Source organism: Mesorhizobium sp. WSM4312 (assembly GCF_002294875.1).
Lineage (GTDB): Bacteria > Pseudomonadota > Alphaproteobacteria > Rhizobiales > Rhizobiaceae > Mesorhizobium.
This window is the reverse complement of the sequence record NZ_NSFU01000011.1, coordinates 110999-166558: the sequence shown is the minus strand read 5'-3', so window position 1 is coordinate 166558 and position 55560 is coordinate 110999. Positions and strand designations below refer to the sequence as shown.

The window sequence follows — 55560 nt, the reverse complement described above, 5'->3', positions numbered from 1 at the left end:
GGCTCGGTGCTTGAGGGTACGGCTGTTGGCGATCAGCTTGCGCATGGCGGCATCGATAGCTTGGATCTGACGCTCGACGACATTGATCACGGCCTCGAAGGAGGCGGCGAGCTCGCGGCCGCCAGGTGCCTTGGCGCGGTTCTTCTCGGCGATTTTGATGGCGATGAGTTCCTGGCGGCGCCGCACCAGGGCGCGCAAGCAAGTCTCGTCGGGATCCGGAGCTTGCCAAAGGGTCAGCTTTCCCCAGCGTTCGCGACCGTAGGCTCTCAACATCGCGGCATCGATGGCATCGCTCTTGCCGTGCGTGCCGTAGGAGCGGATGAAGCTCTTGACCTTGAGCGTGTCGGCGCGATGACAGGCGATGCCGGCGCACAGGCACTCTTCGAGCAGCAAGCCTTCGTGACCGCCGGTCGGCTCGCACACGACAAGGTCTATGTGTTGTAGCTCTTGAGGAAGGCGCGGATCACCTTGCGCTGATTGGCGATGGTGCGGGTGGTGGTGCCGTCGCAGACGGTGACGGTGTCCTTGGCGATGTCGAAGCCGAGGCACATTTGCGGTTGTTGGTGCAAGAAGGCCATGCTGGTGGTATCCTTAAAGGGCTTCGGATTGTTTGCGGGCGTGGCGCGAGCCAGCGGCCAATCAACTCTCCAAGCGATGGCGGACAAAGACGGCAGGGACCATGATGACGTCGGGTGCTTGCCCGATCCCAGGGACGGTCGCCTGCCGCCGGGACTGCCGGCTGTGATGGGCCGCAGTCCCGGCCGCCAGACTACCTGATCCTTCTCAAACAATCCTAGGGCGAAGCAGGAGCGAAGCTCCGTCGCGGAGACCCTGGGATCCATGCCGTGACGTTGGACGAAGGGTGCAGCGGAGCAGAATTCTGCACCGTGGCGGAGTTCGATGGTCGCGGCATGGATCCTCGGGTCTGCGCCGCGTCGCTACGCTCCTTGCTCCGCCCGTGGATGACGAAGCGGTGGCGTTCCCGGCTAACCGCCAGCGGGGTCGTCGCCGATGCGCCGGTCAAATCCCTGAGCCGGGGGCGTATTTCACTTGGCTCAACCGAACTCCGTGCAACGCCGGATTTTCTATTTCACATCAAGCACGTAGGAGCAGCCGGCCAGCGTCTTGCCGGGATGGGAAGCGACGGTCGAGACGTTGAGCGTGATGCGCGTGGAAAGGCTGACGCCGCCGGTGTCGTCGATGCTTTCGGCCACGACCTTCTCGCCCAGGAATTTATCCGGCGACGAGACCATTGCCGGGACGTCGAGCTGCCGGGCGAGGTCAGGCGCGGCAATGCCGTCAAGCACCGCCATCGGCCCTGACGCGGTAAAGACGATTGTTCCCGTCTCGCGGCCGAAGACATGGGCCGGGACGGGCAGTTGATACTGCCGCAGGAAGGCATTGCCTGACGGCACCTCTTTCCAGCCGAGCGTGCTGGCCGCGCCGGGATCACCGGCCAGCCAAAGGGCATAGCCAGTATAAGCGGACACGTCGGCCCTGCATTCGATCAGCGCGGCGAGGTCGAGCGAGGCGGGGTCATAATCGTCGGCTTTGGCAACTGCCAAACTCGCCAGGACAGCCAAGGCGGGCAGGAAACCGATTCCAGGAATGGCCAAGCGCCCGGGCATATCACCCTCCCGGCGTTTCGGCCGGGTTTCTTCAACGTGGATTGGCAAAGCGTCAGGCCGCTGTCTGGACATCAGCCCTTGCGGTTGCGCGCGGCCAGCGTGCGCAGCCTCAGCGCATTGAGGCGGATGAAGCCGGCGGCATCCTTCTGGTCATAGGCGCCGCGGTCATCCTCGAAGGTGACCAGCGCGTCCGAATAGAGCGTCTTCTTCGACTTGCGGCCGGTGACCATGACGTTGCCCTTGTAGAGCTTCAGCCGCACCGTGCCTTCGACGTCTTCCTGGCTCTTATCGATCATCGCCTGCAGCATCAGGCGTTCGGGCGAGAACCAGAATCCGTTGTAGATGAGCTCGGCATAGCGCGGCATGAACTCGTCCTTGAGGTGCGCGGCGCCGCGGTCGAGCGTGATCGATTCGATGGCGCGGTGGGCCACGATCAGGATGGCGCCGCCGGGCGTCTCGTAGACGCCGCGCGATTTCATGCCGACGAAGCGGTTCTCGACCAGGTCGAGCCGGCCGATGCCATTGTCGCGGCCAAGATCGTTGAGGGCGGCCAGCATGGTCGCCGGCGACAGCTTCTTGCCGTTGAGCGCGATCGGATCGCCCTTCAGGAATTCGATCTCGATCTCGGTGACCTTGTCCGGCGCGTCCATCGGCGAGACGGTGCGCTGGTGGACGAATTCCGGCGGCTCGCTCCAGGGATCTTCCAGCACCTTGCCTTCGGAAGAGGAGTGCAGCAGGTTGGCGTCGACCGAGAACGGCGCCTCGCCCCTTTTGTCCTTGGCCACCGGGATCTGGTGCTGCTCGGCGAAGTTGATCAGGTCGGTGCGCGACTTGAACGACCAGTCGCGCCACGGCGCGATGACCTTGATGTCAGGGTTCAGCGCATAGGCCGACAGCTCGAAACGCACCTGGTCGTTGCCCTTGCCGGTGGCGCCATGCGCGATCGCATCGGCGCCGGTTTCCCTGGCGATCTCGACCAGGTGCTTGGAGATCAGCGGCCGCGCGATCGAGGTGCCGAGCAGATAGGTGCCTTCATAGACGGTGTTGGCGCGGAACATCGGGAAGACGAAATCGGCGACGAATTCCTCGCGCACATCGACGATGCGGATGTCCTTGATGCCCATCATCTCGGCCTTCTTGCGTGCCGGCTCCAGCTCACCGCCCTGGCCGAGATCGGCGGTGAAGGTGACGACTTCGGCACCGAGTTCGGTCTGCAGCCATTTCAGGATGATGGATGTGTCGAGGCCGCCGGAATAGGCGAGCACGACTTTCTTGACGTCTTTGGTCTTGGACATTTCTGCTCCGTCGGTGGCGGACGCCTGGGCAAGGGCGTCACGCATTGTCGGAGCGCCTTTTAGCAGGAACGGCAAAGCGAGCAAGCAGGCGCGGCGCCAGACTGCTGATCCAGCGCGCGGCGAGTGCATGGAACCGCGTCAGGCTTTTCGCCAGCGCGGTCCCGCGATCAGCCCCTGGGGAAACAACCGGCTACAATCATGGGCTGCATTTATGCCCCGGATTTAAGCAAGTTTTCACGTCCTGCCGCTAAAGCAGCGACACGGAACTGCCCTGGCCACGCAACGGGTGGCCAAGCGGCTTTTGCCTGCTCATTGCGGGTGTCTCGGACTTGGACCATTCCTGATGCGCGTCATATCATGCATCGTCACGGAGCATAATCTGTGGCTCGTCCTGCTGGCGGCGCTGATGTGCGTCACCGGCTGCTGGGTGACGATCGGCCTGCTGGACCGCGCCAGGAGAACCGTCGGCGTGCAGATGCGGGGATGGCTTTTCCTGACCGCGGTCGCGGCCGGTTCCTCGATCTGGTGCACGCATTTCATCGCCATGCTGGCCTATCAGCCCGGCGCGCCGATCACCTTCGATCCGGCGCTCACCATGATCTCCCTGGTCATCGCCATGGTCGGTACCGGGGTGGGCTTCGGCCTTGCGCTCGACAAAGGCCGCGGCCTGGCGCCGGAATGGGGCGGATGCCTTGTCGGGCTGGCGATCTCGGCCATGCACTATACCGGCATGATGGCCTATCACGTGGCCGGCATCGTCGAATGGGACGCCGGCTACGTCGTCGCTTCGGTGCTGATCGCGATGGCATTCTCCTCTGTGGCGGTCGGCCATGCGATGCGCCGGCCGTACCGCTGGTCGCACTATGTCGGCATCGGCCTTCTGGTGCTGGCGATCGTCGGCCTGCATTTCACGGCAATGGCGGCGGTGGCGGTGACGCCGCTTTCCTTCATCACCACGGGCACCAATCCCGACATCCTGGAAGCCATGGCCGTCGCGGTCGCCGTGGTCGGCCTGATCGTCGCCGCCACCGGGTTCGCCAGCTATCTGATCGACGAACGCGGCCGGCTCGAGAGCTTCGAGCGGCTGCAGCATCTTGCCCTCAACGACTCGCTCACCGGCCTTGCCAACCGGGTCTCCTTCAACGACCGCCTCGACCATGAGATCGAGCGGGCGCGCGAGGAACGGGACACGATGACCGCCGTCATCGTCATCGACCTCGACCGGTTCAAGGAAATCAACGACCTCAGGGGACACGCCGCCGGCGACCAGGCGCTCAAGATCATTGCCCGCAGGCTGGCGAAGCTGGCCGGCGACGGCGAGTTCGTCGCCCGGCTCGGCGGCGACGAATTTGCCGCCATCAAGCGCTTCAAGGACCAGAACGACCTGCTCGGCCTGGTGTCGCGGCTGGAGAAATCTTTGTTCGAGCCGTTGCGGATCGACGATTTCGAGAGCGTCACCGGCGCCAGCATCGGGGTTGCCGTCTATCCGTGCGACGGGGCCGACCGGGAGAGGCTGGTCAGCAATGCGGATCTGGCCATGTACCGGGCCAAAAACGACGTGACGCGGGCCGTCTGCTTCTACGAATCGGCGATGGACGAGACGGCGCGGGCGCGCCGGGCGCTGGCCACCGACCTTCGTCAGGCGATCGACCATGGCGAACTCTCGCTGCACTACCAGGTGCAGACCTCGGTGCAGACCGGCGCCACGTGCGGCTACGAGGCGTTGCTGCGCTGGACGCACCCCGTGCACGGCATGGTTCCGCCCGCCGAATTCATTCCGATCGCCGAGGAAAACGGTTCCATCCTGGCGATCGGCGAATGGGTGCTGCGCACGGCATGCCGCCAGGCCGCCTCCTGGGACAATGGCCACAAGATCGCGGTCAATCTGTCGCCGGTGCAGTTCGCCCATGCCGATCTCGCCACGCTCGTCCACCAAATCCTGGTCGAGACCGGCCTGTCGCCGAAGCGTCTCGAGCTCGAGCTGACCGAATCGACGATCGTCGCCGACAAGGTGCGCACGCTGCACGTGCTGCGCCAGATCAAGGCGCTGGGGGTGACGATCGCGATCGACGATTTCGGCACCGGCTATTCCTCGCTCGACACGCTGCGCTCGTTCCCGTTCGACAAGATCAAGCTCGACCGCTCCTTCATGGCCGATGTCGAGCGCAGCCCGCAGGCCAAGGCGATCATCCGCGCGGTGCTGACCCTGGGGCGCAGCCTCGACATTCCCGTGCTTGCCGAAGGCGTCGAGACCGATGTCCAGCTCAGCATCCTGCAGGTCGAGGGCTGCAACGAGGCGCAAGGCTATTTCCTCGGCCGCCCCAAGCCGATCGATCAGATCGTGCTCATCGGCAGGCTTGACGGCCAGGACGGCCCGCCCACCTTCGAGGTGCCTGTCAGGGTGAGGACAGCCACCGGCTGACGCTCGCCGCCACGAGCGGGAACTGTCATTGCGGAAAGCGATTGCCTTGCTGGATCAACGCTTTATCTGGCGCCGGCACGGCGCATGCTGTATAGGCCTATGCGTTTCCTGGGGCCTGCCATGTCCTTCATTCCCGACACCGCCACGCTGATCCAGTTCGCCATCGCCACCGTGATCCTGGCGATCACGCCCGGGCCCGACATGACCCTGTTCGTCTCGCGCACGCTGAGCCAGGGGCGCGCCACCGGCTTTGCCTCGATGGCCGGCGCGCTGTGCGGCACGCTGATCCACACCACGCTGGTGGTGGTCGGCGTCTCGGCGCTGATCGTCGCCTCGCCGATGGCCTTTTTCGTGCTGAAGATCTTTGGCGCCGGCTATCTCGTCTTCCTGGCCTGGCAGGCCATCGCCAAGGGGTCGGCCTTTTCGCCGGTAAAGAAGATAGGCCCGCAGATCTCGCTGCTGCGCAGCTGGGCGGCCGGGCTCGGCGTCAATTTGCTCAATCCCAAGATCATCCTGTTCTTCATGACCTTCCTGCCGCAGTTCGTCTCCGCGCATGACCCGAACGCGCCGGGAAAGCTGTTCTTCCTGGGCTCGATGTTCATCGTGCTGTCGATCCCGGTGACGGTGCCGATGGTGCTGGCGGCGGAGAAATTTTCCGCGGCGATGAAGGCCAGCCCGCGCGTCACGCGGGTGGTCGACTATCTCTTCGCCGGCGTGTTCTCGGCCTTCGCGCTCAAGATCCTGACGGCCCAGGCGAAGTAGGCGCGTTCGCCTCTTTCCACCAGTTTCCGGCCCAGCGCCCGGCGCTCAGCCAGTAGAAGATACCGCCGACCATGCCGCCGCCGATCACCGCCATGATGGCGCTGGCGTCGGTGATCGCGAAGGTGGACTCTTGGGCGTGGTCGACCAGGCCGAGGAAAACGCCCGCCACCACCGCGCCCGCCAGCGCGTAGTACAGCCAGTCGCGCCGGCCGAGGATTTCGGCAAGCAGGATGACGATCACCGCCGGCAGGAAAGCGAAATAGGCGACGAACAGAGCGACGAAGGGGATCGAGAAATACAGCGACGCCGTCGCCGTCGGGTATGTGTGGTCAGGCGTATAGCCGAGCGAGGCCAGGAACAGCACGTTGAGGAAGGCGCTCGCCGCCAGCGAGGCGACGGCATAGCCGAACAGGATCATGGCAAAGCGCACGAGATAGGCGACGAGACGGGTCATCCGGGATCCCGCGGCGTCAGACGGCCGGACTCGCGCCCGGCCAACAGCCAGTAGACCGAACCGGCGGCGGTGCCGGCCGTGGCCAGGAAGCCGAGAAAGCCTGGATTGAACACAAAGCCTCCGGCCGAGCCCGGGACAAGGACGCCAAAGGCGATGGAGGTGATCGCGCCCGTGACCGCGAAATAGAACCATCCCCGCAGCGAAAACCATTCGGCGACCAGGATCGCAGGCCCGACGATCAGCAGCGCGCAGACCGCCACGGTCAGCACGGCGAGCGGAAACGACCGCAGCCAGTCGAAGGTGAAGACCAGCGACCAGTTGCCGTACTCGATACCTTCCAGCAGCGTGATCAGCAGCACCGGCACCAGGATCGAGGTCAGCACACCGGCGATGTAACCGACGGCTATCATGGCGATACGTTTGAGCCCGACGACGAGACGGCTCACGCCTCCCCGTGCCCCGCGATCATCATGGCTTCCAGCGCCAGCCGGTCCACTTTTCGCATGCGCTCGGATTCCGATTTCAGCTGGCCGCAGGCGGCGAGGATGTCGCGGCCGCGCGGTGTGCGGATCGGCGAGGCATAGCCGGCATTGTTGATGTAGTCTGCGAATTTCTCGATCGTCTCCCAGTCCGAGCACTGGTAGTTGGTGCCCGGCCACGGGTTGAACGGGATCAGATTGATCTTGGCCGGAATGCCCTTGAGCAGCTTGATCAGGCCCTTGGCATCCTCGATGGAATCGTTGACGTCCTTCAGCATCACATATTCGAAAGTGATGCGCTTGGCGTTCGACAGGCCGGGATAGGCGCGGCAGGCGGCGATCAGTTCCTTCAGCGGATACTTCTTGTTGATCGGCACCAAGAGGTCGCGCAGATCGTCATTGGTGGCATGCAGCGAGATCGCCAGCATGACGCCGATCTCCTCGCCGGTGCGGAAGATTTCCGGCACGACGCCGGAGGTCGACAGCGTGATGCGCCGCTTCGACAGGGAAAGCCCGTCGCCGTCGGAAGCGATCAGCAGCGCCTTCTTCACAGCCTCGAAATTGTAGAGCGGCTCGCCCATGCCCATCATGACGATGTTGGACACTTTGCGGCCCTCGGCCGGCACGATGGCGCCGTCCGGCGTGTCGCGGTCGGGGAAATCGCCGAGCCGGTCGCGCGCGGTGAGCAGCTGGGCGAGAATCTCTTCCGCCGTCAAATTGCGCACCAGCTTCTGCGTGCCGGTGTGGCAGAAGGAGCAGGTCAGCGTGCAGCCGACCTGCGAGGAGATGCAAAGCGTGCCGCGGCCTTCCTCGGGAATATAGACGGTCTCGATCTCGACCGGCCGGCCGGCGCCGCGCGCCGGAAAGCGGAACAGCCATTTGCGGGTACCGTCGGAAGAAATCTGCTCCTCGACGATCTCGGGACGCGCGACGGTGAAATGCTTGTCGAGCTCGGCGCGCAGGTCCTTGGAGATGTTGAACATGCCGGCGAAGTCGGAGACGCCGCGCACATACATCCAGTGCCAGAGCTGCTGGGCGCGCATCCTTGCCTGGCGCTCCGGCACGATACCGGACGCGACGAGCGCCTCCGCGAGCTCTGCCCGCGTCAGGCCGATCAGCGACGGCTTCTCGGGCGCGGCGCGGGCGCGCAACGCGTCACGGGCACCTTCAGTGGTGAGGTCGAAGGAAAGGGTCATGGTCGCACTGATATAAGCGTTTTGCGGCCGATTTCATTCATCGTGCCGGGAACTGAAGCGCGGCGCATAGCACAGGTTGAGCGCGGAGTCATGCAGTGCGCTTCATTGTATGATCGCCTGACCTTGAAGGTCGGCGCTGGCCTTCATTGCCCTGCCGGGCTTTCCTCCTCCTGTGCAGGGTTATGCCTGTCTTGCGGCGGCGGCGCGATTGACGAGCGGCTTCCCCCACTCCGTCGCTGCTTCTCAGCGCCACCCCTCCTCCCTCCGGAGGGAGAGGAAAGGCGCTGGCTGGAATCATTTCGCGCCCTTCCTCTGCCCCGTCGATCGGGGAGAGGTGGCGAGCGAAGCGCGACGGAGTGGGGGTCGACCTTGCACCGAAGCAATGCTTCCGCCTGTTTGGACGGCAGCCCCTATTGACCGATCACATGATCGTGTTCGCGTAACGATTCCCATCGCGCCTGCGAAGTCTGAATGGGGCAACTATGCCTCTACAAAATGGGAGTATGCAGAATGAACTCTATCAAGTTCGCCGTCATTGCCGGCCTCGTCGGCCTTTCCGCCTCGCAGGCATTTGCCGAAGACGCGATGGGCACGATGACGATGATGAAGGGTGGAGAAGTGATGGCGATCATGCCGGACGGGCATATGGGCACCATGATGCCGGATGCAAAGATGGGCGCCGAGATGATGAAGATGGCAAAGCCGATCAAGCACTGCATGATGATGATGACCGACGCCAAGGGCAAAGCCTACATGATCGATACGTCGACCAAGAAGGCTCAGGCCGAATGTGAAAAAATGGCCATGTGAGCCAGCCCGGATCCCGCCGGTGTACGCCGGCGGGATCCGACGCGTGGATCAGCCCCACAGGCTTGATCGGCTCCGTGGGTGTGCTACGCCGGGCCACCACAATGAGGCGCGGATGGCCGGTATATCGCGAAAATACCCGATGTTGCGGCGCTCACAGGCGATGTGGGCCTCGCGGCGCGTCTGGCAGCCGCGGCTGGTATTCTGGGCCGGCGCGGTCTCGATCGGCCTGATCAGCGTGCTGTTCGCGATACTGGCCGACCGGGCGCAAACGCTGTTTCACCTCGTCACCGGCAACGGTGGCGGCTGGCGCTTCTACCTGCCGTTGATCATAACACCGCTCGGCTTCGTGCTCTGCGCCTGGCTTGCCCAGGCCTTTTTCCCCGGTTCGCAGGGCAGCGGCATTCCGCAGGCGATCGCCGCTCGCCATTTGCGCGACGACGAGGATCGCGGTCATCTCCTTTCGCTTCGCCTGGCGGCAGGCAAGATCGCGCTTACCGTCATCGGCCTGTTCTGCGGCGCTTCGATCGGCCGCGAGGGTCCGACCGTGCAGGTCGGCGCCTCGCTGATGCTGCAGGCGGCGCGCTGGGGCGGCATGGCGCAGGCGCGCGGCCTGATCCTGGCCGGCTCGGCCGCCGGCATTGCCGCCGCCTTCAACACGCCGCTCGCCGGCATCGTCTTCGCTATCGAGGAGATGGGCCGCACCTATGAGGCGCGCACCAACGGGCTGGTGCTGACGGCAGTGATCCTGGCCGGCCTCGCCTCGCTCGGCCTGCTCGGCAATTACACCTATTTCGGCGTCTCGAAGGAAACCATCGCCTTTGCCGCCGACTGGCCGCTGGTGCTTGGCTGCGGCGTCATCGGCGGCGGCTTCGGCGCGCTGTTCTCGCTGCTGGCGCTGAAGATCACGCGGCGGATCCGGCGCTGGCACACGCAGCAGCCCTTGGCTCGCGCACTGCTGGTGGCGGCTGTCTGCGGGCTTGGCGTGGCGGCGATCGGCATCGCCTCCGGCGGGCTGACCTTCGGCACCGGCTACGCACAGGCGCGCGGCGCTGTCGAAGGCACGCCGCTGCCAGGGTTCTTCTTTGCCGAAAAATTCCTGGCCGGCGTGTTGTCGATGGTCTCGGGCATTCCCGGCGGCATCTTCGCGCCGTCGCTGGCGGTCGGCGCCGGCATCGGCAGTTCGCTCGGGCTGCTGTTTGGTTCCAGCGCTGGTGCCGCCGCGCTGCTCGGCATGGCCGGCTATTTCGCCGGCGTCGTGCAGGCGCCGATGACGGCCTTCGTCATCATCCTGGAAATGACCGGCAATCACGACAATGTCATCGCGCTGATGCTGGCCTCGATGCTGGGCTATGGCACGGCGCGCCTGATCTCGCACGAGCCGCTCTATCATGCACTGTCGCGCGTCTTCATCGCCGAGGCGATCCGGCGGCGGCGGGCGGAGACAGTGCCGGAGCCAGGTCAGGGCTGAAAAAGCAAAGGCCCAGGCTTTGCAGCCCGGCCCATTCGCTTCAAAATGAAGGTTTGCCTATTTGCACTTGGCGATCGACGTCAGCGCCGCCGAAATGCCCTTCAGCGAGAAGACATAGGAGGTGGGGTTGCCGCGGCCGGACTTCGCCGTCACCTTCATGTCGGTGCCGGTCTTCATGGCGGCGATCAGCACCGGCTCCTCGGCGGCGTTCTCGACCCAGGCCGACTTGCCGCGCGTGAACATCGAGAAGGACTTCTTGTCGATGGTGACGGTGGCCTTGGAGCCTTCCTGGAAATTGTAGCCGGCGATGAATTGCGGCTCGTAGGACACCTGCTGGCCGGGACGCTGGCTGACGAAGAAGAACATGTCGCCATGGTCGAGCGTCGGCGGCTGCTTGTCGGTCGGCACGGTGAGCACGTAGCAGACCTTGCCGCCCGATGCCTGGTAGCTATAGGTGCCCCAGGCATTGTGCTGGCCGATCTTGGTCGCCTGCTGCGCCAGAACAGGCGCTGCCGAGGCCACCAGGACCAGACTCGAAACCAGTGCTATCAATCCGCGCATCGTCTTTCCCGTATTCCAAATGGTGCGGGGGCGGGCCGCATGGCGTCCAGCCGTCGCTTCATTTTGATTTAATCTGGGTTACCAAACGGTGAATTTCCCTCAAGAAAAGGACGCTCACCCCCGGAAACCGCCGCCATTCCCGCACCGCCGCATTGTCAGCGGCCGGCGCGACGTCCCTTCGGCGACTTGGAGGCCACGAAAGCGGCAAGAGTTTGACTTTTCAGCAGGGCCTCCAAACGCCTCTGTCCACAGGCCAAGCGCCACGTGACGACGCTCAGCCCTTGTCGGCAATGGCGTCCTTGGCGGCCTGGCGATGTGCCGGCGTGATGTGGGCGCTGACGGCGGTGATCGCTGCGGTCAGCACCGCGATGTCGTCGGTGAAACCGAGGCCGACAACGAAGTCGGGGATGAGGTCCACCGGCAGGACGAAATAACCGAGCGCGGCCACCAATATGCCCTTGGCGCGCAGCGGCGTGTTCTTGTCCATGGCGCAGTAATAGGCGGCAACGACCTCTTCCATGAACGGGATCTGCCGCGCGGCCTTCTTGGCCGTGCGCCAGAATTTCTCGCGCACTTCGCCCTCGCCGCCCAGCCTGTCGCCAAAGCCGAAGAAATCAAAACCGGGTTGTCGCGCCATCAATCACTCCTTGCGGGTCTCATGCGCGTCCTGGCGCATGCCTCGCGAGCGAAAATGTGGTGAAAGCCGGACCCGGCTGCAAGATGCCGGTGCCGATTTGGGGTCACCGCTCACGGCCAGGCGTGCACCCAGCCGGCGAAATAGCGGTTCATCTTCTTTGCCAGCGCGATGTCGAGCGCCGTGACGCCGCCAGCGTCATGGGTATTCAGCGTCACGTCGACGGTCTTGTAGACATTCGACCAGTCGGGGTGATGGTCCATCTTCTCGGCCGCCAGCGCGACGCGGGTCATGAAGGCGAAGGCTTCGGAGAAATTCCTGAAGACGAAGCTGCGCTTGATCGAGCCACCGTCCGCGGCCAGCCACCAGTCGCCGAGTTCGGCAAGGGCGGCGGTGATGGCGTCCTTGCTGAGTTTTTCTCTCGTCATGATGATTTCCCGTGCTATTTCGAATTTGACCCTCACCATAGTGCAAGTCGCCCCGAAGTGCTGTGCGGTTTTGGGGTTCCAAATGCACAAACGGCGCATATCGAATGAGCATGAAGCCGATAAATTCCATTCTGTTCGTCTGCCTCGGCAACATCTGCCGCTCGCCACTGGCGGAAGGTGTTTTTCGCGCCGTCTGGGCCGAGCGCGGCCGGGGCCGCGACATGCTGCTCGATTCGGCCGCCACAAGCGGCTGGGAGGTCGGCTCGGCCCCCGATCCACGCTCGATCGCCGTCGCGATGCGTCACGGCATCGACATTTCCGGACAGAGAGCACGCAAGGTCCGGCGTGAGGATTTCTCCCGTTTCGACCTGATCCTCGGCATGGACCGCTCGAACGTCGCCGACCTCGAGGCGCTGGCGCCCGCACGGGACCGGGTGCACCTGTTTTTAGAGTTCGCGCATGGACAGGCGCGCGACGTGCCCGATCCCTATTATGACGGCGAAGATGCGTTCGCTTCGGTCTACCGCATGATCCGCGAAGCGTCGGAGGCGCTGGCGACGCGTTTGGCGGCGCGGGCATCGTTGCCGGACAGCGGCCAGGCCTCCTCGACGATGTAGGGGCCGCCGCCGACCGAATCGCGCGACGACATCAGGACGAAGCGGCCGATGCGGAACGGCAATGTCGAGAAATTGCCGCGTGCCGACAGATATTGCGCGACATCCAGCGGGCTCGAATTGCGCAGCCGCGCCAGTGTGACGTGCGGCATGAACTTGCGCGGATCGGCGGGGATGCCGAGCCGCTGGCAGATGCGCTCGATCTCGCCCTGAAGCGCTGCCAGATCTGGCGAGGCGGACGCGCCGGCCCATACGGCGTGCGGCTTTTTCTGGCCGAAAGCGCCGACACCGGACAGTGTCAGCGAGAAGGAAGGGCGGTGCACGCGGTCCAGCGCGTTGGCGATCTCGTCGGCGACATGGCCTTCGACATCGCCGATGAAGCGCAGCGTCAGATGGTAGTTTTCGACATCGATCCAGCGGGCCCCCGGCAGGCCGCCCCGGAGCAGGGACAGCGAAAGGGCAGCATCACGCGGAATTTCGAGGGCGGTGAAAAGACGCGGCATGAAGAGCCTCCCTTCCTCGAATCGAACTGTCACCTATAGCGAATCATCGATAGGCTGATGGAGCAAGAGGTTTATTGGTCACAGGCTTTGCTAAAAACTTCCCTAACGGAAAGCGGTTCCGCCCGGCCTCACGCGCCTCCGGGCACCGCCGCGATGGCCTTCTCGACCGTCGGCAGGATGCGCTCGACCATCTGGTCGACCCCCTTGGCGCTCGGATGCAGGCCATCCTCGAGCTGCATGCCGGGCTGCCCGGCGACGCCGTCGAGGAAGAACGGGTAGAGCGTGACATCGTATTTTTTCGCCAGCTCCGGAAAGATGCGGTCGAAGGCGGTCTGATAGTCGGCGCCGAGATTGGGCGCGGCGCGCATGCCGGCCAGGAGCACGGCGATGTTGCGCCGCTTGAGCCTGGCCAGCATCTCGTCGAGGTTGTTCCTGGGAATATCGGGCGAGACGCCGCGCAGCATGTCGTTGGCGCCGAGTTCGAGGATGACCAGCCGGGTTCCGTCCGGCACCGACCAGTCGAGCCGCGCCAGGCCGCCGCTGGTGGTGTCGCCGGAAACACCGGCATTGGCGACGGCCACGTCACGGCCCTTAGCGCGCAGCGCGGCCTGGAGCTTGTCGGTAAAACCCTCGCCAGGCCCGAGACCGTAACCCGCCATCAGGCTGTCACCGAAGCCGACGATCTTGAAGGGCTCGGCCCGCGCCGACGAAATGGCGCCGCAAAGGGCGAGGAAAAGGATCAAGCCTGCGGCTATCTGGCGTTTGAAAGACATGCGGCAGGCCCCATATGACCAAAAGATTCTTCCCGGCTTCCGGCAAACAGAGCCTTCACGTTCCATATAGGACACTTTCATTTTGACAGAAGCCGTCATCGCGCTGAAAGACGTATCGCTGACGCTCGGCGAGGGCGCTTCGTCTGTCCATGTGCTCAAGGACGTCAGCCTCGAAGTGGGGCGCGGCGAGGCGACCGGCATCGTCGGCCCTTCGGGGTCCGGCAAGTCGACACTGTTGATGGTGCTGGCAGGCCTGGAACGGGTCGATTCGGGCACGGTACGAATCGCCGGCGAGCTGCTCAACGGCAAAAGCGAGGACCAAATTGCTTCGTTTCGTGGCCGAAACATTGGCATCGTCTTCCAGTCCTTCCACCTCATCCCCAATATGACGGCGCTCGAGAATGTCGCGGTGCCGCTGGAGCTGGCCGGCCATGCCGATCCGTTTTCGGTGGCGGCACGCGAACTGGCGGCGGTGGGCCTGAGCGACCGCGTCACCCATTATCCCGGCGAACTCTCCGGCGGCGAGCAGCAGCGCGTGGCGATCGCCCGGGCGCTGGCGCCGTCGCCGCGCATCCTTATCGCCGACGAGCCGACCGGCAATCTCGACCAGGCGACCGGGCGGCAGGTCGCCGACCTGCTGTTCGCCAAGGCGGCCGAGCGCGGCATGACGCTGGTGCTGGTCACCCACGATCCGGCGCTGGCGGCGCGTTGTTCGCGCCAGGTTTCGATGCGTTCGGGCCGGATTGAAACACCGGCGCCCCTGAAGGTCACCGCCTGATGCCGCTGGCGCAGACGCTGAAACTCGCGGTCCGCTTCTCGCTGCGCGAAATGCGCGGCGGCCTGTCCGGCTTCCTGATCTTCCTTGCCTGCATCGCGCTCGGCGTCGCGGCGATCGGCGGCGTCAATTCGGTTGCCCGCTCGATCAGCGCCGGCGTCGCCGATCAGGGCCAGACGCTGCTTGGCGGCGATCTCCGCTTCCAGATCAATCAGCGCGACGCCAGCCAGGCCGAGCGCGGCTTCCTCGACGGGCTCGGCACCGTTTCGCGCACCGCCAGCATGCGCTCGATGGCGCGGCTGGCCGACGGCTCGGATCAGGCACTGGTCGAGGCCAAGGCGGTCGACGACGCCTATCCGCTCTATGGCGCGCTGGAGACCGAACCGAAGCTGTCGAAGCAGGAACTGTTCGGCGAAGAATTCGGCGTCTTCGGCGCGGCCGCCCCCGATCTGCTGTTCGAACGGCTGCATCTCAAGCCCGGCGACCGGCTGAAGCTCGGCACGGCGACCTTCGAATTGCGCGCCAGACTGATCACCGAGCCGGATGCCGTGTCCGACGGTTTCGGCTTCGCGCCGAGGCTGATGATCTCGGCCGAAGGTCTGGCCGCCACCGGGCTGGTGCAACCAGGCAGCCTGGTCGAAAACGCCTACAAGATCCGGCTGCCGGCCGACGCCGGCGAGGCGGGGCTCAAGGCCATTCAGGATCAGGCGGCGCAAGACTTTCCCGAGGCCGGCTGGTCGATCCGCACGCGCGACAATGCGGCGCCGGCGCTGTCGTCCAACATCGAACGCTTCTCGCAATTCCTGACGCTGGTCGGGCTGACGGCGCTGGTGGTCGGCGGCGTCGGCGTCGCCAATGCGGTGCGCGCCTATCTCGACGGCAAGCGCGGCGTCATCGCCACCTTCAAGAGCCTCGGTGCTTCCGGCGGCTTCGTCTTTGCTGTCTATCTCGTGCAGATCCTGATCATTGCCGCCCTCGGCATCGCCGCCGGCCTGGTGCTCGGCGCGCTGATGCCGTTCGTGGCAAGTGCCGCCCTCCAATCCGTCATTCCGGTGCCGGCGCAGGGCGGCTTCTATCCTGGTGCGCTCGCCATGGCGGCGCTGTTCGGCCTGCTGGTAACGCTGGCCTTCGCGCTGCTGCCGCTCGGGCGCGCCCGCGACGTGCCGGCGACGGCACTGTTCCGCGAGATGGGGCTTGAAGGCCGCGGCCAGCCGCGGCCCGTCTATGTCGCTTCGGCGCTCGGCATCGCGCTGTTGCTGGCGGCGCTCGCCATCCTGTTCTCGGGCGACCAGCGCATCGCCTCGATCTTCGTCGGTGCCACCATCTTCGCCTTCCTGGTGCTGCGCCTGGTCGGCGCGCTGGTGCAATGGGCGGCGAGAAAAAGCCCGCGCGTGCGCTTCGTGGCGCTCAGGCTCGCCGTCGGCAACATCCACCGGCCGGGCGCCCTGACGCCGTCGGTGGTGCTGTCGCTGGGGCTCGGGCTGACGCTGCTGGTGACGCTGGCGCTGATTGACGGCAATCTGCGGCAGCAGATCTCCGGCAGCCTTTCGGAGCGGGCGCCGAACTTCTTCTTCGTCGACATCCAGGGCAGCGATGTCGATGCGTTCTCCGCGCTGATCGGCAAGGAGGCGCCAAAGGGGACGCTGGCCAAAGTGCCGATGCTGCGCGGCCGGGTGATGGCGCTCAACGGCGTCGATGTCGACAAGGTCAAGGTGCCGGCCGCAGGCGCCTGGGTGCTGAAAGGCGATCGCGGCCTGACCTATGATGCCAAACAACCGGAAAATGCGACGCTGACCGAGGGCAAATGGTGGCCGGACAATTATGCCGGCGAGCCGCTGGTTTCCTTCTCGGCGCATGAGGGCCAGGAGATCGGACTGAAGCTTGGCGACACCGTCACCGTCAATGTGCTCGGCCGCAACGTGACGGCAAAGATCGCCAATTTCCGTCAGGTCCAATGGGAAACGATGGGCATCAACTTCGTCATGGTGTTCTCGCCCAATACATTCGCTGGCGCCCCGCATGGCTGGATGGCGACGCTGACCGAAAAGAGTGCCACCACGGCCGACGACGCGCGCGTCCTCAATGCCGTCACCCGCGCCTTTCCCGCGGTGACGACGGTGCGGGTCAAGGACGCGCTCGATGTCGTCAACCGGCTGGTCGGGCAGCTCGGCACGGCGATTCGCGCGGCGGCCGGCGTGGCGCTGGTCGCTTCGGTGCTGGTGCTGGCCGGCGCGCTCGCCGCCGGCAACCGGGCGCGCATCCACGACGCGGTGGTGCTGAAGACGCTCGGCGCCACAAGGCGAACGCTGATCACGGCGTTCTCCCTCGAATACATGCTGATCGGACTGGCCACCGCCATCTTCGCGCTGGCGGCGGGCGGCATCGCGGCCTGGTACATTGTCGCCCGTATCATGACCCTGCCGTCGCATTTCATGCCGCAGGTGGCGGTGGCGACCATCGTCTTTGCGCTGGTGATCACCGTCGGCATCGGCCTCGCCGGCACCTGGCGGGTGCTCGGCCACAAGGCGGCGCCGGTGTTGCGCGAGCTGTAGTTCCGGGGCCGACGCCGCTATCGCGGATTAAATCTTGGTAAGGATGGCGGCTGGAAAGCCCGGGAATCCGCGTTTCGGCCCCTCACGAACCGTTACATCCGGTTACGGTCTTGTTCTTGACGCGAATAACCATCATATTTCGCCACAGGCATGCTGGAGCCCCGCCAGCGGCGCCTGGGTCCGGTGGATTTACGTCCCAACAGGATCTGACACCGGACGGGGCAGAAGCAATAGAGGACTACAATGGCTGAACCCATTCGCAACTTCCAGACGCGCGCCGTGCCCGGCGCAGCCGTCGACATCGACCAGGGCCTGCGCGCCTATATGATCAAGGTCTACAATCTGATGGGGCTTGGCCTCCTCATCACCGGCCTTGCCGCTGTCGGCACGATCATGCTGGCCACCACCACCGATCCGGCCTCGGCCGTCGCGACGCTGCCGAGCGGCGAGATGCTGACGTCGTTCGGCTACGCGATCTTCGGATCGCCGCTGCGCTGGGTGGTGATGCTGGCGCCGCTGGCCGCCGTGCTGTTCCTGTCGTTCCGCGTCCAATCGATGAGCGTTTCGGCGGCGCAGACGACCTTCTGGGTCTATGCCGGCCTCGTCGGCCTGTCACTGTCGTCGATCTTCCTGGTCTACACCACGGCCAGCATTTCGCAGACCTTCTTTGCCACCGCCGCCGCCTTCGGCGCGCTGTCGCTGTTCGGCTACACGACCAAGCGCGACCTGACGGCGATGGGCTCGTTCCTGATCATGGGCGTGTTCGGCATCATCATCGCGATGGTGATCAACATCTTCCTGCAGTCGTCGGCACTGTCCTTCGCCGTCTCGGCGATCGGCGTGCTGGTCTTCGCCGGCCTCACCGCCTACGACACGCAGAAGATCAAGGAGATGTATTTCGAGGGCGACGCTTCCGATGTCGCCGGCCGCAAGGCCATCATGGGCGCGCTGACGCTCTACCTCGACTTCATCAACCTGTTCATGTTCCTGCTGCAGTTCATGGGCGACCGCCGCTAAGGCTCCGCATCATGGTCTGACTGGACCATCGGGTTTGGAAAGGGCGGCCCAACGGCCGCCCTTTTCTTTTGCGCCGGCGTTTGCTGTTATCGAAGGCAGACAGAAGGCTTGCATAAAGAATGAGCAATATCGTGTTTCGGGCGGCCAGCGCCGCCGACCTCGACACCATCACCGAAATCTACGCCGACGCCGTGACACACGGAACGGCGAGCTACGAGCTGAAGCCGCCCAGCCGCGCCGAGATTGGCACGCGATTCGCCACGCTCACGGCCGGCGGCTTTCCTTATCTGGTGGCGGAGAAGGACGGCGCAGTGCTCGGCTACGCCTATGCCGGCACCTTCCGGCCGCGCCCGGCCTATCGCTTCATCGTCGAGGATTCGGTCTATGTCGCGCCTGATGCCAAGGGCCAGGGCATCGGTCTCCAGCTGATGCAAGCCTTGATCGCGGCGGCCGAGGCGGCGGGTTTTCGCCAGATCATCGCGGTGATCGGCGACGGCCATGCCGACAGCGCCTCGGTCAGGCTGCACGAAAAGCTCGGCTTTCGCCATTCAGGCCGGCTCGAAGGCTCCGGCTACAAGCACGGGCGCTGGCTGGACACGGTGTTCATGCAGTTGTCGCTGAATGGCGGTGCGTCGCTGCCGCCCGACCCGGTCTCGCTGCCGGAGCGGAAGTTTCGGGGGGATAAAGAAGAATTGAAGAACTGAGGAACTGGAGAACTGGAGAATTGAAGAACAATGGCGCTTACGTCAGGTATTGAGTGCCTTTTTCCTCAATTCCTCAATTCCTCAATTCCTCAATTCCTATTCCCGGCTCAGGCCTCGACCACTCTCAGCTTGCTGTCGAAGACGCCAAGCACGCGGCCGAGCTCCTGGCCGCGTTTGAGGATGCGGCCGCCGGCGGCGATGACGGCGAAGGCGCCTTGCTTGCGGGCCAGTTTCGGATCCTTGACGATCTGGAACAGCGGCACTTCGCTGGCGCGGCGGAAGACGGAAAACACCGCCCTGTCGGTCAAATGATCGATGGCGTAGTCGCGCCATTCATTGGCGGCGACCATGCGTCCGTAGAGCCTGAGGATCTGGTCCAGTTCACGCCGGTCGAAGCGCACCGGCTGGTCGAGGCGTGCGCTGCGCGCCTCGTGCAGCGGGATTAATATTGCGGATGCGTCACCATCCCCCGTCCCGCCGCTGTCGTCAGTCATGCCTCGATCCTTCAAAATGAATCTTTGCCAATCAAAATTGGCCCCTTCGCGCTGCAATTGCAAGAGCCGGCGAAGCGGTCGCGGCAGCGCGCCTTTTCGGTCACGTCCAGTCACGTTTGCAAACCGCATGTTGGAATTGGTGATGCTTCGCCACATTTCTGCCTCTTTTTATCCGCGCTCATGCCCCAATGTCCGACGAATTTACCGGCGTTGCCTGAGACGGTTCGGTCCGGCACCGGCTCGTAAACCCCAAGCCCCCCGCCCACGGGTCTGCGTCGGATCGAACCAACCTCGGTTTTTCCTTGGAAAAATCGGGTGCGACGATCCCAAAACTTCAATGACCGGCGTCAGAAGCAAGCTGACGTCGGTTTTTTCATGCCTGAAGGTCCGGATCGATCGTGATGTTATCGGCGCCGTCGATCCATGCCGCGACATTGCCCGAAGAACGCGCCGGTTCAGAATAAGCGGTCGCACGAGTTGGCGTCGGTCAGGCCCGGGTCGAGAGCGCCCGATCCTGGACCGCTTTTACATATAGCAAATGTCACGGCATGGATCCTCGGGTCTCCGCGACGGAGCTTCGCCCCTGCTCCGCCCGTGGATGACGAAGGCAAGGCCGTTTTCGGCGATTGCGTTACGGCTTGTGGATGAAGGCAGCGCCGAGAATCGGCCCTGGCATGCCGTCCTTGCCGACCGACTGCAAAAGCACGGCGCAGCCGCCCTTCTTGGTGATCTCGCTCATCGGCAATTCATAGCGCTGCGCCTTGCCGTGCCACATGCCGGCGGTCTGGATGCTGGTGACGGCGTTCCAATAGGTCATCTTGCGGCCGGAGTTCTCGCCCTGGGCGATCTTGACCGTCTGCGGCGGCTCGAAATAAACGATGACGACATGGGCGTCGCTCGGACCGGCGCCGGCATCGCCGGCATCGATGATCACGCGGTCGCTGGTGCGGCTGACCTTGACGGGCACACGCATGCCTTCGCCGGATTTCGCCATGCGGGCCAGCGCGCCGTCGACCTCGCCGCGATTGGCACCGTTGACATGCGCGCGGCCATTGAGGACCGCTTGCGGCGTATAGACGGAGCGACTGCCGAAGGCGCGCATGTAATCATATTGCCGCTCGGTGTTTTCCTTGCGGCTGAGCGTGTCCTTCCAGCCGAGATAGTCCCAATAGTCGACGTGATAGGAGAGCGCGACAATGTCTTCCCTGGTCGCAAGTTCGGCGAAGAAGGCATCGGCCGGCGGGCAGGAGTTGCAGCCCTGGCTGGTGAACAGTTCGACCACGCCGAGCGGCCTGTCGGGCGAGGGTTTTTCGGCCTGGATCCCTTCGGCGTCGCCGGCATGGCCGGCACCGGCAAACGCCGAGAAGGCCAGCGCGAAGGCTGCCAGCCAAAGTGATCTTCGCCAGGCCATGATCATTCCAATTCCCGCCGGTGGCGCCGGCTTTGTTCTGATTGTCTGAAATATGTGGCAGAAGCGGAAGTCAACGGGAAGTCACGTTGCGGTGAAATTTTTGCCGTTGCAGCCGCAGCTAAGGCCGCAATAGGAGGGACCCTGCATTTCACGACGCGGTTCGATCGAGGGCTGGCATCATCATCATGTGGCAAACTCTCCTGATCCCTGCCGATCTCTATTGCGAGCGGACCGGGCCTGGACTTTGGGCCGAGCCCGCCAATGCTTTGACCAACCTTGCTTTCATTGCCGCGGGATTATGGGGTGTGCGGGAAGTACGCCGATGCGAGGCCGGCACTTTCGCCGCGGTACTGGCCTGGTGGGTGGTGGCGATCGGCATCGGCTCGACGATCTTCCATACCTTTGCCACCAGGGGCACGATCTGGGCCGATATCCTGCCGATTGCCGGCTTCACCCTCGCCTATACGCTGTTCAATCTGCGCCGCTTCCTCGGCATGGAATGGGGCAAGGCGATGGTGGTCTTGGTCGTCTTCCATGCGGTGGCCGGCGCGACAGGTTTCGCCGTGCCGGGCTGGCTGCGCCTGGCATCGAACGGCACGACGAGCTACCTGCCGCCGTTCCTGGCGCTGGCCTTCTTCGGCATCTGGGTGACGGCACGCGGCAACCGGGCCGGCTGGTACAATCTGGCGGGGTCGGCGATCTTCGTGGTGTCCGCCTTCTGCCGGATGATCGACCCGATGGTCTGCGCCAGCTTTCCGCTCGGCACGCATTTCCTGTGGCACATCCTCAACGGGCTGATGCTGGGGGTGCTGCTGGCGGCGGTGGCGCGGTTTGGGGGCGCCGAAAGGCAGTAGGCAGTAGGCAGTAGGGGCCTTATTCCCTACTGCCTAAGCCCCATTTCCTTGATGCCTTATGCAGCCAGATCGCGCAGCACGTACTGCAAGATGCCGCCGTTCTTGAAGTAGTCGAGCTCGTCCAGCGTATCGATGCGGCAGACGATCGGCACGTTCTTCACCGTGCCGTCGCCATAGGTGATCTTGGCGGTCATCGTCTGGCGCGGCTTGATGGTGCTCAGCCCGTCGATCTCGACCAGTTCGTCGCCCTTGAGGTTGAGCGAGGCCCAGGACGTGCCTTCCTCGAAGACGAAGGGGATGACCCCCATGCCGACCAGGTTCGAGCGATGGATGCGCTCGAAGGACTGGGCGATGACCGCGCGGACACCAAGGAGATTTGTTCCCTTGGCCGCCCAGTCGCGCGACGAGCCGTTGCCGTATTCGACGCCGGCGAAGATGACCAGCGGCACGCCTTCCTTCTTGTACTCCATCGCCGCATCGTAGATCGATTCCTCTTCCTTCGACGGGTAGTGGATCGTGTAGCCGCCCTCGCGGCCGTTCTCGCCCAGCATGTGGTTGCGGATGCGGATGTTGGCGAAGGTGCCGCGCATCATCACCTCATGATTGCCGCGCCGCGTGCCGTACTGGTTGAAATCGGCGACGCCGACGCCATGGTCGGTGAGATACTTGCCGGCCGGGGAGGCGGCCTTGATCGAACCCGCCGGCGAGATATGGTCGGTGGTGATCTTGTCGCCGAACAGGCCGAGCACGCGGGCGCCCTTGATGTCGCCGATCTTGCCGAAACCTGATGTCATGCCGGCGAAATAGGGCGGGTTCTGCACATAGGTCGAATTGTCATCCCAGGCATAGGTCTGGCCTTCCGGTGCCTGCACCTTCTGCCAATGCTCGTCGCCCTTGAAGACGTCGGCATATTTGCGGGCGAACAGCTCGCGGGTGACGTTCTTTTCGATGAACTCCTGGATCTCGGCCGAGCTCGGCCAGATGTCCTTGAGGTAGACCGGATTGCCGTTCTTGTCCTCGCCGAGCGGTTCGGTGGTGAGGTCCTTGGTGACGGTGCCGGCCAGCGCATGCGCCACGACCAGAGGCGGCGACGCCAGATAGTTGGCCTGCACGTCGGGCGAGACGCGGCCTTCGAAGTTGCGGTTGCCGGACAAGACCGCGGCAGCAATCAGACCTTTGTCGTTGATGGTCTTGGAGATCGGCCCAGGCAGCGGGCCGGAATTGCCGATGCAGGTGGTGCAGCCGAAGCCGACCAGGTTGAAGCCGATCTGGTCGAGCTCCTTCTGCAGGCCTGACTTCTCCAGATATTCGGCGACGACCTGGCTGCCGGGGGCGAGCGAGGTCTTCACCCACGGCTTCTGCTTGAGACCGAGGCGGTTGGCGTTGCGGGCCAGAAGGCCGGCGCCGATCAGCACGCTCGGGTTCGAGGTGTTGGTGCACGACGTGATGGCAGCAATGACGACGTCGCCATGGCCGAGATCATGGTCGGTGCCTTCGACGGCGTAGCGCTTGGAAATCTCCGCCGCCTTCTTGTATTCGGTCTCCATCGCCTTGGCGAAGCCGGCCGGGATGCCTTCCAGCGGGACACGGCCTTCGGGGCGCTTGGGGCCGGCCATGGACGGCACGACGTCGCCGAGGTCGAGCTCGAGCAGGTCGGTGAAGACCGGGTCGGCGGAGCCCGCTTCGCGCCACATGCCTTGCGCTCTGGAATAGGCCTCGACCAGCGCGATGCGGCTTTCCTCGCGGCCGGACATGGTCAAATAGCGGATGGTTTCGCTATCGACCGGGAAGAAGCCGCAGGTGGCGCCATATTCGGGCGCCATGTTGCCGATGGTGGCACGGTCGGCGAGCGTCATGTTAGAGAGGCCCGGGCCGAAGAACTCGACGAACTTGCCAACGACGCCCTTCTTGCGCAGCATCTGGGTGACGGTCAGCACCAGGTCGGTGGCGGTGACCCCTTCTTTCAGCTTGCCGGTGAGGCGGAATCCGATCACTTCGGGCAAGAGCATGGAGACCGGCTGGCCGAGCATGGCCGCCTCGGCCTCGATGCCGCCGACGCCCCAGCCGAGAACGCCAAGGCCGTTGATCATGGTGGTGTGCGAATCGGTGCCGACGCAGGTGTCGGGATAGGCTGTCGTTTCACCGTCCTCGGTGTTGGTCCACACGACCTGGCCGAGATATTCGAGGTTGACCTGGTGGCAGATGCCGGTGCCGGGCGGCACGACGCGGAAGTTGCGGAACGCCTGCTGGCCCCATTTCAGGAACTTGTAGCGTTCCTCGTTGCGCTCATATTCAAGCTCGACATTGCGGGCGAAGGCCAGCGGCGTGCCGAACTCGTCGACGATGACGGAATGATCGATGACGAGGTCGACCGGGACCAGCGGGTTGATCTTCTGGGGGTCGCCGCCGAGTGAGGCCATGGCGTCGCGCATGGCGGCCAGATCGACCACGGCCGGAACGCCGGTGAAATCCTGCATCAAGACGCGGGCCGGGCGGTAGGCGATCTCGACGCCGGCGGTGCCCTTGTCGGTCAGCCAGCCGGCCACCGCCTGGATCGAGTCCTTGGTGACGGAGCGGCCGTCCTCGTTGCGCAAGAGGTTCTCCAGCAGCACCTTCATCGAATAGGGCAGCTGGGCGATGCCGGTGAGGCCGTTCTTCTCGGCCTCGACGAGGTCGAAATAGACATATTCCGCATCGCCCGCTTTCAGCGTGCGGCGGCAATTGAAACTATCGAGGGATTTTGACACGTGCGATCCGTCCTTGTCTGTTCAGCCTGAAAGGGAACGGACGCCGATGGCATGCAATCACGCGCAAAGGTGCGGGTACGGCCATTTCCGCTGTCCGTTCCCAAGCAACCCGAGCCGTTCAAGGCGGCGCGTGCGCTGGTTCGGCGCTAATTCTGTTCCCGCGCCGACCGCTGGCACGGATGCACCGCATATAGAGAATTTTCTGGAATAGTTCTAGACAGTCAAAAAGCAAATTTGTGCGATGCGGCAGCGACCGCGGAACATTGTTTTCGGGGCAGGCGAGGGATGCGGCTTATCGCCGAAAATCTGGGCGGCGAACGCGGCGGCGAGGCGGTTTTTTCCGGCATCGGCTTTGCGCTCGATCAGGGTCAGGCGCTGGTCGTCACCGGGCCGAACGGATCGGGCAAATCGACCTTGCTCCGGATCATCGCCGGGCTGCTGCCGAAGGCCGAAGGCCGGCTGCTGCTCGAGAACGGCGGCGATGACTTTCCGTCGATCGCTTCGGCCTGCCATTATCTCGGACACCAGAACGCGATGAAGACGGCGCTCAGCGTCGTCGAAAACCTGCGCTTCTGGCGCGATTTCAATGGAAGTGGCGATTCGGGCGTCGAAGAGGCGCTGGAGACGGTCGGGCTCGGCGGTATCGGCCATCTGCCGTTCGGCTATCTCTCGACCGGGCAGCGGCGACGCGCGGCGATCGCCAAGCTTTTGGTCAGCCACCGGCCGCTGTGGCTGCTCGACGAGCCGACGGCGGGACTGGACAAGGCGTCGGAGGCGCGGTTCGCGGGGCTGATGATGAAGCATTGCATGGCTGGTGGGATGATCGTCGCGGCGACGCATTTGCCGCTGGGATTGGATGGGGCTAAGGAATTGAGGATGGGGGAAGCCGGTTGATGGCGGTGCGAGGCGCCCCCCTCTGTCCTGCCGGACATCTCCCCCACGAGGGGGGAGATTGGATGGCGCCCAGGCTTTCGCCAATCCCCTCCGTCGCAAAGACAAGCGAGGCGCCGAAGCTGCCAATCTTCCCCCAAGTGGGGGAGAGGGCCGGCAGGCAAGAGGGGGGCGTGACAAAACGCCAACCTCAACAAAGGACCACATCGTAATGTGGTCCCTCTTCGCCCGTGACATCCGCCTCAACATCCGCGCCGGCGGCGGGGCGTTGACCGGCGTCATCTTCTTCCTTGCCGTCATCGCCACCATCCCGTTCGGCGTCGGGCCGGACCTGAAGCTGCTTTCCCGCATCGGCCCGGCGATCCTGTGGATCGGCGCGCTGCTCGCCTGCCTGCTCGGGCTCGACCGGCTGTTCCAGGCCGACCGCGAGGACGGCTCGCTCGATCTGCTGGTGCTCGGCAACGACCGGAACATGCTGGCGCTGACGGTGCTGGTGAAATGCCTGGCGCATTGGGCGGGCAGCGTTCTGCCGCTGGTCGTCGCCGCCCCCTTGCTCGGCCTGTTCATGAACATGGAGCCGCTCGGCATCGGCGCGACGGCGCTGACGCTGCTGGTCGGCACGCCGGCCATCACCTTCATTGGCGCCGCTGGTGCCGCCGTGGCGGTGGCGCTGCCGCGCGGCGGGCTTCTGATCTCGGTGCTGGTGCTGCCGCTGACCATTCCGGTGCTGATCTTCGGCGTTTCGGCGAGCTATGGCGCGACGGCCGATCCCGATCCTTTCCTGCAGCCCTTCCTCATTCTTGCCGCGCTGACGCTGTTTCTTGGTGTGCTGGGGCCGGCCTCGGCAGCGCTGGCGCTGCGCCACGGAACCGATTGAGCGAGGGTCGGCATGGTTTGCGCGACATCAAGGGCGGCGGCGCGGCGGCCACGTATGTTTGAAACCATGGCGCGTTGCGCAGCCATGGGCATGTCGCTAAGGGAAAGCATGATCGAACGAGGCAGACGGCTGGAAAGAGGCACGCCGATGGAGCGGCAGGCATGAGTGCGCACGCCCTCTATGTCACGGCCGCCTATGGCATCACGGCGGTTGCTCTGGCCGGGCTGATCGGCTGGATCCTGCTCGATCAAAAGGGGCGCAAGCGCGATCTTGCCGAGCTGGAAGCAGCCGGCGTGCGGCGGCGTTCCGACAAGGCGGAGGCGGAGAAGTCGTGAGCGGCGAGACCGAAACACCGACGCGCGGCCGCCGCCTGTTCGTCCTGTTGCCGCTGCTGGTCTTCCTCGGCCTTGCGGGCCTGTTTCTGTGGCAGCTGTTGTCGGGACGCGATGTCTCGGAAGTGCCCTCGGCGCTGATCGGGCTGCCGGCGCCGCAGACCAATCTGCCGGCGCTGGAGGGGTCAAACCTGCCGGGCCTCGATTCCAGGGCGTTCGCCGGCAAGGTCACGCTGGTCAACGTGTTCGCGTCATGGTGCGCACCGTGCCGCGAAGAGCACCCGGTGCTTTTGGCGCTGTCGCAGGACAAGCGGTTCACCATGGCGGCGCTGAACTACAAGGACCGGCCGGAAAATGCCCGCCGGTTCCTCGGCGATCTCGGCAATCCGTTCCAGGCCATCGGCGTCGACGAAGCCGGCCGCACCGCGATCGACTGGGGCGTCTACGGCGTGCCGGAAACCTTCGTCATCGGCAAGGACGGCAGAATCGCCTACAAGCATGTCGGCCCGCTGACGGCGGAAGCGGCGCGGGATTTGTTGCTGCCGCAGATCGACAAGGCATTGGCCGCACCGGGTTAGGCGATAGCGCCAGTCCCCTCATCCGGCGGCTACGCGGCCACCTTCTCCCCGTGGGGAGAAGAGGCTGGTGCTTGTGCCGGGTCCCTCTCCCCTTGGGGAGAGGTCGGATTGCCCGAATTGCCCTTGCAATTCGGTTTGGCAATCCGGGTGAGGGGGCAGTGCCCGCCGTCCAGAAAACGGACTGGAAAGGTCAGCCGTAGATCTGCTTGTGGATCTGGTAGAGCATTTCCGAGCGGTCGGCGCGCATGTCGGCCAGATCGCGGCTGGAGAAGCTGTCGATTTCGGCGACGAGGCGGTTGTAGTGCTTGCGCTTGGCGATGTTGTTGCGAGCGCGGGTCATGAGATCGTTGAAGATCATAGCAAGGGTCCTTCTTTGCCGCATTCTGGCGGCGGTTTCTTCCTCCCTTGGTCAATACGGAACATGACATAGGAATGGTGCGTTGCAAAAAGAAGATGTTGCAATGCACCATTGCACGCAGCGCATAGCCGGTTAATCGTGTCCTAAGGCATCCTGGTTGGATGATCGGGGCTGGAACCGCCTGGGCGGCGGGTTGCTCTCCGTTTTGTCATACAAATTGCGAAGGCCGCGTCTTGCCAGATCGATCGCGGGCTGGCTTGATCCGGCATCACGTGATGCCGGGAGGAAATGCATGGCGGCCGCAGACTATTACGAAATTCTCGATCCGCGCTTCGCGCGGCTGTTCAACGGCAATGCGCAGGTGGAGAAGCTGTTCACCGGATGCCGCTGGGCGGAAGGGCCGGCCTGGTTCGCCGCCGGGCGCTACGTCGTCTGGTCCGACATCCCGAACAACCGCATGCTGCGCTATGACGAGACCGACGGCAGCGTCAGCGTCTTCCGCCAGCCTTCGGGCAATTCCAACGGCAACACCGTCGACCGGCAGGGCCGGCTGGTCACCTGCGAGCATTCGGGCCGCCGCGTCAGCCGCACGGAGTATGACGGCTCGGTCACCACCATTGCCGCCAAATGGAAGGGCAAGCGGTTGAACTCGCCCAACGACGTGGTGGTGAAGTCCGACGGCTCGATCTGGTTCACCGACCCAAGCTACGGCATCGACACCGACTATGAAGGCGACAAGGCCGAGAGCGAGATCGGCGCCTGCTACGTCTATCGGGTCGACCCCGACAGCGGCGAGATCGAGGCCGTCATCACCGACATGGTGCGGCCCAACGGGCTCGCCTTCTCGCTGGATGAAAGCCTGCTCTATGTCGTCGACACCGGCCGCACGCACGGCGCTGAGAACCCGGCGCATATGCGGGTGTTCAACGTCGGCAAGCACGGCAAGAAGGTTTCCGGCGGCAAGGTCTTCGCCGACTGCACCGCCGGCCTGTTCGACGGCTTCCGGCTCGACGCCGACGGACGCATCTGGACCAGCGCCGCGGACGGCATCCATTGCTACGATCCCGACGGCACGCTGATCGGCAAGGTCAAGGTGCCGGAGGTGACCGCCAATTGCGTGTTCGGCGGCGCCAAGCTGAACTGCCTCTACATCGCCGGCACCACCTCGCTCTATTCGGTGCGGCTGATGGTGAACGGAGCCAAGACTTTTTGAGCGAGACCGTTTGGAAATTCTACCCTGGCGGCCATCTGAAGGCGTTTTCTGCGCTTCCGGTGCTCACGGACCCAAATGTCCGCTGCGCTCCGGTTCTCGAAACCACCATCATATGTCTCGCCAGAGCGAATTTCGAAACGGCCTCTCAGCGGCGTTAGTTATTTGAAGGGGAGGGCGTCATGCCATTCGTCAACATCCGTATCGTCAAGGAAGTGATCGCCGCCGATCCGGCAGGCAAGAAGGCTGACATCGCCAAGAAAGTCACGGCGGCCATCATGGAAGCCACCGGGCTTGGCAATGACGATGTCTGGGTGGTTTTCGAAGAGGTCAACGCCCGCGACTGGTATGTCGGCAAGACCGATGTGGAGACATTGCGGAAGCGGTAGGTCTTGCCTTCTCCCCTTGTGGGAGAAGGTGGCCTCGCGAAGCGAGGTCGGATGAGGGGTGTTGGAAGGATCGCGACTTTGTAAAAGTAAGCGCTTAGAATCCTTCGATCTTTTCAAGTCTCACTCCGCTGGAACACCCCTCATCCGTCTCGGCGCTGCGCGCCGATCCACCTTCTCGCACAGGGGAGAAGGGAAAGACTGTGCCGCTCAACGCGAGCGGATGAAATCCGCGAAAGCAGATAGCGCATTGCACATTGCCAGCACGTTCACCGGCTCCGCCAGGATGCCGTCCACCTCCGGTGGCTTTTTCCCGAGCAGGGCAATTTCCAGCCCATCCTCATAAAGCGCGAAGGACATCGTCCGCATAATCTCGGCCAAAGCGGCACGGGCGAACAGCGAGCGCGGCGAGGCGTGCACTGGCATGGCGGGCTTGGCGACGGCGGCGTCGCGCGAGACCAGCCAGTCGAGCGCGTTCTTCAGCCCGCCCGGCACGCCATGGGCATATTCGGGACAGGAGACGATGACGCCATCGGCGCCGGTGACGGCGTCGATCAGCTTGGCCGCTTCGCGCGGCGTGCGCTCGCCCTCGTCATCGGGATTGAAGATCGGCAGACGGCCGAGCCCGTCATAGATTGTGACCTGGCAGCCTGCGGGCGCATTGCGCGCCAGTGCCGCGACCAGGGCCGAATTGGTGGAGGCGGCACGCAGGCTGCCGGAGATGGCGAGGAGGTTCAGCACAGGGTGGGACCGGTTCGGCGCGAATCGCGTCGGGAAAACTACCACATCGTCTGCTTGTATTCCTCGTCGAGCCAGCGGTCGGTCGCCTCGGCCGAATCGGCAACCACCAGCTGGTCGCGCAGGATCTGGCCGAGCGTCGGCAGCGTGGCGCGGTCGTACCAGGTGTCGGGCTTCCACAGATCGGAGCGCATGAAGGCCTTGGCGCAATGCATGTAGGCGGCCTTGACTGTGACCACGATGACGCTTTGCGGCTCCTTGCCATCGACGGCGAGGCGCTCGCGCAAACCGGCATCGACGGTGATGCGGGCATCGCCATTGACGCGCAGCGTCTCGTTCATGCCGGGGATCAGGAAGAGCAGGCCGACCGAGGGATTGCGCAGGATGTTCTCCAGCGTGTCCAGCCGGTTGTTGCCGGGTCGGTCGGGGATGGCGATGGTCCTGTCGTCGAGAATGGCGGCGAAGCCGGGCTTGTCGCCCTTCGGCGTCACGTCGGCATTGCCTTGGCCGTCGGACGATCCGATCAGCACGAAGGGGCTTTTGCCGATGAAGGAGCGGCAGTGGCCGTCGAGTGCCTTCAGCTCCTTGCGGATCGAGCCGTCGGTCGGGCGCGGCGTCTTGTAGATCGTCCGCAGCTCTTCACGCGTGGTGACGAATTCCATGGCTCTCCCCCTGTTTGCAGGGCGCTACTTGCCGGCCTTTTCTTCCCCGCCTTCTTTATCGTCCAGCGAATGGCGCAGGATCAGCGGCATCTGGCTGAAGGTGAACAGAAGCGTGATCGGCATGATGCCCCAGACCTTGAAGGTAACCCAGGCATCGGTGGAAAAATTGCGCCACACCACTTCATTGACGATGGCCAGGAACAGGAAGAACAGGCCCCAGCGGAAGGTGAGCTTGCGCCAGCCTTCGGCATCGAGCCTGAAGGCCGAATCGAAGACATAGCCAAGCAGCGACCTGCCGAAGTAGAGGCCGCCAAGCAGCACGCCGCCGAACAGCGTGTTGACGATGGTCGGCTTCATCTTGATGAAGATGTCGTCCTGCAGATAGAGCGTCAGCGCGCCGAAGATGAAGACCACGACGCCCGAGACCATGGGCATGATCGGCAAGGTGCGCGTCAGCAGCCATGAGGCGATCAGCGCGATGGCCGTGGCGGCCATGAACAGGCCGGTGGCGACGAAGATCGGGCCGCCGAATTCGGCCAAAACAGGGAATTTCTGCACCAGCCACTCGCCGCGCGCATTGGCGAAGAAGAAGACCAGCAGCGGTCCTAGCTCCAGCGCCAGCTTGAGCACGGGATTGACGCCTTCCTTCTTCTCTTTCTGCGGGTCGGACGGATCGCGTTCGAGAATGGGTGGGTTCATGATCTTCCTTCTTACGCACGATCCCGTTGAAACGGAATCATGCCGTTACGCCACTCCAGCGATCGCCCTGGCGAATTCGCTTGCGGAGAAAGGTTCGAGGTCGTCGACCTGTTCGCCGACGCCGATGAAATAGACCGGCAGTTTGTGCTTTGCCGCGATCGCCACCAGAATACCGCCGCGCGCCGTGCCGTCCAGCTTGGTCATCACCAGACCGTTGACGCCGGCGATGTTGCGAAAGATCTCGACCTGGTTGAGCGCGTTCTGGCCGGTGGTGGCGTCGACCGTCTGCAGCACGGTGTGCGGCGCTTCCGGATCGAGCTTGCCCAGCACGCGCACGATCTTTTCCAGCTCCGCCATCAGCTCGGTCTTGTTCTGCAGCCGGCCGGCGGTGTCGATGATCAGCACGTCGGAGCCGGCCTCCTTGGCCTTCTCGAAAGCGTCATAGGCAAGGCCGGCGGCATCTGCCCCGAGCTTGGAGGCGATGACGGGCGATTTCGTCCGCTCACCCCAGATCTTCAATTGCTCGATCGCGGCGGCGCGGAACGTGTCGCCGGCGGCGAGCATCACCGACAGGCCGCCATCGGTCAGTTTCGCCGCCAATTTGCCGATGGTGGTGGTCTTGCCGGTGCCGTTGACGCCGACCACCAGGATGACATGCGGCTTGTGCGAGAGATCGAGCTCCAGCGGCCGGGCGACAGGGGTCAGCACCTTCTCCACCTCGGCCGCCATGACGGTGCGGACATCGGTATCGGAGACGTCCTTGCCGTAGCGGCTGGCGGCCAGCGCGTCGGTGATACGAAGCGCCGTTTCCATGCCGAGGTCGGCGCGGATCAGCACGTCCTCGAGGTCCTGCAGCGTGTCCTCGTCCAGCTTGCGCTTGGTGAAGACGCCGGCGATGTTGCCGGTGAGTTCGCGCGAGGAACGGGCAAGTCCGTCCCGCATGCGCTGGAACCAGGAGCGCCGCGGTGCCGGCTCCGGCGCCTTGACCGGCTCGGCCTTCTGCTCGACCTTTTTGGTGACGGTCACCTTGCCGGGAGCGGGTTTCGATTCCGGCTTCGGCTGTGGGACGGGCTGCGGCTCGGGCGCGATCTCGGCAATGACGGGCGGCGTCTCGGCCGGCGTGCGCCTTACCTCCCCCTCGATGGGGGAGGTCCCGGGCGCGGCTCGGGGGTGACTGGCGCTGGCGTTGGCGCCATCACCCCGCCCCGCCACTTCGTGGCGACCCTCCCCATCGATGGGAGGGTGGGGCGCTGGCGTAGCTTCGGCAGCCGGTGGCGGCACTTCAACGGGAGCGGGTGTCTCGGCCGGGATCTCGGCAGGCGGGACCGGCACTTCGATCGGTGCCGGTTCGGGCTGCCTTTCCGGGCGCGGCGGCACAATCTCCGGCTCGGCAGGTGCCGGAGCAGGGACTTCCTGCGGCTGCGGTTCGGGGACGGGCTCCGGAACGGCGGGGGGAAGCGGAATCTCCTCGGGAGCCGGCGGCTCTGGGGGCTCTGGCGCGGGTGCCGGTTCCTCTTGCGGCGCGGGCTGCGGCAGTGGTTCCGGCTCGGCGGGAACCGTCGGCTCCGGCGTGGGCGGGATGGTAGGAGCGGTCTCGGGTGCCGGTTCTTCAGGTGCGGGCTGAGGTGCCGGCTCTACCTGCCACTCGATGGGGGTCCCAAGCGGAGCTTGGGGGTGACTGGCGTCGGCATCACCCCTCCCCGCCACTTCGTGGCGACCCTCCCCATCGAGGGGAGAGTGGGGCGCCGGCTCCAGCTCATCGCGCTTCAGAAATTCCGGAACAACCTGATCGGCCGCCGGCTTCAGCGCATCGAGCTGGTCCCATTTGATCGGGGGCAGCGGGGCGGTCTCGTCAACGCGCTCCTCGACAACCTCTTTCTTGCCGAACGAAAATATCTTCTTGAAAAAACCAGCCATGCTTTGCGTTTCTCAGGCGGCGCGTGCGGCAAGCGGCACTGCGTTGAGCCGGGCGCCATCGTGGCCAGTAATTGTCGCTTCGACGATCTCGCCCGGCGCGCCGGTGCCGAGTGCGGCGAGGGTAAATCCTTCGGTGCGGCCGAGGCCATCGCGCTCGATCAGGATCGACTGGCGCGTTCCCGGCAGCGAGGACAGATGGCGCCGATAGGCGGCCTCGCCGGCGGCGCGCAGCTGGGCGGCGCGCTGCTTGACCACCTCGCGGCGGAGCTGCGGCATGCGCGCGGCGGGCGTGCCCTCGCGCGGTGAAAACGGGAAGACATGGAGATGGGTCAGGCCACATTCCTCGACGATTTTTATCGAGTTCTCGAACATGGCGTCGGTCTCGGTCGGGAAGCCGGCGATGATGTCGGCGCCGAAGACGATCGCAGGGCGCAATTTGCGGACATCCTCGCAGAAACGGATCGACTGGTCGCGCAGATGCCTTCGCTTCATGCGCTTCAGGATCATGTCGTCGCCCGATTGCAGCGACAGATGCAGATGCGGCATCAGCCTGGGTTCGGTGGCGATGGCATCGAGCAAATCGTCGTCGGCCTCGATCGAATCGATCGAGGATAGCCGCAGACGCTTCACGTCGGGCACCTGCTTCAGAATGGTCTTCACCAGTTTGCCGAGCTTGGGCGCGCCCGGCAGATCGGCGCCGAAGCTGGTCATGTCGACGCCGGTCAGCACGATCTCGGCATAACCATTGCCGGCGAGTCGCTTGACCTGCTCGATCACGGCGCCCATCGGCACCGAGCGGGAATTGCCGCGACCGTAGGGAATGATGCAGAAAGTGCAGCGGTGGTCGCAGCCATTCTGCACCTGCACGAAAGCGCGCGCCCGGCCCTCTATGGCGTCGACCATGTGGCCGGCGGTCTCGCGCACCGAGAAGATGTCGTTGACGCGGGCCTTCTCGGTGTCGTTGACGCCGAAATCCGGCAGCGCACGGTAGGAATGCGCCTTCAACTTCTCCTCATTGCCAAGCACGAGATCGACCTCGTCCATGGCGGCGAATTTTTCAGGCTCGGTCTGGGCAGCGCAGCCGGTGACGATGATGCGCGCCGCGGGGTTGTCGCGGCGCGCCTTGCGGATCGCCTGTTTGGCCTGGCGCACCGCCTCGCCGGTGACGGCGCAGGTGTTGAAGATCACCGCGCCGCCCTGCAGCGCGCCGAGACCGGCGCTTTCGGCCTCGCGCCGCATCACCTCGGATTCATAGGTGTTCAGCCGGCAGCCGAAGGTAACCACGTCAATGCGGCTGGGGGCCTCGGAAAGGGAGCCGTCGAAGTCCGGGCTCCTGGACAGAGCAACCGACATCAGGCCGCGCTTTCGGTGTCGCGGGCCCAGGTGCCGGTCGAGGGGTCGAAGCTGCCGGAAAATTCCCACTCGGCGGCACCGGTCAGGATGACGTGGTCGTCTTTGCGCCATTCGACATGCAGCGTGCCGCCGCCGGGCGTCAAAAGGCTGACGCTGCGGCCGGTGCGCCTGGTGCGGGCCGCGGCCACCACCGATGCGCAGGCGGCGGAGCCGCAGGCCTTGGTCAGGCCGGCGCCGCGTTCCCAGGTGCGGATGATCATGCTCTCGGGCGAGGTCACCTGTGCAATGGTGATGTTGGCGCGCTCGGGAAAGATCGGGTGGTTTTCGAGCAGCGGGCCGAAACGTTCGAGCTCATAGGACCAGACATCGCGGTCGACCCAGAAGATGGCGTGCGGATTGCCCATCGACACGGCGGAGGGCGAATGCAGCACCGGCGCGTCGATCGGGCCGATCTGCAATTCGATCATGCGGGTGTCGCGGAACTCCTCGGCCAGCGGAATCTCCTGCCAGCCGAAACGCGGCATGCCCATGTCGACCGAGATCGTGCCGTCGGCATGTTCCCTGGCGTTGAGAATGCCGGCGCGGGTCTCGAAGGTGAAGGTCTTCTGGCCGGTCTCGGCGGCGAGCGCCTGGACGACGCAGCGCATGCCGTTGCCGCAGGCCTGCGCACTGGTGCCGTCGGAATTCAGGATGTCGACATAGTAGGCGGTGCCCGGCGTCTTCGCATCATGGATCGCCATGATCTGGTCGAAGCGGGTCGCGGCATCGGCGTTCAGCGCAAGGGCGGCGGCCGCCGTCACCCGATCCGCACGGCCGCGCATATCGGCGACGATGATCTCGTTGCCGATGCCGTTCATCTTGGCGAAAGGGGCAGTGCTTGCCATTGCTCTGCGAAATTCCGTGTCCGTTTGGCGCTATATGGCGGAAACGGGCGGGAATTACCAGTGCGCAGGCGTGTTCGGTCACGGCGAAGACGCCGGGATTAAGTCACGGCAAAGATGCCCAGCACCATCAGAAGGAAGATGATGAGAACGATGCCGATGAGGATGCGCGCGCCTGTGGCGGCGGCTCCAGCCAGCGCCGGCATGCCGAGCAGGCTCGCCGCGGCGGCGATGATGAGCAGGATGATGATCCATTTGATCATGGGAATGCCTCGCAAACCGACAGATTTGTAACCGCATGAAGAACGCGGCTGTCGTGTCTGGGTTCCCGCGGTTTGCGAGGCGATGTCAGCGGAAAAACCTACCCAGCGATCTCGATATCGGTGCTGAACGGCGCCGTCTTGGTCGAATTCTGGTCATGCATGAGGAAGTTGCACTTGTATTTGCCGGGCGGCAGTCCATCGAGGGACAGGTCGAGCTTGAAGAAGAGTTCGCGGTTGTGCGAGCGGGAAGCGACCTGAACGCTGCCGATTTTCTCGAAGGTGCCCAGAGCTTCGCCCGAGTCGGAAAGCACGGTGAGGTCGACGGAAAGCGCGATCTGGCTGTTGCCGAGGCCGTCCGAGCCATAGCCGTAGCCGACCGGTTCCATATAGAGCACGACCTTCTCGCCTGGCTTGTAGATCTGATTGGCACGCTCGCTGTAGATGCCGAAGCCGCCGGCTGAATCGACCTGTTTGACGTTCTGCACGGCGAGCGGCATCGCTTGCCACAAGGCCTCCTCGGCGCCGCGGAATTTCTCCAGCGCGCCGGCTCCGTCGCCTGCCTGCAGCGCCTTTTCGGCCTCAGCGGCGCGATCCGTGATTTCGCCCGCGAAAGCCGCCGGCACCGAGATTGCCAGCACCATCAGCGCTGCAAGCATGGATTTCATCTGCATTCCCCTTTTTCTGCTGGGCGGACCATCGGCGAAAATGATGGTGCCGTAAATGGCCAATGCAGACTTCAACCGTGCTCGATCTCCGGCACGTTCCAGACCTCGCCGGGTTGCAAGGCGCGAAAGCGCTCCGGCGGCAGGCCCTCGGCCTCAAGGGCCTCAGCCAGTTTGCGGACGGGCTCGTCCATCGGTTCGTCGGTGAGCTGGAATGTGCCCCAGTGGCAGCCGGCGGCGAAGGCGGCCTTGCATAGCTTCATGCCTTGCACCGCTTCCTGCGGGTTCTGGTGCTGCGGCGCCATGAACCAGCGTGGCTCATAGGCGCCGATCGGCAGAATGGCGAAGCGGAAGCCGCCATGTTTGTCCGCCATCAGCCGGTAGTTGATGCCGTCATGGAAGCCGGTATCGCCGGCGAAATAGAGTTTGCCGCCCGGCGTCTCGATGACGAAGCCGGCCCACAGTGCCATGCGCCGGTCGCGGGCGCCGCGCGCCGACCAGTGATGCGCCGGCTCGATGTGGACGGCGGTGCGGTCGCCGATGTCGACCCTGTCGCCCCAGTCATGCGCCGCCAGCCGCATGCCGGGAACCACCTCGCCGATCAGCACATCATTGCCGAGCGGCGTCACCACCAGCGGATCGTCTCTTTCCTTCAGCCGCTTCAGCGTGACGAGGTCGAGATGGTCATAATGGTTGTGGCTTACCAGCACGAGGTCGATCGGCGGTAGATCGTCGAAGGCGATGCCTGGCGCATTGACGCGTTTTGGCCCGGCGAAGGAAAACGGCGAGGTGCGTTGCGACCAGACCGGGTCGGTGAGGATGTTCAGCCAGGCCGTCTGGATGAGCAAGGTCGAATGGCCGACCATGGTTACAGTAAGGTCGGTGCCTTCGACCATCGCGGCCGGCCTCGCCAGCGGAAAGGGGCTCGGGCTGGTTGCCGGCCATTTCGCACGCTGGCCGTTGAGCTGCCATTTCATGAGATCGGTGAAGCGGCCGGGCATCCGGCCGCCGGGATTGAAGAACAAGGTGCCATCGAAATGGTCGCTGGGCGGACCGCTGTAATAGCGGTTGGCGGCTTTCTTTCTCGCGGCCAAGGTATGCTCCAGCGGGGTTCGGCTCCTAGACATAGGCGTTGCGCCGGTGGGCGCAAGCATTTGCAGGCGAATGCGTGGTCGCGGCCGAACTCCACGGACTTAAGCGACGACCGGACTTGGCAGGTCGAGATTGCGATAAATTTGCAACAATCTTGCCGCAAACCCTATTTTAACCATATCGGGTTGAAATTTCGCCACCTTCTCCATCTTGGTGGAGGGTGATATTGCGCGGACGGCTTCCCCCCAGCCGGATCCGACGGAGGTTGTAATGAATTTTTCGAAAAGCGGTCTTGTGGCCGTATCGCTGGCGGCGCTCGTTGCGAGCGGTTGCTCGACCTCGCGCTTCTCGTCGATGGACGACCAGCAACCGGCGCCACTGCAGCCGGCGCCGGCCGGCCAGGTGACCTCCAATCAGCTGCCGCCGCCGGCCTCGCCCGGCACCACCGACCCGTCGAAGTTCCCGACCGCTCCGGGGAACACGCAGGTGGCGTCCTTGCCGCCGGACGGCCAGGCGCCCGCCGGGGCCGCGGATCTCAGCGCGGCAGCCGTCGCCGGCGTCTGGAATGCCAGCGTTTCCGGGCAAAGCTGCAAGATCGCGACGCCGCAGACCAAGTTCGGCGCCGGCTTCCGCGCCGGGCCGCTGCATTGCCCGGCCCCGATCGACGGCATCAAGTCGTGGAACGTCGCCGGCAAGCAGCTGACGCTTTACGATGAGAATGGCGGGTCGCTGGCGCGGCTCTATTCGTCGGGCGGCTCGAAATTCGACGGCCAGACTTCCAACGGTCAACCGATTTCGCTTACAAGGTAAGCTAGGTATGCCGATATTCAGGTGATGCCGGCCTGCGAACGGCGGGTTTCTGCGCTTCCGGTGCTCACGTACTTTAAGTACGCTCCGCTCCGGTTCTCGAAAGCCGCCATTCTCGGTTCGGCCTGACCTGAATCTCGACACACCTAGTTTCCTTGGAGCATTCCTGCTCTGAACAAACGACGTGACCGATGCATCTGCGTGACGGCCTCCAGACCCATGCGACCGTCAGGCAGCGCTACGACCACCTGGTGGAAACCGGCGCGATCGGACGCGATCCTGCGCAGGAGCGGATCGCCGCCGCGCTCGACCGGCTGACCGACGAGATCTCGGCCAAGCGGCTGGCGCACAAGTCCAGCGCGCTGGGCTGGCTGTTTGCCCGCAAGCGCGAGACGCATGAGGCGGTCAAAGGCCTCTACATCCATGGCGGCGTCGGCCGCGGCAAGACCATGCTGATGGACATGTTCTTCGAGCTGCTGCCGGTCCGGCGCAAGCGCCGCGTCCATTTCAACGACTTCATGGCCGATGTGCAGGACCGCATCCAGAAGCACCGCCAGGCGCGCAAGAATGGCGACGTCAAAGAAGACGATCCGATCCCGCCGGTGGCAAAAGCCTTGGCCGAGCAGGCCTGGGTGCTGTGCTTCGACGAATTCTCGGTCACCGACATCGCCGACGCGATGATCCTGTCCAGGCTGTTTTCGGCGCTGTTCGCCAACGGCGTCGTGTTGATCGCCACCTCGAACGTGGCGCCGCAAAATCTTTACCGCGATGGGCTGAACCGCCAGCTGTTCCTGCCGTTCATCGGCATTTTGGAGCGGCACGCGCAGGTGCTGTCGCTCGACACCGACAAGGATTACCGGCTCGAGAAGCTCGCCCGCACGCCGGTCTATGTCACGCCGGCCGATGCGGCGGCCGACCGGACGCTCGACGAGGCCTGGCGGACGATGACGCGCGGCGCGCCGACAGCCGCGACCTCGTTGACGCTGAAGGGCCGCCAGGTTCCGGTGCCGGCCGCCGCCGGCGACGCGGCGCGGTTTTCCTTCGCCGATCTCTGCGAAAAACCGCTCGGCGCGCGCGATTTCCTGGCGATCGCAGGACGTTTCTCGACCGTCTTCATCGACCACGTCCCGGTGCTGGGCGAAGGCAAGCGCAACGAGGCCAAGCGCTTCATCCTGTTGATCGACACGCTCTACGATCATCATGTGCGGCTGGTGGTGAGCGCCGATGCGCCGCCACAAGAGCTTTATGTGGCAAAACGCGGCGTCGAGGTGTTCGAGTTCGAACGCACCGCTTCACGCCTGATCGAGATGCAAAGCCGTGACTGGCTGGAGGACTGGGCGGAGCGGCGGAAGGTGAAGGCGGCGCCGGATGTGCCGCTGGCTCAGGCCCTGCCTTCGTCGCCCTAGGCAGAGGAACGCAAAGCAGGGCGAAGACGCTGGCCGCTAAAGCCTGTACGCATACATGACGAAACTCTCCGCTTCCCCATGCGGCTCCTTGCGCGATTCATAAAGCGCGCGGGCCGGAAGATTGTCGGGTTCGGTGCCGACCCAGGCCTCCTCGCAGCCATTCTCCCTGCCGATCGCGAACATCGCGTCGAGCATTCTGCGCGCGATCCCCTGGCGCTGGAATTCGGGCGATACGCCGACCTCATCTATATAAAGTTCCGCAACTTTGTCGGGATGGCGGTGGATGACGGCGGCGCATTGCCCGACGACCACGCCATTGGCGAGGGCCACGACCATGAAATGGCCGGGTTGGTTGAGATAGGCTGCCAACCGGTCCGGCCTGACAGGCTCGTCGAACACATCCTCGGCGATCCGCATCACAAGGGCGTCATCGCTGGCTTCAAGCCTTACGATCTCCATACTCATTGTGTAGATTTCTCCAAGTCGGCTTACAAACCTTGACGTTTACGTAAATCCCAATCCATCTAACCGATTGAAAATGTTCACTCCAAAATAATCGTTTGAATTTATCTCGCCCGGAGGCTATTGGGTGCGGCGAAATCTCGCGGGTTTCCTCAGCATTCCGGCCTCTTCCTCGGCGCCGTCATCAAGTCGTCAAAGATTTGGGCGCAGTCACAGACAAAGGGAAAACATCCTCACATGGCACGCAACAAGATAGCGCTTATCGGCTCGGGCATGATCGGCGGCACGCTGGCCCACATGATCGGCCTCAAGGACCTCGGCGACGTGGTTCTGTTCGATATTGCCGAGGGTATTCCGCAAGGCAAGGGGCTCGATATCGCGCAGTCGTCGCCTGTCGATGGTTTTGACTCCCGGCTGACCGGCGTCAACGACTATGCCGGCATCGAGGGCGCCGACGTCTGCATCGTCACCGCCGGCGTGCCGCGCAAGCCGGGCATGAGCCGCGACGACCTGCTGGGCATCAACCTCAAGGTCATGGAACAGGTCGGCGCCGGACTGAAGAAGTACGCGCCCAAGGCTTTCGTCATCTGCATCACCAACCCGCTCGACGCCATGGTGTGGGCGCTGCAGAAGTTCTCTGGCCTGCCCAAGACCCATGTCGTCGGCATGGCCGGCGTGCTCGACTCCTCGCGCTTCCGCTATTTCCTGGCCGAGGAATTCAAGGTCTCTGTCGAGGACGTCACCGCTTTCGTGCTTGGCGGCCATGGTGATTCCATGGTGCCGATGATCCGCTATTCGACGGTGTCGGGCATCCCGCTGCCAGACCTCGTCAAGATGGGCTGGACCTCGAAGGAGAAGCTCGACCAGATCGTGCAGCGCACCCGCGACGGCGGCGCCGAGATCGTCGGCCTGCTCAAGACCGGCTCGGCCTACTACGCGCCGGCGGCCTCGGCGATTTCGATGGCCGAAGCCTATCTCAAGGACAAGAAGCGCGTGCTGCCCTGCGCGGCCCACCTCTCCGGCCAGTATGGCGTCAAGGGCACCTATGTCGGCGTTCCCGTGGTGATCGGCGCCGGCGGCGTCGAGCGCATCATCGAGATCGACCTCAACAAGAGCGAACAGAAAATGTTCGACAGTTCGGTGGCGACCGTGCAGGGCCTGACCGAGGCCTGCGTCAAGATCGCCCCGCAGCTCGCCTCGAAGTAAATCCCGCCAAAACGTCCACCCCGGCAAAACGACCTGGAGATAGTTCCCGATGAACATCCATGAATATCAAGGCAAGGCGCTGCTGAAGAGCTTTGGCGCGCCGGTGGCCGAAGGCGTGCCGGTGTTCAAGGCAAGCGAGGCGGAAGCCGCCGCCAAGGCGCTGCCCGGCCCGCTCTATGTGGTGAAGAGCCAGATCCATGCCGGCGGCCGGGGCAAGGGCAAGTTCAAGGAACTGTCGCCCGACGCCAAGGGCGGCGTGCGGCTGGCGAAGTCGGTCGCCGACGTCGTCGCCAACGCCAACGAGATGCTCGGCCACACGCTGGTGACCAAGCAGACCGGCCCGGCCGGCAAGCAGGTCAACCGCCTCTATATCGAGGACGGCGCCGACATCGAGCGCGAGCTTTATCTGTCGATCCTGGTCGACCGCTCGGTCGGCCGCATCGCTTTCGTCGTGTCGACCGAAGGCGGCATGGACATCGAGGCGGTCGCGCACGACACGCCGGAAAAGATCATCACTGTCGCCATCGATCCGGAAAAGGGCGTCACGGCGGATGACGTGAAGGCGCTCAACGCCGCGCTGAAGCTCGACGGCGACGCGGCCAAGGATGGCGGCACCCTTTTCCCGATCCTCTATAAGGCCTTCGTCGAGAAGGACATGAGCCTGCTCGAGGTCAATCCGCTGATCGTCATGAAGAACGGCCGGCTGCGCGTGCTCGACGCCAAAGTGTCGTTCGACAACAACGCGCTGTTCCGCCACCCCGACGTGCTCGAACTGCGCGACACCACCGAAGAGGACGAGAAGGAGATCGAGGCGTCGAAATACGACCTCGCCTATGTCGCGCTCGACGGCAATATCGGCTGCATGGTCAATGGCGCCGGCCTTGCCATGGCGACGATGGACATCATCAAGCTCTATGGCGCCGAGCCCGCCAACTTCCTCGATGTCGGCGGCGGCGCGTCCAAGGAGAAGGTGACGGCGGCGTTCAAGATCATCACCAAGGATCCGGCGGTCAAAGGCATATTGATCAACATCTTCGGCGGCATCATGAAGTGCGACATCATCGCCGAGGGCGTGATCGCCGCGGTCAAGGAAGTCGGCCTGAAAGTGCCGCTGGTGGTGCGCCTGGAAGGCACCAATGCCGAACTCGGCAAGAAGATCATCAACGACAGCGGCCTCAACGTCGTGTCGGCGGACGATCTCGACGACGCGGCCAAGAAGATCGTGGCGGCGGTGAAGGGCTGAGCCTGTGCCTCCACGCAAGATAAACCTGGTCGAGGCGGCGGATCAGAAGATCAGCAAGGTCTTCGATCCGCATATCGCCGGCGACATCAACGACAGCCAAGCCAAAGTCGCCAAATTCGGCGCAACCTTCGACTGGCATGCGCATGACAATGAGGACGAAGCCTTCCTCGTGCTGCGGGGCAGGATCGCGATCGATTTCCGCGACGGTCCGGTCGAGCTCGGCGAGGGTGATTTCATCGTCGTGCCGCGCGGTGTCGAGCACCGGCCGCGTTCGCTGACCGCCGAGCCGGTGGTGCTGATGTTCGAGCCGGCGACGACGCTCAACACCGGCAACGCCAAGAGCGACCTTACCGTCACCGACCTGAAGCGGCTCTGACCGATGAACGCGGCCTCCTTCTCCTCGCTTTCCGCCGATCACCAGCGCCTGCAGGTGCTGGTCGGCGCGTGGCGCGGCGAGGAAGAGGTCGCGGCAACGCAATGGGCCGATGCCGGCACGGCGACGTCCGAAGTGCTGGCGGAGGCGCAGTTCGGCGGCCTGTTCGTGGTGCAGCGCTATCGCCAGCGCCGCGACGGCACGATTTCCTTCGGTGCGCACAATGTGTTCGGCTTCGACCAGCCGAACCGCCTCGTCACCATGCACCAGTTCGATTCGATGGGCTTTGTGCCGGCCTCGCCGGCCATGGGAACGTGGAACGGCAGCGAGCTCGATCTGGAGCGGTCGTCGCCGCGCGGCGCGGCGCGCGTGACGTATATTTTCGACGATGCCGATACCTACCGCATGCGACTGCATTTCAAACCCGCCGGCAGCGATGGCTGGCAAGACATGGTGAGCGGCGTCTACCGGCGCGTCTCGCCTTCCTCGATCAACAGTTTTTAGAAAAGGGCTCCGATGTCCATTCTCGTCGACAAGAACACCAAGGTGCTGGTGCAGGGCCTGACCGGCAAGACCGGTACGTTCCACACCGAACAGGCGCTGGCCTATCACGGCACCAAGATGGTGGGTGGCATCCATCCCAAGAAGGGCGGCGAGACCTGGACCGGGTCGAAGGGTGAGAGCCTGCCGATCTTCGCCACAGTCGCCGAGGGCAAGGCAAGGACCGGCGCCAACGCTTCGGTCATCTACGTGCCGCCGGCGGGTGCCGGCGAAGCGATCCTGGAAGCGATCGAGGCGGAGATCCCGCTGATCATCTGCATCACCGAAGGCATTCCGGTGATGGACATGGTCAAGGTCAAGGCGCGGCTCGATCGCTCGACCTCGCGGCTGATCGGACCGAACTGCCCGGGCGTTCTCACGCCTGACGAATGCAAGATCGGCATCATGCCCGGAAACATCTTCCGCAAGGGCTCGGTCGGCGTTGTTTCGCGCTCGGGAACACTTACCTATGAGGCCGTGTTCCAAACCACCAATGTCGGCCTCGGCCAGACCACGGCCGTCGGCATCGGTGGCGACCCGGTCAAGGGCACGGAGTTCATCGACGTGCTCGAGATGTTCCTGGCCGACGACGAGACCAAGTCGATCATCATGATCGGCGAGATCGGCGGTTCGGCCGAGGAAGACGCCGCGCAGTTCCTCAAGGACGAAGCCAAGCGTGGCCGCAAGAAGCCGATGGCCGGCTTCATCGCCGGACGCACGGCGCCGGCCGGCCGCACCATGGGCCATGCCGGCGCGGTCATCTCCGGTGGCAAGGGCGGCGCCGAGGACAAGATCGCGGCCATGGAATCGGCCGGCATCAAAGTCTCGCCGTCACCGGCGCGGCTTGGCACGACGCTGGTTGAAGCCATCAAAGGCTGAGCGTCGGCGCCGGTTGTGGAATGAGAGCCGACGGCGGTTCGTTGGCTTTGAGGGGACAAGAAGGGCGAGTGAATCGCCCACTATCGCGGCGCTGCCGCAAACGTAAGGAGACGGAGCCAGGCTCCGCTGAAACGACATGGCAAGACAAGATCAGGCCAACGACCAGTTCTCGCTCACCTCGTTCCTCTATGGCGGCAACGCCGATTACATCGACGCGCTCTATGCCGCCTATGAGGACGATCCCGCCTCGGTCAATCCCGAATGGCAGGAGTTTTTCGCCGGGCTGAAGGACGATGCCGGCGATGTGCGCAGGAACGCCAAGGGCGCTTCCTGGGCCAAGCCGTCCTGGCCGCTGCAGGCCAATGGCGAATTGGTGTCGGCGCTCGACGGCAATTGGGGCATCGTCGAGAAGCACCTGGAAAAGAAGGTCAAGGACAAGGCGGTCACCAACGGCATCGTGCTTTCAGACGCCGACGTGCACCAGGCGACGCGTGATTCGGTGCGCGCCATCATGATGATCCGCGCCTACCGCATGCGCGGCCATCTGCACGCCAATCTCGACCCGCTCGGCATCGCCAAGCCGCTCGAGGACTACAACGAACTGTCGCCGGAAAATTACGGCTTCACCGAAGCCGACTACGACCGGCCGATCTTCCTCGATAATGTGCTGGGGCTCGAATTCGGCACCATCCGGCAGATGCTGGAGATCCTGACCCGTACCTATTGCTCGACGCTCGGCGTCGAGTTCATGCACATCTCGGACCCCGAGGAGAAGGCCTGGATCCAGGGGCGCATCGAGGGCGCCGACAAGGAAATCTCCTTCACCACCACCGGCAAGAAGGCGATCCTGCAGAAGCTGGTCGAGGCCGAAGGCTTCGAGCAGTTCATCGACGTCAAGTACAAGGGCACCAAGCGCTTCGGCCTCGACGGCGGCGAGGCGCTGATCCCGGCGCTGGAGCAGATCGTCAAGCGCGGCGGCCAGCTCGGCATGAAGGAGATCGTGCTCGGCATGGCGCATCGCGGCCGGTTGAACGTGCTCAGCCAGGTGATGGCCAAGCCCCACCGCGCCATCTTCCACGAGTTCAAGGGCGGTTCGGCCGCCCCCGACGAGGTCGAGGGCTCGGGCGACGTCAAGTACCATCTCGGCGCCTCGTCGGACCGCGAGTTCGACGGCAACAAGGTGCATCTGTCGCTGACGGCCAACCCGTCGCATCTGGAAATCGTCGACCCGGTGGTGATGGGCAAGGCGCGCGCCAAGCAGGACTATCTGTTCGGCCGCAGCCGCGAGGAGATCGTGCCGCTGGAGGAGCGCGCCAAGGTGCTGCCGCTGCTGCTGCATGGCGACGCCGCCTTCGCCGGCCAGGGCGTGATCGCCGAAATCCTCGGCCTGTCCGGCCTGCGCGGCCACCGCGTCGCCGGCACGCTGCACTTCATCATCAACAACCAGATCGGCTTCACCACCAATCCGCGCTTCTCGCGCTCGTCGCCCTATCCGTCCGACGTCGCCAAGATGATCGAGGCGCCGATCTTCCACGTCAATGGCGACGATCCGGAAGCCGTGGTCCACGCCACCAAGGTGGCGATCGAATTCCGCATGAAGTTCCACAAGCCGGTCGTGGTCGACATGTTCTGCTACCGCCGCTTCGGCCACAATGAGGGAGACGAACCGGCCTTCACCCAGCCGATCATGTACCGCAACATCCGCACCCATAAGACGACGGTGCAGATCTATGGCGACCGGCTGATCGCCGAGGGTCACATCACCCAGGCCGAGCTCGACCAGCTGAAGGCCGACTGGCGCGCGCATCTGGAATCCGAGTGGGAAGTCGGCCAGAGCTACAAGCCCAACAAGGCCGACTGGCTGGACGGCGCCTGGTCGGGCCTGCGCACGGCCGACAACCAGGACGAACAGCGGCGCGGCAAGACCGCCGTGCCGGTCAAGACGCTGAAGGAAATCGGCAAGAAGCTGACCGAGGTGCCAAAGGGTTTCGAGGCGCACAAGACCATCATCCGCTTCCTCGAAAACCGCCGTGAGGCGATCGAGTCCGGTGAAGGCATCGACTGGTCGACGGCCGAGGCGCTGGCTTTCGGCGCCATCCTGCTCGACGGCAATCCGATCCGCCTGTCGGGGCAGGATTCCGAGCGCGGCACCTTCTCGCAGCGCCATTCGGTGCTCTACGACCAGCGCGACGAGACCCGCTACATCCCGCTCAACAACCTGTCGGCGGCGCAGGCCGGCTACGAAGTCATCAACTCGATGCTGTCGGAAGAGGCGGTGCTGGGCTTCGAATATGGCTATAGCCTGGCCGAGCCAAAGGCGCTGACCTTGTGGGAAGCGCAGTTCGGCGACTTCGCCAACGGCGCCCAGGTGGTGTTCGACCAGTTCATCTCGTCGGGCGAGCGCAAGTGGCTCAGAATGTCGGGCCTCGTCTGTCTCTTGCCGCATGGCTATGAAGGCCAGGGTCCCGAACACTCCTCGGCCAGGCTGGAGCGCTTCCTGCAGCTTTGCGCCGAAGACAATATGCAAGTGGCCAACTGCACCACGCCGGCCAACTACTTCCACATCCTGCGCCGGCAGCTGAAGCGCGACTTCCGCAAGCCGTTGATCCTGATGACACCGAAGTCGCTGCTGCGCCACAAGCGGGCGGTGTCGACGCTGCCGGAAATCTCGGGCGAAAGCTCGTTCCACCGGCTGTTGTGGGACGACGCGCAGCTGTTGCCCAACCAGCCGATCAAGCTCACCAAGGACTCCAAGATCCGCCGTGTCGTGCTGTGTTCGGGCAAGGTCTATTACGACCTCTACGAGGAGCGCGAGAAGCGCGGCATCAACGACATCTATCTGCTGCGCGTCGAACAGCTCTATCCTTTCCCGGCCAAGGCGCTGATCACCGAACTGTCACGCTTCCGCAACGCCGAGATGGTGTGGTGCCAGGAGGAGCCCAAGAACATGGGCGCCTGGTCGTTCATCGACCCGTATCTGGAATGGGTGCTGGCGCATATCGACGCCAAGCATCAGCGGGTGCGCTACACCGGCCGGCCGGCGGCCGCGTCGCCGGCGACCGGATTGATGTCCAAGCACCTTGCCCAGCTCGCCGCCTTGCTCGAAGACGCGCTCGGCGAATAAAGAACAGAACCGACAGAAACGGACAGGCACAATGGCTACCGAAATCCGCGTTCCCACTCTCGGCGAATCCGTCACCGAGGCGACCATCGGCAAATGGTTCAAGAAGGTCGGCGATGCCATTGCCGTCGACGAGCCGCTGGTCGAGCTCGAAACCGACAAGGTGACGGTGGAAGTTCCGGCCGCCGCCGCCGGCACGCTGGGCGAAATCGTCGCAAAGGAAGGCGAGACCGTCGGTGTCGGCGCGTTGCTGGGCTCGATCTCGGCAGGTGGCGCCACCGCGCCGGCGACCAAGCCGCAGGCCGTGGCTCAGGCCTCGTCGCCGGATGCGGCTTCGACCAGCAAGCAGGCCGCCGCCGAAACCGCCAAGGTCGCCGGCGATGCCGGTTCCATCGAGCCGCGCAGCATGCCGCCGGCGCCGGCGGCGGCAAAGCTGATCGCCGAGCACAATCTGTCGGTCGACCAGGTTTCCGGTTCGGGCAAGCGCGGCCAGGTGCTGAAGGGTGACGTGCTCGACGCCATCGCCAAGGGTGCGCCGTCGCAGCCGGCCGAGACGCCGAAGGCGGCGCCGGCACCGATCGTCGCGCGCGCGCCATCTTCCGGCGACGATGCCTCGCGCGAAGAGCGCGTGCGCATGACCAAATTGCGCCAGACCATCGCGCGCCGGCTGAAGGAAGCGCAGTCAACCGCCGCCATGCTCACCACCTTCAACGAGGTCGACATGTCGGCGGTGATGGCGCTGCGGACCAAGTACAAGGACGTGTTCGAGAAGAAGCACGGCGTGAAGCTCGGCTTCATGGGCTTCTTCACCAAGGCCGTCACCCACGCGCTGAAGGAAATTCCGGCGGTCAATGCCGAGATCGACGGCACCGACATCATCTACAAGAACTTTGCCCATGTCGGCGTCGCCGTCGGCACCGAGAAGGGCCTCGTCGTGCCGGTCGTGCGCGACGCCGACCAGATGTCGATCGCCGAGATCGAGAAGGAGATCGGCCGGCTGGGCATCGCCGCGCGCGACGGCAAGCTGTCGGTCGCCGACATGCAGGGCGGCACCTTCACGATTTCCAATGGCGGCGTCTACGGCTCGCTGATGTCGACGCCGATCCTCAATGCGCCGCAGTCGGGCATCCTGGGCATGCACAAGATCCAGGACCGACCTGTCGTGGTGGGTGGCCAGATCGTGATCCGGCCGATGATGTATCTGGCGCTCAGTTACGATCACCGCATCGTCGACGGCAAGGAAGCCGTGACCTTCCTGGTGCGCGTCAAGGAAAGCCTGGAGGATCCGGAACGGCTGGTGCTCGATCTCTAGTCGGAGTTGATCCGCAATGGGCGGCTGGGTGGAGCAGTTAGGGTTCAAGCTAGGCCGTGCGCTGCGGATGTTGCGACGCGAACCGTGGACCTCCATGTCCACGTCCACGCTGGCGGTGCCGGCTGAATGGGATCCGGCGCACGCGAGCGCCAATCTAGGCGTCTTCGATCTGAGCGAAGCGCAAATGGCGGAGCGCGAGATAACCGTTGCCCCGATCGGTGAGTTGGATTTGCCGACGGGCGAGATTATTGCGTGTGATCCTCTGACCACCGGAAAGACCTGGCCGGCGTTGAGCCGCAAGGTCAAACCGGGGCGCTACCCGGTTTCACTGCTGGAAGCACAGGGCCGTGTGGCCGCCGCAGTGCTGCGTTTCCGATCGGGCACGCCAGTGCGCTGGGAACTGGCGACCTTGCCCGACCAGGATACATCGACCTTGAAGGACGACGAAATATTTGGCTATCCCGTCGACACTGGCCTTGGCTCGTTCATGGACAGGACGGCGATGATGCTGATGTCGGAGCAGCTGGATAAGCTCGAAGCCAAGCAGAATTACTATGACGATGTGCTGGCTATGGAATTCGAGTCCAACCAGGACAGGTTGATGCATCACCCTGTCGCCGGCAACCCGCTTAACATTGCGATGTTCTCGAGCGGTTGTGGCGACGGAGTCTATCCATCATTCTGGGGGCTCGATGCGACCGGAGCCCCACTGCTGCTCATGACCGACTTCGACGTGCTGGAAAACGCCGATGGCCGCGAGAGCGAGTAGGGCGCGCTGATGCAAAGCGTGCTGTCGCCCTTCATACCTTGTCTCTCCGTGCTGCTGGCTTTCGGTGTTACGTGCTCCGCTGCACGCGCCGCCTGCCCGATCGAACTCGCCGTCTATGGCGATGCGCAAAGCGGCAGCGAGATCGATTTTACCCCCACCGGCACCTCCGCCACCGTCACCAACAGTTTCCGCATGATCCTCGACAACAATGTCGTGCTGAACGGCATCGTCATGTGGAACGAAGGCGTGGCACGGCCGAACGGTTCCTTGATGTACAAATGCCCCGAGGGCGACACCACCGGCGCCGAGCTCGCCGCCTGCACCCCCTGGCACGGCGTCATCTACACGTCCGACGACAAGGGCAGCATCGGGCTTTTGCCGGCGCAAGGCGTCGAGGCGCCGAAGACGCTGATCCTGCCGGATCTCGGTCCGGCGCTGCGTCAGTCACCGGCCTATGGCGGCGGCGGCTTTTCGAAAGTGCCGTCGGATGTGTTCACGCTGAAGGGATGCCAGGAATGAGCGAGGCGCAAAAAGTGCTGCTGGTCACCGGCGGCAGCCGGGGCATCGGCGCCGCCGTCTGTCGGCTTGGGGCCAAGGCCGGCTATCGCGTCGCGGTCAACTATGCCTCGAACAACGCTGCCGCTGATGCGCTGGTCGGTGAAATCAAGGCTGCCGGCGGTGATGCGTTCGCGGTCAAGGGCGATGTCGGCAGCGAGCCCGATATCATCTCCATCTTCGAGGCCGTCGACCGCAGCTATGGCCGGCTCGACGCCTTCGTCAATAATGCCGGCATTGTCGACGCCAAGGCGCGTGTCGAGGAGATGAGCGCGGCACGGCTCGAGCGCATAATGCGCATCAATGTCGTCGGTTCCATTCTGTGCGGCCGCGAGGCGGTCAAGCGCATGTCGACGCGCCATGGCGGCAAGGGCGGCGCCATCGTCAACATCTCATCGGCTGCGGCGGTGCTGGGCGCGCCGGACAATTATGTCGACTATGCCGCCTCCAAGGGCGCCATCGACACGTTCACCGTCGGGCTCGCCCGCGAGGTGGCGCTGGAAGGCATCCGCGTCAATGCGGTGCGGCCGGGCATCATCGACACCGACATCCATGCTTCCGGCGGACAGCCGGATAGGGTGGCGCTGATCCAGGACACGCTGCCGATGAAAAGAGCCGGCACCGCGGATGAAGTCGCGGGTGCGGTTCTCTATCTTCTATCCGACGCCGCGTCCTATACGACGGGCGCGATCCTGAATGTCAGCGGCGGCCGCTGAGCGCTCATGCAGTTCGAGCATGATGTTATCCGAAAACCGCGTCACACTTTTCGGCATCATGCTCAAAACAGAAGGACAATATCATGGCTTATGACGTCGTTATTATCGGATCGGGACCCGGCGGCTATGTCTGCGCCATCAAGGCGGCACAGCTCGGCCTGAAGGTCGCGGTGGTCGAGAAGAACGCGACCTTCGGCGGCACCTGCCTCAACATCGGCTGCATCCCGTCCAAGGCGTTGCTTCATGCCTCCGAAATGTTCGCCGAGGCCGGCCATTCCTTCGACACGCTGGGCGTCGAGATACCAGCGCCGAAGCTCAATCTGAAGAAGATGATGGCGCACAAGGATGCGACGGTGTCGTCCAACGTCAACGGCGTCGCCTTCCTGTTCAAGAAGAACAAGATCGACAGCTTCCGCGGCACCGGCAAGGTGGTCGCGGCCGGCAAGGTGTCGGTGACCGGCGAGGAGGGCAAGGTCGAGGAGATCGAGACCAAGAACATCGTCATCGCCACCGGTTCCGACGTTGCCGGCATTCCCGGCGTCAAGGTCGATTTCGACGAGAAAATCATCGTGTCGTCGACCGGCGCGCTGGCGCTGGACAAGGTTCCCGGCCATCTGGTGGTGGTCGGCGGCGGCGTCATCGGGCTCGAGCTCGGCTCGGTTTGGGCGCGGCTCGGCGCCAAGGTCACCGTCGTCGAGTTCCTCGACACGATCCTCGGCGGCATGGACGGCGAGGTCTCCAAGCAGTTCCAGCGGCTGTTGTCCAAGCAAGGTTTCGAATTCAAGCTCGGCGCCAAGGTCACCGGCGTCGCCAAGGCCAAGAAGGGTGCGACCGTCAGCTTCGAGCCGGTGAAGGGTGGCGCCGCCGAAACCATCGCTGCCGATGTCGTGCTGATCGCCACCGGGCGCCGCGCCTATTGCGACAGTCTCGGGCTGAAGGAAGCGGGCGTCGAGGTCGACGAGCGCGGCCGGGTCAAGACCGACGGGCATCTCAAGACCAATGTGCCGGGCATCTATGCCATCGGCGATGTCATCGCCGGGCCGATGCTGGCGCACAAGGCCGAGGATGAGGGCGTGGCGGTGGCCGAAACCATCGCCGGCCAGGTGGGCCATGTGAACTACGAGGTCATTCCGAGCGTCGTCTACACCAGTCCGGAAATCGCCTCGGTCGGCAAGACCGAGGAGGAGCTGAAGAAGGCCGGCATCGACTACAAGGTCGGAAAATTCCCGTTCAGCGCCAATGGCCGCGCCCGCGCCATGCTGCGCACGGACGGCTTTGTGAAGATCCTCGCCGACAAGGCCAGCGACCGCGTGCTCGGCGTGCACATTGTCGGCTTCGGCGCCGGCGAGATGATCCACGAAGCGGCGGTGCTGATGGAGTTCGGCGGTTCGTCGGAGGATCTCGCCCGCACCTGCCATGCGCATCCGACGATGTCGGAAGCGGTGAAGGAAGCGGCGCTGGCCACCTTCTTCAAGCCGATCCATATCTGAGGGCGCCCAGCGCTTCGTCGTCCTATGGCGGAGCAAGGAGCGAAGCGACGCGGCGCAGACCCCTGGAGCTGGTCCGCAGCCCAAGGGATCCATGCGGTGGCTTCAGAGCGCTCCTGCGGTGCGGAATTCTGCTCCGCTGCCAAGGCCCCCAACGGTCATCACCCAAAACAAAACGGCCCGCATTTCAGCGGGCCGTTGGTATCTGGTGCCGGGCCGATCAGTTGGCCGGTGCTGGAGCAGGCGCTGGTGCGGGCGCCGGAGCGGGCGCAGGGGCCGGCGCGGGCGCGGGCGCGGGTGCCGGAGCAGGAGCAGGAGCAGGAGCTGGTTCTGCCGGCTTGGCCGGTTCAGCGGGCTTCATCGGTTCTGCCGGAGCTGGCGCGGGAGCCGGTGTGCTGGCCGCCGGCGGTTCGGCGGGTGCCGGATGCTCGCCGCTTCTGCCGAAAACGTAATATGCGACAATCGCCAGGATAACGACGACCAGCGCAATCAGCCAGGGGCTGCCGCCGCCGCCGCCGCTTGGCCTGGGAGTGTCGTTCGATGGATTCGCCATAAAAGTGTCCTCCGTGGATGAAAATGATCAATCAATAGCCATCAACGCGCAACCGTTGAATGGGTTTCACTCTGGCGAAGGAAACCGCCGGAAACGCGGCGTTTTGGTCCCCCCGCTGCCATCCGACTCAATTGACGGCGGTGACAGTATAGCCGGCTTTGCGGAAATCCTCGACCAGTCCCTCGGGACCGGGCAGGTGTAGCGCGCCGACCGCCATGAAGGCGTTGCCCCTGGCCAGGATCGGCCCGGCATGATCGACCATCACCTTGTTGCGGCTGGTGATCATGGTTTCCTCGAAGGCGGCATAGCCCGAGGGATCGTTCTGCTCGTCCGGCATGGCGGCGCGGAACAATGGCCAGAACATGCCGGTGTCGCCGCGCTGGTAGAGCACGATCATGGTCTCGTTGATGTCGTTGACCTTGTCGCCGAGCTTCAGCGTGTCGACCAGGCCCTTCATATGAAAGGCGAGCGGCAGCGAGGCCATGGCGCGCAACTGGCTTTCGGCCGTTTCCAGACCTTCCACCGGCTTGCCGGCCGCCTTGGCGCTCTCGGCCAGCTTGACGTCGAGCACCGGTGCCCCGCCGGACTGGCGGGCGAGTTCGCAGGCCGGCAGCGCCATCATCGCCGACAGCAGCCACGGCTTCATCTTGGCGACGGTTGCCGGCGGGATGCCACGCGCTTCGAGTGCTGCGTTCATCGCCGCCGCTTCGTCCGGCTTCAGCAAGGATGACAGCGTCGTGGAGTCGGTGAACATCATCAGGTCCGGCTCCTTCAGCATGGCCGTCATCATCTTCTGCTTGTCGAGCACGTCGGTGGTTTCGATGATGAGGGTGCCGGCGGCGTCAAAGGCCTTCTGTGCTTCCGGTGGCAACGTTGTGACGCGCGGATCGGTCATATGCATGGTGCCGAACAGGTAGGAGGGCTGTTCGCCCGGTTTCTCCAGCTTCCACAGCAGGCCCTTGCCATTCAGCGTGGCGGCGGCTTCCGCCTCGATCTTGCCGTAGGTGGCAGGGCTGCTCTTTTGCAGGGCCGACAGCATGTCGGCGCCGCTGCAGGTCGGGACTTCCGCATGCGCCCTGCCGGCCGCGAACAGCAGGACGGCAAGGAAGGACAGGAAAAACAGCACGTTAAGCGCGACAAGCAGCTTCAGCGAGATGGAAGCTGCACGGTCGGCGATGGCAATGACGCGTTTCATAATCCCATTCCTAGGACTGAAAAGCGGCAAAACGGTTAACTGGTACCGCGAAATTGAAGGGTTTATGCCCTCGGATGGGCCGATTCGTAGATTTCCAGCAGCCTTGCGGTATCGACGCCGGTGTAGATCTGCGTCGTCGACAGGCTGGCGTGGCCGAGCAGCTCCTGGATGGTGCGCAGATCGCCGCCACGGCCGAGCAGATGGGTGGCGAAGGAGTGGCGCAGCGCGTGCGGCGTCGCGGTGTCGGGCAGGTTCAGCGCCGAACGCAGCTTCGCCATGTCGCGCTGGATGATGGCCGGGTTGAGCGGGCCGCCGCGCGCGCCGCGAAACAAAAGCTCTTTCGGGTCGAGATGGTAGGGGCAGAGCCGGCGGTATTCGGCGATTGCCCTGAGCGCCACCGGCAGCACCGGCACCAGCCGCGTCTTGCCGCCCTTGCCGGTGACGCGCAGCACGGTGTCGGCCTCGGATGCCAGATCGGCGCCGGCGAGGCCGAGCGCTTCGGAAATGCGCAGTCCCGAGCCGTAGAGCAGCGTCAGCACGGCGGCGTTGCGGGCGGCGATCCAGGGTTCCTCGGCCAGCTGGCCTTCCACCGACACGACCTGTTTGGCGTCGCCCGCCGTCAGCGGTTTTGGCAGCGATTTGGGTTGGCGCGGCGCGCGTAGCGCGGCGGCGCCGGCGGCGTTGACCAGGCCACGGCGTTCGAGGAAACGCAGCAGCGAGCGGATGCCGGCGAGACCTCGTCCCAGCGTGCGGGCGCCGGCGCCGGCGTTGCGGCGGGCGGCAAGAAAGCCGCGCAGGTCGGCCGGACGCAGATTGGCGATGTCGGAAATGCCGGGCGAGCCGCCGCAATGGCCGGTGAGGAAATGCAGGAACTGGCGCGTGTCGCGCTCATAGGCTTCCACTGTCTCGGGTGACAGGCGACGTTCACGCGCGAGCATCTTCAGCCAGCTTTCACGCGCCGCCTGGAGATCGGGTTTCGCCGGGATGAGGAATTCCTGCATGGCGGCATTTTCTTGTATCCGGGTTAGGAAGCGGTGAAGAGCGCGTCATTGAAATGACAGCCGCGTGGCGTTAGAGCAGGCCAAAGGATATTCGCCATGAGCAAGCCGCAAAACCCTGTCCAGATGGCCGTGATCGGCGCCGCCCATGGCATCAAGGGCGAACTCAGGGTGAAAACCTTCACCGGCGACCCGATGGCGCTGGCCGATTATGGGCCGCTCTATGCCAGGGACGGCCGCGCCTTCCAGATCACGGACATAAGGCCGGCCAACACCGTCGTCGTGGTGCGTTTCAAGGGCATCAGCGACCGCAATGCCGCCGAAGCGCTCGCCGGCACGGAATTGTTCGTCGACCGCTCGATGCTGCCGGACGACGGCGAGGAGGATGAATTCTACCATGCCGACCTGGTCGGACTGGAGGTTCGCGACGACACCGGCACCGCGCTCGGCAAGGTGGT

The 55560-nt window shown here is 64.3% G+C and carries 57 protein-coding genes and 1 pseudogene (2 of these 58 only partly in view); 30 read left to right on the top strand and 28 right to left on the bottom strand.

Annotated features, from left to right (window positions below; translation table 11 throughout):
* The 4 genes from CK228_RS20155 to CK228_RS20135 form a co-directional block, all read right to left on the bottom strand.
* Positions 1 to 423, bottom strand: the 5' portion of a protein-coding gene (locus CK228_RS20155) for a transposase (protein WP_245438075.1). 363 nt of this gene lie to the left of the window's left edge; only the first 423 of its 786 coding nucleotides appear in the window; it begins with the start codon at positions 421 to 423; its stop codon lies off the left edge, out of view.
* An 8-nt stretch (positions 424 to 431) separates the two neighbouring features.
* Positions 432 to 578, bottom strand: a complete 147-nt coding sequence (locus CK228_RS35810; RefSeq protein ID WP_245438074.1) for a hypothetical protein — start codon at positions 576 to 578, stop codon at positions 432 to 434.
* Positions 579 to 1085: 507 nt separating this feature from the next.
* Complete coding sequence (locus tag CK228_RS20140) at positions 1086 to 1628, bottom strand: hypothetical protein (protein WP_095788958.1); 543 nt, start codon at positions 1626 to 1628, stop codon at positions 1086 to 1088.
* Between the two features lie 71 nt (positions 1629 to 1699).
* Positions 1700 to 2923 carry an argininosuccinate synthase gene (locus CK228_RS20135; RefSeq protein WP_095789046.1) on the bottom strand — a complete coding sequence of 408 codons (1224 nt, stop codon included), beginning with the start codon at positions 2921 to 2923 and terminating at the stop codon, positions 1700 to 1702.
* A gap of 343 nt (positions 2924 to 3266) precedes the next feature.
* Between CK228_RS20135 and CK228_RS20130 the strand changes: the two genes are divergently transcribed.
* Together CK228_RS20130 and CK228_RS20125 are read left to right on the top strand one after the other, a co-directional pair.
* Positions 3267 to 5345 carry a bifunctional diguanylate cyclase/phosphodiesterase gene (locus CK228_RS20130; RefSeq protein ID WP_245438073.1) on the top strand — a complete coding sequence of 693 codons (2079 nt, stop codon included), beginning with the start codon at positions 3267 to 3269 and terminating at the stop codon, positions 5343 to 5345.
* Positions 5346 to 5465: 120 nt separating this feature from the next.
* Complete coding sequence (locus tag CK228_RS20125; RefSeq protein ID WP_095788957.1) at positions 5466 to 6107, top strand: LysE family translocator; 642 nt, start codon at positions 5466 to 5468, stop codon at positions 6105 to 6107.
* On the opposite strand, the gene CK228_RS20120 is transcribed toward CK228_RS20125, so the two are convergent.
* The 3 genes from CK228_RS20120 to rlmN are packed head-to-tail and all read right to left on the bottom strand — an operon-like array spanning position 6079 to position 8236.
* Positions 6079 to 6561, bottom strand: coding sequence for a hypothetical protein (locus tag CK228_RS20120; RefSeq protein ID WP_095788956.1), 483 nt, complete (start codon positions 6559 to 6561; stop codon positions 6079 to 6081). The two genes, CK228_RS20125 and CK228_RS20120, sit on opposite strands and share 29 nt — an antisense overlap.
* Entirely contained in the window at positions 6558 to 7007 is a 450-nt protein-coding gene (locus CK228_RS20115; RefSeq protein WP_179295982.1) for a hypothetical protein, read from the bottom strand. The genes CK228_RS20120 and CK228_RS20115 overlap by 4 nt, the downstream gene beginning before the upstream one ends.
* Positions 7004 to 8236: a 23S rRNA (adenine(2503)-C(2))-methyltransferase RlmN gene (gene rlmN / locus CK228_RS20110; protein WP_095774834.1), complete on the bottom strand. Its 1233-nt coding sequence runs from the start codon at positions 8234 to 8236 to the stop codon at positions 7004 to 7006. The genes CK228_RS20115 and rlmN overlap by 4 nt, the downstream gene beginning before the upstream one ends.
* Before the next feature lie 510 nt (positions 8237 to 8746).
* On the opposite strand from rlmN, the gene CK228_RS20105 reads away from it, so the two are divergent.
* Together CK228_RS20105 and CK228_RS20100 are read left to right on the top strand one after the other, a co-directional pair.
* Complete coding sequence (locus tag CK228_RS20105) at positions 8747 to 9046, top strand: hypothetical protein (protein WP_095774833.1); 300 nt, start codon at positions 8747 to 8749, stop codon at positions 9044 to 9046.
* Positions 9047 to 9158: 112 nt separating this feature from the next.
* Entirely contained in the window at positions 9159 to 10514 is a 1356-nt protein-coding gene (locus tag CK228_RS20100) for a chloride channel protein (protein ID WP_095788955.1), read from the top strand.
* 57 nt (positions 10515 to 10571) lie between these two features.
* Here CK228_RS20100 and CK228_RS20095 read toward each other — a convergent pair whose 3' ends face one another.
* The 3 genes from CK228_RS20095 to CK228_RS20085 form a co-directional block, all read right to left on the bottom strand.
* Positions 10572 to 11075: an invasion associated locus B family protein gene (locus CK228_RS20095; protein ID WP_095774831.1), complete on the bottom strand. Its 504-nt coding sequence runs from the start codon at positions 11073 to 11075 to the stop codon at positions 10572 to 10574.
* 274 nt (positions 11076 to 11349) lie between these two features.
* Positions 11350 to 11712 (bottom strand): YkvA family protein, encoded by a 363-nt coding sequence (locus CK228_RS20090; RefSeq protein ID WP_095774830.1) that lies wholly within the window; start codon positions 11710 to 11712, stop codon positions 11350 to 11352.
* Between the two features lie 110 nt (positions 11713 to 11822).
* On the bottom strand, positions 11823 to 12137 hold the full coding sequence (locus tag CK228_RS20085; protein ID WP_095789045.1) for a 4a-hydroxytetrahydrobiopterin dehydratase: 315 nt from the start codon (positions 12135 to 12137) through the stop codon (positions 11823 to 11825).
* A 104-nt stretch (positions 12138 to 12241) separates the two neighbouring features.
* Between CK228_RS20085 and CK228_RS20080 the strand changes: the two genes are divergently transcribed.
* Positions 12242 to 12754 (top strand): low molecular weight protein-tyrosine-phosphatase, encoded by a 513-nt coding sequence (locus tag CK228_RS20080; RefSeq protein WP_095774829.1) that lies wholly within the window; start codon positions 12242 to 12244, stop codon positions 12752 to 12754.
* Here the strand turns inward: CK228_RS20080 and thpR are convergent.
* Together thpR and CK228_RS20070 are read right to left on the bottom strand one after the other, a co-directional pair.
* On the bottom strand, positions 12658 to 13254 hold the full coding sequence (gene thpR / locus CK228_RS20075; protein ID WP_095788954.1) for an RNA 2',3'-cyclic phosphodiesterase: 597 nt from the start codon (positions 13252 to 13254) through the stop codon (positions 12658 to 12660). The two genes, CK228_RS20080 and thpR, sit on opposite strands and share 97 nt — an antisense overlap.
* A 128-nt stretch (positions 13255 to 13382) precedes the next feature.
* Positions 13383 to 14027 (bottom strand): arylesterase, encoded by a 645-nt coding sequence (locus tag CK228_RS20070; protein ID WP_095774828.1) that lies wholly within the window; start codon positions 14025 to 14027, stop codon positions 13383 to 13385.
* Between the two features lie 82 nt (positions 14028 to 14109).
* Between CK228_RS20070 and CK228_RS20065 the strand changes: the two genes are divergently transcribed.
* The 4 genes from CK228_RS20065 (at position 14110) to CK228_RS20050 (ending at position 19075) form a co-directional block, all read left to right on the top strand.
* Entirely contained in the window at positions 14110 to 14805 is a 696-nt protein-coding gene (locus CK228_RS20065; protein ID WP_095788953.1) for an ABC transporter ATP-binding protein, read from the top strand.
* Positions 14805 to 17354 (top strand): ABC transporter permease, encoded by a 2550-nt coding sequence (locus CK228_RS20060; protein ID WP_095788952.1) that lies wholly within the window; start codon positions 14805 to 14807, stop codon positions 17352 to 17354. Before CK228_RS20065 ends, CK228_RS20060 begins: the two co-directional genes overlap by 1 nt.
* A gap of 243 nt (positions 17355 to 17597) precedes the next feature.
* Positions 17598 to 18371, top strand: a complete 774-nt coding sequence (locus CK228_RS20055) for a Bax inhibitor-1/YccA family protein (protein ID WP_095788951.1) — start codon at positions 17598 to 17600, stop codon at positions 18369 to 18371.
* Positions 18372 to 18490: 119 nt separating this feature from the next.
* Positions 18491 to 19075: a GNAT family N-acetyltransferase gene (locus tag CK228_RS20050; protein WP_095788950.1), complete on the top strand. Its 585-nt coding sequence runs from the start codon at positions 18491 to 18493 to the stop codon at positions 19073 to 19075.
* Between the two features lie 107 nt (positions 19076 to 19182).
* On the opposite strand, the gene CK228_RS20045 is transcribed toward CK228_RS20050, so the two are convergent.
* Together CK228_RS20045 and CK228_RS20040 are read right to left on the bottom strand one after the other, a co-directional pair.
* Positions 19183 to 19569, bottom strand: coding sequence for a DUF2794 domain-containing protein (locus CK228_RS20045; protein ID WP_027055166.1), 387 nt, complete (start codon positions 19567 to 19569; stop codon positions 19183 to 19185).
* 631 nt (positions 19570 to 20200) lie between these two features.
* Positions 20201 to 20986, bottom strand: a complete 786-nt coding sequence (locus tag CK228_RS20040) for a thioredoxin family protein (RefSeq protein WP_095774823.1) — start codon at positions 20984 to 20986, stop codon at positions 20201 to 20203.
* A 179-nt stretch (positions 20987 to 21165) separates the two neighbouring features.
* On the opposite strand from CK228_RS20040, the gene CK228_RS20035 reads away from it, so the two are divergent.
* Positions 21166 to 21834: a ceramidase domain-containing protein gene (locus CK228_RS20035; RefSeq protein WP_095788949.1), complete on the top strand. Its 669-nt coding sequence runs from the start codon at positions 21166 to 21168 to the stop codon at positions 21832 to 21834.
* 56 nt (positions 21835 to 21890) lie between these two features.
* On the opposite strand, the gene acnA is transcribed toward CK228_RS20035, so the two are convergent.
* Positions 21891 to 24581, bottom strand: coding sequence for an aconitate hydratase AcnA (gene acnA, locus CK228_RS20030; RefSeq protein WP_095788948.1), 2691 nt, complete (start codon positions 24579 to 24581; stop codon positions 21891 to 21893).
* A gap of 285 nt (positions 24582 to 24866) precedes the next feature.
* Here acnA and ccmA point away from each other — a divergent pair, with 285 nt between their 5' ends.
* The 4 genes from ccmA (at position 24867) to CK228_RS20005 (ending at position 27259) form a co-directional block, all read left to right on the top strand.
* A complete protein-coding gene (ccmA, locus tag CK228_RS20025; protein ID WP_095788947.1) occupies positions 24867 to 25475 on the top strand; it encodes a heme ABC exporter ATP-binding protein CcmA in 609 nt (202 codons plus the stop codon).
* 208 nt (positions 25476 to 25683) lie between these two features.
* On the top strand, positions 25684 to 26349 hold the full coding sequence (gene ccmB / locus CK228_RS20015) for a heme exporter protein CcmB (protein WP_095774818.1): 666 nt from the start codon (positions 25684 to 25686) through the stop codon (positions 26347 to 26349).
* 161 nt (positions 26350 to 26510) lie between these two features.
* Positions 26511 to 26684 carry a heme exporter protein CcmD gene (ccmD, locus tag CK228_RS20010; protein ID WP_095774817.1) on the top strand — a complete coding sequence of 58 codons (174 nt, stop codon included), beginning with the start codon at positions 26511 to 26513 and terminating at the stop codon, positions 26682 to 26684.
* On the top strand, positions 26681 to 27259 hold the full coding sequence (locus CK228_RS20005; protein WP_095788945.1) for a DsbE family thiol:disulfide interchange protein: 579 nt from the start codon (positions 26681 to 26683) through the stop codon (positions 27257 to 27259). The genes ccmD and CK228_RS20005 overlap by 4 nt, the downstream gene beginning before the upstream one ends.
* A 190-nt stretch (positions 27260 to 27449) precedes the next feature.
* Here CK228_RS20005 and CK228_RS20000 read toward each other — a convergent pair whose 3' ends face one another.
* Positions 27450 to 27617 (bottom strand): hypothetical protein, encoded by a 168-nt coding sequence (locus tag CK228_RS20000; protein ID WP_019862058.1) that lies wholly within the window; start codon positions 27615 to 27617, stop codon positions 27450 to 27452.
* Between the two features lie 292 nt (positions 27618 to 27909).
* Between CK228_RS20000 and CK228_RS19995 the strand changes: the two genes are divergently transcribed.
* Both CK228_RS19995 and CK228_RS19990 read left to right on the top strand, forming a co-directional pair.
* The gene (locus tag CK228_RS19995; RefSeq protein ID WP_095788944.1) at positions 27910 to 28830 is read left to right on the top strand and encodes an SMP-30/gluconolactonase/LRE family protein; all 921 of its coding nucleotides are present in this window, start codon (positions 27910 to 27912) and stop codon (positions 28828 to 28830) included.
* 179 nt (positions 28831 to 29009) lie between these two features.
* Complete coding sequence (locus CK228_RS19990; protein ID WP_095788943.1) at positions 29010 to 29216, top strand: 4-oxalocrotonate tautomerase family protein; 207 nt, start codon at positions 29010 to 29012, stop codon at positions 29214 to 29216.
* 207 nt (positions 29217 to 29423) lie between these two features.
* On the opposite strand, the gene CK228_RS19985 is transcribed toward CK228_RS19990, so the two are convergent.
* From CK228_RS19985 to CK228_RS19945, 9 genes are all read right to left on the bottom strand, one after another.
* A complete protein-coding gene (locus CK228_RS19985; RefSeq protein WP_095788942.1) occupies positions 29424 to 29954 on the bottom strand; it encodes an NADPH-dependent FMN reductase in 531 nt (176 codons plus the stop codon).
* Positions 29955 to 29992: 38 nt separating this feature from the next.
* Positions 29993 to 30613, bottom strand: a complete 621-nt coding sequence (locus tag CK228_RS19980; protein ID WP_095788941.1) for a pyridoxamine 5'-phosphate oxidase family protein — start codon at positions 30611 to 30613, stop codon at positions 29993 to 29995.
* Between the two features lie 24 nt (positions 30614 to 30637).
* A complete protein-coding gene (locus tag CK228_RS19975; RefSeq protein ID WP_095774812.1) occupies positions 30638 to 31312 on the bottom strand; it encodes a septation protein A in 675 nt (224 codons plus the stop codon).
* A 45-nt stretch (positions 31313 to 31357) separates the two neighbouring features.
* A complete protein-coding gene (gene ftsY, locus CK228_RS19970; protein ID WP_095788940.1) occupies positions 31358 to 33229 on the bottom strand; it encodes a signal recognition particle-docking protein FtsY in 1872 nt (623 codons plus the stop codon).
* A 12-nt stretch (positions 33230 to 33241) separates the two neighbouring features.
* Positions 33242 to 34582, bottom strand: coding sequence for a tRNA (N(6)-L-threonylcarbamoyladenosine(37)-C(2))-methylthiotransferase MtaB (gene mtaB / locus CK228_RS19965; RefSeq protein WP_179295981.1), 1341 nt, complete (start codon positions 34580 to 34582; stop codon positions 33242 to 33244).
* Positions 34582 to 35466: a diaminopimelate epimerase gene (dapF, locus tag CK228_RS19960; RefSeq protein ID WP_095788939.1), complete on the bottom strand. Its 885-nt coding sequence runs from the start codon at positions 35464 to 35466 to the stop codon at positions 34582 to 34584. Before dapF ends, mtaB begins: the two co-directional genes overlap by 1 nt.
* Before the next feature lie 98 nt (positions 35467 to 35564).
* Complete coding sequence (locus CK228_RS19955) at positions 35565 to 35726, bottom strand: DUF1328 family protein (protein ID WP_095788938.1); 162 nt, start codon at positions 35724 to 35726, stop codon at positions 35565 to 35567.
* Between the two features lie 98 nt (positions 35727 to 35824).
* The gene (locus tag CK228_RS19950) at positions 35825 to 36391 is read right to left on the bottom strand and encodes a hypothetical protein (protein ID WP_179295980.1); all 567 of its coding nucleotides are present in this window, start codon (positions 36389 to 36391) and stop codon (positions 35825 to 35827) included.
* Positions 36392 to 36462: 71 nt separating this feature from the next.
* Positions 36463 to 37515: an MBL fold metallo-hydrolase gene (locus tag CK228_RS19945; protein ID WP_179295979.1), complete on the bottom strand. Its 1053-nt coding sequence runs from the start codon at positions 37513 to 37515 to the stop codon at positions 36463 to 36465.
* Positions 37516 to 37750: 235 nt separating this feature from the next.
* Between CK228_RS19945 and CK228_RS19940 the strand changes: the two genes are divergently transcribed.
* Both CK228_RS19940 and zapE read left to right on the top strand, forming a co-directional pair.
* The gene (locus tag CK228_RS19940; RefSeq protein ID WP_095774807.1) at positions 37751 to 38290 is read left to right on the top strand and encodes an AprI/Inh family metalloprotease inhibitor; all 540 of its coding nucleotides are present in this window, start codon (positions 37751 to 37753) and stop codon (positions 38288 to 38290) included.
* A gap of 188 nt (positions 38291 to 38478) precedes the next feature.
* Entirely contained in the window at positions 38479 to 39693 is a 1215-nt protein-coding gene (gene zapE, locus CK228_RS19935; RefSeq protein ID WP_095788936.1) for a cell division protein ZapE, read from the top strand.
* 36 nt (positions 39694 to 39729) lie between these two features.
* Here the strand turns inward: zapE and CK228_RS19930 are convergent, their stop codons facing one another.
* On the bottom strand, positions 39730 to 40158 hold the full coding sequence (locus CK228_RS19930) for a GNAT family N-acetyltransferase (protein ID WP_095788935.1): 429 nt from the start codon (positions 40156 to 40158) through the stop codon (positions 39730 to 39732).
* Positions 40159 to 40392: 234 nt separating this feature from the next.
* Between CK228_RS19930 and mdh the strand changes: the two genes are divergently transcribed.
* From mdh to lpdA, 11 genes and pseudogenes are all read left to right on the top strand, one after another.
* Positions 40393 to 41361, top strand: a complete 969-nt coding sequence (gene mdh, locus CK228_RS19925; RefSeq protein ID WP_095774804.1) for a malate dehydrogenase — start codon at positions 40393 to 40395, stop codon at positions 41359 to 41361.
* A 49-nt stretch (positions 41362 to 41410) separates the two neighbouring features.
* On the top strand, positions 41411 to 42604 hold the full coding sequence (gene sucC, locus CK228_RS19920; RefSeq protein ID WP_095774803.1) for an ADP-forming succinate--CoA ligase subunit beta: 1194 nt from the start codon (positions 41411 to 41413) through the stop codon (positions 42602 to 42604).
* 4 nt (positions 42605 to 42608) lie between these two features.
* Positions 42609 to 42980, top strand: coding sequence for a cupin domain-containing protein (locus CK228_RS19915; protein ID WP_095788934.1), 372 nt, complete (start codon positions 42609 to 42611; stop codon positions 42978 to 42980).
* A gap of 3 nt (positions 42981 to 42983) precedes the next feature.
* Positions 42984 to 43481: a DUF1579 family protein gene (locus tag CK228_RS19910; protein ID WP_095788933.1), complete on the top strand. Its 498-nt coding sequence runs from the start codon at positions 42984 to 42986 to the stop codon at positions 43479 to 43481.
* A 12-nt stretch (positions 43482 to 43493) separates the two neighbouring features.
* A complete protein-coding gene (gene sucD / locus CK228_RS19905) occupies positions 43494 to 44396 on the top strand; it encodes a succinate--CoA ligase subunit alpha (RefSeq protein ID WP_095774800.1) in 903 nt (300 codons plus the stop codon).
* A gap of 136 nt (positions 44397 to 44532) precedes the next feature.
* Positions 44533 to 47520, top strand: coding sequence for a 2-oxoglutarate dehydrogenase E1 component (locus CK228_RS19900; protein WP_095774799.1), 2988 nt, complete (start codon positions 44533 to 44535; stop codon positions 47518 to 47520).
* Between the two features lie 31 nt (positions 47521 to 47551).
* Positions 47552 to 48829 (top strand): 2-oxoglutarate dehydrogenase complex dihydrolipoyllysine-residue succinyltransferase, encoded by a 1278-nt coding sequence (gene odhB / locus CK228_RS19895; RefSeq protein WP_095788932.1) that lies wholly within the window; start codon positions 47552 to 47554, stop codon positions 48827 to 48829.
* 16 nt (positions 48830 to 48845) lie between these two features.
* Positions 48846 to 49598 carry a DUF4241 domain-containing protein gene (locus tag CK228_RS19890; protein ID WP_095788931.1) on the top strand — a complete coding sequence of 251 codons (753 nt, stop codon included), beginning with the start codon at positions 48846 to 48848 and terminating at the stop codon, positions 49596 to 49598.
* Between the two features lie 9 nt (positions 49599 to 49607).
* Positions 49608 to 50117, top strand: a complete 510-nt coding sequence (locus CK228_RS19885; RefSeq protein ID WP_095788930.1) for a hypothetical protein — start codon at positions 49608 to 49610, stop codon at positions 50115 to 50117.
* Complete coding sequence (locus tag CK228_RS19880) at positions 50114 to 50869, top strand: SDR family oxidoreductase (protein ID WP_095788929.1); 756 nt, start codon at positions 50114 to 50116, stop codon at positions 50867 to 50869. The genes CK228_RS19885 and CK228_RS19880 overlap by 4 nt, the downstream gene beginning before the upstream one ends.
* A gap of 74 nt (positions 50870 to 50943) precedes the next feature.
* Positions 50944 to 52359, top strand: a pseudogene (lpdA, locus tag CK228_RS19875) (dihydrolipoyl dehydrogenase); the annotation flags it as partial.
* Positions 52360 to 53036: 677 nt separating this feature from the next.
* Here lpdA and CK228_RS19865 read toward each other — a convergent pair.
* Together CK228_RS19865 and CK228_RS19860 are read right to left on the bottom strand one after the other, a co-directional pair.
* A complete protein-coding gene (locus tag CK228_RS19865) occupies positions 53037 to 54104 on the bottom strand; it encodes a TraB/GumN family protein (RefSeq protein WP_095788927.1) in 1068 nt (355 codons plus the stop codon).
* Positions 54105 to 54166: 62 nt separating this feature from the next.
* A complete protein-coding gene (locus CK228_RS19860) occupies positions 54167 to 55105 on the bottom strand; it encodes a tyrosine recombinase XerC (protein ID WP_095788926.1) in 939 nt (312 codons plus the stop codon).
* A 96-nt stretch (positions 55106 to 55201) separates the two neighbouring features.
* On the opposite strand from CK228_RS19860, the gene rimM reads away from it, so the two are divergent.
* On the top strand, positions 55202 to 55560 hold the 5' portion of the coding sequence (gene rimM, locus CK228_RS19855; RefSeq protein ID WP_095774791.1) for a ribosome maturation factor RimM. It continues 241 nt past the right edge of the window; only the first 359 of its 600 coding nucleotides appear in the window; it begins with the start codon at positions 55202 to 55204; its stop codon lies beyond the right edge, outside the window.

Bases quoted from the DNA above. Each gene is read 5' to 3' on its own strand.
- CK228_RS20100 (WP_095788955.1), top strand. From the start codon at position 9,159: ATGGCCGGTATATCGCGAAAATACCCGATGTTGCGGCGCTCACAGGCG.
- CK228_RS20105 (WP_095774833.1), top strand. From the start codon at position 8,747: ATGAACTCTATCAAGTTCGCCGTCATTGCCGGCCTCGTCGGCCTTTCC.
- CK228_RS20120 (WP_095788956.1), bottom strand. From the start codon at position 6,561: ATGACCCGTCTCGTCGCCTATCTCGTGCGCTTTGCCATGATCCTGTTC.
- CK228_RS20135 (WP_095789046.1), bottom strand. From the start codon at position 2,923: ATGTCCAAGACCAAAGACGTCAAGAAAGTCGTGCTCGCCTATTCCGGC.
- CK228_RS20080 (WP_095774829.1), top strand. From the start codon at position 12,242: ATGAGCATGAAGCCGATAAATTCCATTCTGTTCGTCTGCCTCGGCAAC.
- CK228_RS19865 (WP_095788927.1), bottom strand. From the start codon at position 54,104: ATGAAACGCGTCATTGCCATCGCCGACCGTGCAGCTTCCATCTCGCTG.
- CK228_RS35810 (WP_245438074.1), bottom strand. From the start codon at position 578: ATGGCCTTCTTGCACCAACAACCGCAAATGTGCCTCGGCTTCGACATC.
- dapF (WP_095788939.1), bottom strand. From the start codon at position 35,466: ATGGCAAGCACTGCCCCTTTCGCCAAGATGAACGGCATCGGCAACGAG.
- CK228_RS19880 (WP_095788929.1), top strand. From the start codon at position 50,114: ATGAGCGAGGCGCAAAAAGTGCTGCTGGTCACCGGCGGCAGCCGGGGC.
- CK228_RS19990 (WP_095788943.1), top strand. From the start codon at position 29,010: ATGCCATTCGTCAACATCCGTATCGTCAAGGAAGTGATCGCCGCCGAT.
- CK228_RS19885 (WP_095788930.1), top strand. From the start codon at position 49,608: ATGCAAAGCGTGCTGTCGCCCTTCATACCTTGTCTCTCCGTGCTGCTG.
- thpR (WP_095788954.1), bottom strand. From the start codon at position 13,254: ATGCCGCGTCTTTTCACCGCCCTCGAAATTCCGCGTGATGCTGCCCTT.
- CK228_RS20140 (WP_095788958.1), bottom strand. From the start codon at position 1,628: ATGCCCGGGCGCTTGGCCATTCCTGGAATCGGTTTCCTGCCCGCCTTG.
- rlmN (WP_095774834.1), bottom strand. From the start codon at position 8,236: ATGACCCTTTCCTTCGACCTCACCACTGAAGGTGCCCGTGACGCGTTG.
- CK228_RS19980 (WP_095788941.1), bottom strand. From the start codon at position 30,613: ATGGAATTCGTCACCACGCGTGAAGAGCTGCGGACGATCTACAAGACG.
- CK228_RS20060 (WP_095788952.1), top strand. From the start codon at position 14,805: ATGCCGCTGGCGCAGACGCTGAAACTCGCGGTCCGCTTCTCGCTGCGC.
- CK228_RS20095 (WP_095774831.1), bottom strand. From the start codon at position 11,075: ATGCGCGGATTGATAGCACTGGTTTCGAGTCTGGTCCTGGTGGCCTCG.
- CK228_RS19945 (WP_179295979.1), bottom strand. From the start codon at position 37,515: ATGTCTAGGAGCCGAACCCCGCTGGAGCATACCTTGGCCGCGAGAAAG.
- CK228_RS20085 (WP_095789045.1), bottom strand. From the start codon at position 12,137: ATGACGAGAGAAAAACTCAGCAAGGACGCCATCACCGCCGCCCTTGCC.
- CK228_RS20125 (WP_095788957.1), top strand. From the start codon at position 5,466: ATGTCCTTCATTCCCGACACCGCCACGCTGATCCAGTTCGCCATCGCC.
- CK228_RS19860 (WP_095788926.1), bottom strand. From the start codon at position 55,105: ATGCAGGAATTCCTCATCCCGGCGAAACCCGATCTCCAGGCGGCGCGT.
- mdh (WP_095774804.1), top strand. From the start codon at position 40,393: ATGGCACGCAACAAGATAGCGCTTATCGGCTCGGGCATGATCGGCGGC.
- CK228_RS20040 (WP_095774823.1), bottom strand. From the start codon at position 20,986: ATGATCATGGCCTGGCGAAGATCACTTTGGCTGGCAGCCTTCGCGCTG.
- odhB (WP_095788932.1), top strand. From the start codon at position 47,552: ATGGCTACCGAAATCCGCGTTCCCACTCTCGGCGAATCCGTCACCGAG.
- CK228_RS20090 (WP_095774830.1), bottom strand. From the start codon at position 11,712: ATGGCGCGACAACCCGGTTTTGATTTCTTCGGCTTTGGCGACAGGCTG.
- CK228_RS20050 (WP_095788950.1), top strand. From the start codon at position 18,491: ATGAGCAATATCGTGTTTCGGGCGGCCAGCGCCGCCGACCTCGACACC.
- CK228_RS19995 (WP_095788944.1), top strand. From the start codon at position 27,910: ATGGCGGCCGCAGACTATTACGAAATTCTCGATCCGCGCTTCGCGCGG.
- ccmD (WP_095774817.1), top strand. From the start codon at position 26,511: ATGAGTGCGCACGCCCTCTATGTCACGGCCGCCTATGGCATCACGGCG.
- CK228_RS20045 (WP_027055166.1), bottom strand. From the start codon at position 19,569: ATGACTGACGACAGCGGCGGGACGGGGGATGGTGACGCATCCGCAATA.
- ccmA (WP_095788947.1), top strand. From the start codon at position 24,867: ATGCGGCTTATCGCCGAAAATCTGGGCGGCGAACGCGGCGGCGAGGCG.
- CK228_RS20070 (WP_095774828.1), bottom strand. From the start codon at position 14,027: ATGTCTTTCAAACGCCAGATAGCCGCAGGCTTGATCCTTTTCCTCGCC.
- CK228_RS19910 (WP_095788933.1), top strand. From the start codon at position 42,984: ATGAACGCGGCCTCCTTCTCCTCGCTTTCCGCCGATCACCAGCGCCTG.
- sucC (WP_095774803.1), top strand. From the start codon at position 41,411: ATGAACATCCATGAATATCAAGGCAAGGCGCTGCTGAAGAGCTTTGGC.
- CK228_RS20130 (WP_245438073.1), top strand. From the start codon at position 3,267: ATGCGCGTCATATCATGCATCGTCACGGAGCATAATCTGTGGCTCGTC.
- CK228_RS19900 (WP_095774799.1), top strand. From the start codon at position 44,533: ATGGCAAGACAAGATCAGGCCAACGACCAGTTCTCGCTCACCTCGTTC.
- CK228_RS19940 (WP_095774807.1), top strand. From the start codon at position 37,751: ATGAATTTTTCGAAAAGCGGTCTTGTGGCCGTATCGCTGGCGGCGCTC.
- zapE (WP_095788936.1), top strand. From the start codon at position 38,479: ATGCATCTGCGTGACGGCCTCCAGACCCATGCGACCGTCAGGCAGCGC.
- CK228_RS19930 (WP_095788935.1), bottom strand. From the start codon at position 40,158: ATGAGTATGGAGATCGTAAGGCTTGAAGCCAGCGATGACGCCCTTGTG.
- CK228_RS20055 (WP_095788951.1), top strand. From the start codon at position 17,598: ATGGCTGAACCCATTCGCAACTTCCAGACGCGCGCCGTGCCCGGCGCA.
- CK228_RS19975 (WP_095774812.1), bottom strand. From the start codon at position 31,312: ATGAACCCACCCATTCTCGAACGCGATCCGTCCGACCCGCAGAAAGAG.
- CK228_RS19950 (WP_179295980.1), bottom strand. From the start codon at position 36,391: ATGAAATCCATGCTTGCAGCGCTGATGGTGCTGGCAATCTCGGTGCCG.
- ftsY (WP_095788940.1), bottom strand. From the start codon at position 33,229: ATGGCTGGTTTTTTCAAGAAGATATTTTCGTTCGGCAAGAAAGAGGTT.
- CK228_RS19890 (WP_095788931.1), top strand. From the start codon at position 48,846: ATGGGCGGCTGGGTGGAGCAGTTAGGGTTCAAGCTAGGCCGTGCGCTG.
- CK228_RS20035 (WP_095788949.1), top strand. From the start codon at position 21,166: ATGTGGCAAACTCTCCTGATCCCTGCCGATCTCTATTGCGAGCGGACC.
- ccmB (WP_095774818.1), top strand. From the start codon at position 25,684: ATGTGGTCCCTCTTCGCCCGTGACATCCGCCTCAACATCCGCGCCGGC.
- mtaB (WP_179295981.1), bottom strand. From the start codon at position 34,582: ATGTCGGTTGCTCTGTCCAGGAGCCCGGACTTCGACGGCTCCCTTTCC.
- CK228_RS20000 (WP_019862058.1), bottom strand. From the start codon at position 27,617: ATGATCTTCAACGATCTCATGACCCGCGCTCGCAACAACATCGCCAAG.
- CK228_RS19955 (WP_095788938.1), bottom strand. From the start codon at position 35,726: ATGATCAAATGGATCATCATCCTGCTCATCATCGCCGCCGCGGCGAGC.
- sucD (WP_095774800.1), top strand. From the start codon at position 43,494: ATGTCCATTCTCGTCGACAAGAACACCAAGGTGCTGGTGCAGGGCCTG.